The sequence below is a fragment of the Glycomyces buryatensis genome (assembly GCF_004912275.1).
In the GTDB taxonomy this organism is placed as follows: Bacteria; Actinomycetota; Actinomycetes; order Mycobacteriales; family Micromonosporaceae; genus Glycomyces; species Glycomyces buryatensis.
This window is the reverse complement of the sequence record NZ_STGY01000043.1, coordinates 1-40,939: the sequence shown is the minus strand read 5'-3', so window position 1 is coordinate 40,939 and position 40,939 is coordinate 1. Positions and strand designations below refer to the sequence as shown.

The 40,939-nt window shown below is 66.6% G+C and carries 37 protein-coding genes; 12 read left to right on the top strand and 25 right to left on the bottom strand.

The genetic code is table 11. The features are described from left to right. The first annotated feature begins 489 nt into the window (after positions 1 to 489). The 3 genes from FAB82_RS11345 to FAB82_RS11335 all read left to right on the top strand — a co-directional run bounded on the left by FAB82_RS11345 (position 490) and on the right by FAB82_RS11335 (position 4,042). Entirely contained in the window at positions 490 to 978 is a 489-nt protein-coding gene (locus FAB82_RS11345) for an AAA family ATPase (RefSeq protein ID WP_136534655.1), read from the top strand. A 395-nt stretch (positions 979 to 1,373) separates the two neighbouring features. Next, positions 1,374 to 1,997 carry a response regulator transcription factor gene (locus tag FAB82_RS28590; RefSeq protein ID WP_136534654.1) on the top strand — a complete coding sequence of 208 codons (624 nt, stop codon included), beginning with the start codon at positions 1,374 to 1,376 and terminating at the stop codon, positions 1,995 to 1,997. 833 nt (positions 1,998 to 2,830) lie between these two features. Beyond that, entirely contained in the window at positions 2,831 to 4,042 is a 1,212-nt protein-coding gene (locus FAB82_RS11335; protein WP_136534653.1) for an LppU/SCO3897 family protein, read from the top strand. Between the two features lie 67 nt (positions 4,043 to 4,109). On the opposite strand, the gene FAB82_RS11330 is transcribed toward FAB82_RS11335, so the two are convergent. Both FAB82_RS11330 and FAB82_RS11325 read right to left on the bottom strand, forming a co-directional pair. Continuing rightward, positions 4,110 to 6,131, bottom strand: a complete 2,022-nt coding sequence (locus FAB82_RS11330) for a S9 family peptidase (protein WP_246039579.1) — start codon at positions 6,129 to 6,131, stop codon at positions 4,110 to 4,112. Positions 6,132 to 6,261: 130 nt separating this feature from the next. Beyond that, positions 6,262 to 7,083, bottom strand: a complete 822-nt coding sequence (locus FAB82_RS11325; RefSeq protein ID WP_136534652.1) for a helix-turn-helix domain-containing protein — start codon at positions 7,081 to 7,083, stop codon at positions 6,262 to 6,264. Positions 7,084 to 7,195: 112 nt separating this feature from the next. Here FAB82_RS11325 and FAB82_RS11320 point away from each other — a divergent pair, with 112 nt between their 5' ends. Continuing rightward, positions 7,196 to 8,398, top strand: a complete 1,203-nt coding sequence (locus FAB82_RS11320; protein WP_211116534.1) for a Gfo/Idh/MocA family protein — start codon at positions 7,196 to 7,198, stop codon at positions 8,396 to 8,398. A 97-nt stretch (positions 8,399 to 8,495) separates the two neighbouring features. Here the strand turns inward: FAB82_RS11320 and FAB82_RS11315 are convergent, their stop codons facing one another. Together FAB82_RS11315 and aztA are read right to left on the bottom strand one after the other, a co-directional pair. Further along, positions 8,496 to 9,467, bottom strand: a complete 972-nt coding sequence (locus FAB82_RS11315) for an NAD-dependent epimerase/dehydratase family protein (protein ID WP_136534650.1) — start codon at positions 9,465 to 9,467, stop codon at positions 8,496 to 8,498. A 196-nt stretch (positions 9,468 to 9,663) separates the two neighbouring features. Then, positions 9,664 to 10,455, bottom strand: coding sequence for a zinc ABC transporter ATP-binding protein AztA (aztA, locus tag FAB82_RS11310; protein WP_136534649.1), 792 nt, complete (start codon positions 10,453 to 10,455; stop codon positions 9,664 to 9,666). A 59-nt stretch (positions 10,456 to 10,514) separates the two neighbouring features. On the opposite strand from aztA, the gene aztB reads away from it, so the two are divergent. From aztB to aztD, 4 genes are all read left to right on the top strand, one after another. Then, complete coding sequence (aztB, locus tag FAB82_RS11305) at positions 10,515 to 11,363, top strand: zinc ABC transporter permease AztB (protein ID WP_136534657.1); 849 nt, start codon at positions 10,515 to 10,517, stop codon at positions 11,361 to 11,363. 51 nt (positions 11,364 to 11,414) lie between these two features. Further along, positions 11,415 to 12,521 (top strand): YncE family protein, encoded by a 1,107-nt coding sequence (locus FAB82_RS11300; RefSeq protein ID WP_211116533.1) that lies wholly within the window; start codon positions 11,415 to 11,417, stop codon positions 12,519 to 12,521. After that, positions 12,515 to 13,441 carry a zinc ABC transporter substrate-binding protein AztC gene (gene aztC, locus FAB82_RS11295; protein ID WP_136534647.1) on the top strand — a complete coding sequence of 309 codons (927 nt, stop codon included), beginning with the start codon at positions 12,515 to 12,517 and terminating at the stop codon, positions 13,439 to 13,441. The genes FAB82_RS11300 and aztC overlap by 7 nt, the downstream gene beginning before the upstream one ends. 64 nt (positions 13,442 to 13,505) lie before the next feature. Then, positions 13,506 to 14,657: a zinc metallochaperone AztD gene (aztD, locus tag FAB82_RS11290; RefSeq protein WP_136534646.1), complete on the top strand. Its 1,152-nt coding sequence runs from the start codon at positions 13,506 to 13,508 to the stop codon at positions 14,655 to 14,657. 104 nt (positions 14,658 to 14,761) lie between these two features. Here the strand turns inward: aztD and FAB82_RS11285 are convergent, their stop codons facing one another. Further along, positions 14,762 to 15,307, bottom strand: a complete 546-nt coding sequence (locus FAB82_RS11285) for a putative glycolipid-binding domain-containing protein (protein ID WP_136534645.1) — start codon at positions 15,305 to 15,307, stop codon at positions 14,762 to 14,764. Continuing rightward, positions 15,304 to 15,453: a hypothetical protein gene (locus FAB82_RS27060; RefSeq protein ID WP_168801547.1), complete on the bottom strand. Its 150-nt coding sequence runs from the start codon at positions 15,451 to 15,453 to the stop codon at positions 15,304 to 15,306. The genes FAB82_RS11285 and FAB82_RS27060 overlap by 4 nt, the downstream gene beginning before the upstream one ends. Positions 15,454 to 15,504: 51 nt before the next feature. On the opposite strand from FAB82_RS27060, the gene FAB82_RS11280 reads away from it, so the two are divergent. Further along, complete coding sequence (locus tag FAB82_RS11280) at positions 15,505 to 16,023, top strand: CGNR zinc finger domain-containing protein (protein WP_136534644.1); 519 nt, start codon at positions 15,505 to 15,507, stop codon at positions 16,021 to 16,023. A gap of 268 nt (positions 16,024 to 16,291) precedes the next feature. On the opposite strand, the gene FAB82_RS11275 is transcribed toward FAB82_RS11280, so the two are convergent. After that, positions 16,292 to 16,786, bottom strand: a complete 495-nt coding sequence (locus FAB82_RS11275) for a hypothetical protein (protein WP_136534643.1) — start codon at positions 16,784 to 16,786, stop codon at positions 16,292 to 16,294. Positions 16,787 to 17,137: 351 nt separating this feature from the next. Here FAB82_RS11275 and FAB82_RS11270 point away from each other — a divergent pair, with 351 nt between their 5' ends. Then, positions 17,138 to 18,142, top strand: coding sequence for a hypothetical protein (locus FAB82_RS11270; RefSeq protein ID WP_136534642.1), 1,005 nt, complete (start codon positions 17,138 to 17,140; stop codon positions 18,140 to 18,142). Between the two features lie 304 nt (positions 18,143 to 18,446). Here FAB82_RS11270 and FAB82_RS11265 read toward each other — a convergent pair whose 3' ends face one another. The 4 genes from FAB82_RS11265 to FAB82_RS11250 form a co-directional block, all read right to left on the bottom strand. Next, positions 18,447 to 19,805 (bottom strand): ABC transporter substrate-binding protein, encoded by a 1,359-nt coding sequence (locus tag FAB82_RS11265; protein WP_136534641.1) that lies wholly within the window; start codon positions 19,803 to 19,805, stop codon positions 18,447 to 18,449. An 84-nt stretch (positions 19,806 to 19,889) separates the two neighbouring features. Next, a complete protein-coding gene (locus FAB82_RS11260; protein WP_136534640.1) occupies positions 19,890 to 20,786 on the bottom strand; it encodes a carbohydrate ABC transporter permease in 897 nt (298 codons plus the stop codon). Next, positions 20,786 to 21,721 (bottom strand): carbohydrate ABC transporter permease, encoded by a 936-nt coding sequence (locus FAB82_RS11255; protein ID WP_136534639.1) that lies wholly within the window; start codon positions 21,719 to 21,721, stop codon positions 20,786 to 20,788. The genes FAB82_RS11260 and FAB82_RS11255 overlap by 1 nt, the downstream gene beginning before the upstream one ends. Beyond that, positions 21,718 to 23,865, bottom strand: coding sequence for a beta-galactosidase (locus tag FAB82_RS11250; RefSeq protein ID WP_136534638.1), 2,148 nt, complete (start codon positions 23,863 to 23,865; stop codon positions 21,718 to 21,720). Before FAB82_RS11250 ends, FAB82_RS11255 begins: the two co-directional genes overlap by 4 nt. Before the next feature lie 191 nt (positions 23,866 to 24,056). On the opposite strand from FAB82_RS11250, the gene FAB82_RS11245 reads away from it, so the two are divergent. Then, on the top strand, positions 24,057 to 25,133 hold the full coding sequence (locus FAB82_RS11245; RefSeq protein ID WP_136534637.1) for a LacI family DNA-binding transcriptional regulator: 1,077 nt from the start codon (positions 24,057 to 24,059) through the stop codon (positions 25,131 to 25,133). Between the two features lie 88 nt (positions 25,134 to 25,221). Here the strand turns inward: FAB82_RS11245 and FAB82_RS11240 are convergent, their stop codons facing one another. Together FAB82_RS11240 and FAB82_RS28875 are read right to left on the bottom strand one after the other, a co-directional pair. Continuing rightward, on the bottom strand, positions 25,222 to 27,420 hold the full coding sequence (locus FAB82_RS11240) for an RICIN domain-containing protein (protein WP_342799449.1): 2,199 nt from the start codon (positions 27,418 to 27,420) through the stop codon (positions 25,222 to 25,224). Positions 27,421 to 27,476: 56 nt separating this feature from the next. After that, a complete protein-coding gene (locus FAB82_RS28875) occupies positions 27,477 to 27,845 on the bottom strand; it encodes a hypothetical protein (RefSeq protein ID WP_168801545.1) in 369 nt (122 codons plus the stop codon). Between FAB82_RS28875 and FAB82_RS28365 the strand changes: the two genes are divergently transcribed. Further along, complete coding sequence (locus tag FAB82_RS28365; protein ID WP_281276895.1) at positions 27,832 to 27,957, top strand: hypothetical protein; 126 nt, start codon at positions 27,832 to 27,834, stop codon at positions 27,955 to 27,957. The two genes, FAB82_RS28875 and FAB82_RS28365, sit on opposite strands and share 14 nt — an antisense overlap. 142 nt (positions 27,958 to 28,099) lie before the next feature. Here FAB82_RS28365 and FAB82_RS11230 read toward each other — a convergent pair whose 3' ends face one another. The 12 genes from FAB82_RS11230 to FAB82_RS11175 all read right to left on the bottom strand — a co-directional run bounded on the left by FAB82_RS11230 (position 28,100) and on the right by FAB82_RS11175 (position 40,697). Beyond that, positions 28,100 to 29,869 carry an ABC transporter ATP-binding protein gene (locus tag FAB82_RS11230; RefSeq protein ID WP_136534634.1) on the bottom strand — a complete coding sequence of 590 codons (1,770 nt, stop codon included), beginning with the start codon at positions 29,867 to 29,869 and terminating at the stop codon, positions 28,100 to 28,102. Positions 29,870 to 29,886: 17 nt separating this feature from the next. Next, positions 29,887 to 31,779, bottom strand: coding sequence for an ABC transporter ATP-binding protein (locus FAB82_RS11225; RefSeq protein ID WP_136534633.1), 1,893 nt, complete (start codon positions 31,777 to 31,779; stop codon positions 29,887 to 29,889). 74 nt (positions 31,780 to 31,853) lie between these two features. Next, on the bottom strand, positions 31,854 to 33,743 hold the full coding sequence (locus tag FAB82_RS11220) for a condensation domain-containing protein (RefSeq protein ID WP_168801544.1): 1,890 nt from the start codon (positions 33,741 to 33,743) through the stop codon (positions 31,854 to 31,856). Positions 33,744 to 33,820: 77 nt separating this feature from the next. Next, a complete protein-coding gene (locus FAB82_RS11215; RefSeq protein WP_168801543.1) occupies positions 33,821 to 34,597 on the bottom strand; it encodes a sulfotransferase family protein in 777 nt (258 codons plus the stop codon). Beyond that, on the bottom strand, positions 34,594 to 35,445 hold the full coding sequence (locus FAB82_RS11210) for a sugar phosphate isomerase/epimerase family protein (RefSeq protein WP_136534630.1): 852 nt from the start codon (positions 35,443 to 35,445) through the stop codon (positions 34,594 to 34,596). Before FAB82_RS11210 ends, FAB82_RS11215 begins: the two co-directional genes overlap by 4 nt. Then, entirely contained in the window at positions 35,442 to 36,176 is a 735-nt protein-coding gene (locus FAB82_RS11205; protein WP_211116531.1) for a hypothetical protein, read from the bottom strand. Before FAB82_RS11205 ends, FAB82_RS11210 begins: the two co-directional genes overlap by 4 nt. Then, positions 36,173 to 36,799, bottom strand: coding sequence for a dTMP kinase (locus FAB82_RS11200; RefSeq protein ID WP_136534628.1), 627 nt, complete (start codon positions 36,797 to 36,799; stop codon positions 36,173 to 36,175). Before FAB82_RS11200 ends, FAB82_RS11205 begins: the two co-directional genes overlap by 4 nt. Next, positions 36,796 to 37,389 (bottom strand): HD domain-containing protein, encoded by a 594-nt coding sequence (locus FAB82_RS11195; RefSeq protein ID WP_211116530.1) that lies wholly within the window; start codon positions 37,387 to 37,389, stop codon positions 36,796 to 36,798. Before FAB82_RS11195 ends, FAB82_RS11200 begins: the two co-directional genes overlap by 4 nt. Next, complete coding sequence (locus FAB82_RS11190; RefSeq protein WP_168801542.1) at positions 37,386 to 38,084, bottom strand: 2,3-bisphosphoglycerate-dependent phosphoglycerate mutase; 699 nt, start codon at positions 38,082 to 38,084, stop codon at positions 37,386 to 37,388. Before FAB82_RS11190 ends, FAB82_RS11195 begins: the two co-directional genes overlap by 4 nt. Then, positions 38,081 to 39,016: a Gfo/Idh/MocA family protein gene (locus tag FAB82_RS11185; protein ID WP_168801541.1), complete on the bottom strand. Its 936-nt coding sequence runs from the start codon at positions 39,014 to 39,016 to the stop codon at positions 38,081 to 38,083. The genes FAB82_RS11190 and FAB82_RS11185 overlap by 4 nt, the downstream gene beginning before the upstream one ends. Then, on the bottom strand, positions 39,013 to 39,981 hold the full coding sequence (locus tag FAB82_RS11180; RefSeq protein WP_136534625.1) for a glycosyltransferase family 2 protein: 969 nt from the start codon (positions 39,979 to 39,981) through the stop codon (positions 39,013 to 39,015). The genes FAB82_RS11185 and FAB82_RS11180 overlap by 4 nt, the downstream gene beginning before the upstream one ends. Next, entirely contained in the window at positions 39,978 to 40,697 is a 720-nt protein-coding gene (locus FAB82_RS11175) for a polysaccharide deacetylase family protein (RefSeq protein ID WP_136534624.1), read from the bottom strand. The genes FAB82_RS11180 and FAB82_RS11175 overlap by 4 nt, the downstream gene beginning before the upstream one ends. Between the last annotated feature and the right edge of the window lie 242 nt (positions 40,698 to 40,939).

The window sequence follows — 40,939 nt, the reverse complement described above, 5'->3', positions numbered from 1 at the left end:
AGGTCCACCTCGATGGTCGCGCCCGGCGCCGGGAGTTTGGGAACGGCCTGCTCGGTCCGCTGCGCGGCGAGGGCGACCCCCGCGACCGCCACACCCACGGCCGACGCGGCGACCGCTCCCGTCGCCACGCGGCGAACGACCTTCGCTCGTTTCTTCTTGGACATCTTCATCGACGTCTCCCTCCACTGAAATTGCGAAACTGACGCTCCCGAGGCTATTCACGAACCGCAGCCACGTCCCCGAATTGATGAATCCACGCTCGAAAAGACAGCGCTTCTATCGCTCCGAACACTCCTCGACATCGACCACCCCGCCACTTCGGGACATCGCTTAGTTCCGAGCCGTGGTGGCCGAGTGCACCAAGCCGCAGGTCCGACCGGGCCAGTGGTCCCAGGGTCTGGCCACCGGCGTGCTCCACGGCCGCTCGGGAGACCCGGTCGAAGTCGACTAGGTCGGAGGCTGCGGCTAGCGAGTTGATAGCCTGCGCGCATGAAACGGGTCCTCATCACAGGGGTCTCGGCAGTCGGCAAATCCTTGGTCATTTCGGAGCTGTCCGCCCTCGGCTACAAAGCCGTCGACACCGACTACGACGGCTACTGCGCGCCTGGTCCCGACGTCGAGCCGCCGCGACCGACCGCCGAACCCGGTTGGGTCTGGCACGAGGCCCGGATGCGGGGCCTGCTGGAGGTCGAGGATGCCGAGGCGCTATTCGTCAGCGGCTGCGTCCCGAACCAAGGCCGGTTCTACCCAGACTTCGACCGCATCGTGCTGCTCAGCGCCCCGGCGGAACTCGTACGGCAGCGTCTGCTCTGCCGCACCGGCAACGACTACGGCAAGTCACCGGGCGAATTGGAGCAGGCGCTGCGCGACCGGTCCGAGGTCGAGCCGCTCCTGCGGGCGAGGGCGACGTTGGAGATCGTCACGAGTGCGCCACTCCCGGAAGTACTCGAGCGCCTGATCGCTCACGCGCTGAACTAGAACCGGTTAGCCCTCGGGGAGGCGTTGAACGCGAGCGTGGTGGTGCGTTTGCAGTTCAAGCAGTCGGCCTGGGCGAATGCGAAGGATCCGGCCCAAATGTCCGCTGATGATTCGCATCATTCGACCGGCATTGGACATCTCGACGAGGCGGAGCGTTCCCACCACATTGTTCAACCGGTTGCCAGTCCATCCGCGCGTCGTGATCGTCACTTCTGCGCTCCGGGCTCGTTAGGACTTCTATGGCGCGGGGCATGAGTGTTGATCACCAGTCCGGCTGGTCGTGCCCGCAATGGCACGGCCTGCCGCTGTCCGGCGTTGCCTCCACGCCGCCGAATTCGCTCTTCACACAAGGGCGCCAATCGATTGACATGCAAATCAAGAAAGGACACAGTGATGTGAAAACTATTGTGGTCTATGCCAGGACGGCCCACACGGGAAAGCAAATCTCGGCCTGCGCCACCCACATTGGCCTGCCGCAGATAGTCAAAGCGGTGGACTGCATCCCGGCGCTGTTCATTGCATTGCGCCGCGGCCCAGTGGACGTGGTACTCGTCGATGTCGCGCTCGCCGCCCCCGATCCGGTCAAGTTCACCCGGACCGTCCGCACCCGCTACCCCCGCACCGGCGTGCTGTTCACCGGCGCCGCCGATCCCCGCACCGCAGCGACGGTGGCCGCCGCCGGGGCACTGGGCTTCATCAAGGCCCGGTCGGGCGGCGCCGACGACCTTCTCGTGGCGTTCGCCCATGCGATCGTCCTCGCCCGCACCAGCCTGGTGAACACCGCTGGGGACGTGCCGCGACAGCGTCCGCTCCAACCATTGCCGATGCGGTTGTCAGAGCGGGAGGTCCAGGTCCTCGCGGGGTTGACCGAGGGCAAGCCCAACGCCGAGATCGGACGCGACCTGTTCGTGTCCGAGGACACCGTGAAGACCCATGCGAAGCGCCTGTACCGCAAGCTCGGTGCCCGCGACCGGGCGCATGCGGTGGCCATCGCGTTCCGCTCCGGCCTGATCTCCTAGACCCCAAGTCAGCCTGGCGCCGAGTCAGCTCTTCGGGACGCACTGCCGGCAGTACCGACACCGCCCGGCCGCCACAATTATGTGGCCGGCCGGGCTCCTCTGCTATCTCGAAGAATCAACCTGTCGGCTTCGACTCGGATGGTCGAACGCCCTGCGCCAGTGCGTCATGGGCGTGCAATTGTCGGTGCGACGGTGCAGCCGTTGAGCGTTCAGACGGGAAACTGAGCCGCCGATAACGCAGCAGGGCAAGCAAGCTCCCAGGCCACGACAGCCGGCCGCTCTTCCGGTGTCGCCCGCGCCGGGCGTGACCAAATGAAATGGATGTACGAGCGGGCATGGCGCGCCTCCGGTTGGAGATCCTTGTCGGTCCCCGTTGGCACGAATCCGACTAATGAGCACAATCTTCATCTAAGTCGCTAATCTTAGGTGAATGCGACCAATCGCCATGGATCGGTCCCATTGGAACCGACCCTGCTTGAACTCCTTACGCAGCAATGAAACTGGCCAACTCAGCAGAAGCGACCAGTCCACCATCTCGACCACGGAGTCGTCGGCATTGATGCGTTTCATACCCAATTGAGTGAACGCGATAAGGTCGGTGCCGGTCCGCTGGCCGCTAAGACGCAGGGTGGCAGGTAATGCAGCCGGTGACGCCGACCCGGACAAGCAGCCTTTTGTCAACGCCCGCGACCACCGCAGAACCAGCCCATTCATCGGCATCAACGACTATCGCCCGCGCTCTGGCCTGCCTGTTCGCTCAAAAGGCTCAATGAGCGCCCAGAATGAAGTTTCGGTGACTGCGAGGATTTGCGTCGACCTGCCAAAATCGCATCATGGACCCCTATCCCCCCTACGATCCCAACGCGGCTGTCCCCCCGAACGGTGGATCCAACTACGGTCCGAACGGCGCGCCCGCGAACCCCGGCGCGGGCTACGCGCCTGGCCCGACCCCCGCGTACCCCAACCCCGGCGCCAATCCCGGCTACGGCCCGAACCAGGCTCCCGGCATGGGATACGTCCCGAGTCCGGAGACGAGCCATAACATCGGATACCCCCCGGTCGCCCCGCCCGCGCCCGGCCAGGGGCCCTACCCGGGCGGGGGGCCGTACCAGGGCGGCGTCCCCGGTATGGCACCGCAATACGCGCCCATGCCGCCGCAACGCCCGGGGATGCCGGTCGCCGGCTGGATCGGGATCGCGCTCGGGGCAATGCTGGTGATCGGCTTGGGGATCACCGGTGTCGTCGTCGGCCTGGACCGTTCCGAAGCCCCCGGGGACACCGCCTCGGACACCGGCGCCGACTCCGGCGGCGACACCTCGAGCGACGCTTCCGGCTCCGATCCGACCGAGGCGGCCGTGGCGGACCCGGTGGCGGACGCCCTGGTCGGCGACTGCTTCTACGACCACGGCGACGAGACCACCCCGGATCTAGAGGCGACCACCTGCGGGGCCGGGACCTTCGAGGCGATCGACATCGTCGAGGGCACCACCGACCTGTCGTCCTGCGACGGCGTGGCGGCCGTCGACACCGCGGTCTCCTCCACCGGGGCCAACCGCGTGTTGTGCCTGAGCTACACCGCGATCGCAGGCGACGACGCGTACCACGCCCAGGTCGACGAATGCGTCTACGGCTCCTCCACCCCGAGCAGTCCGTGGAACGTCACCGACTGCCAGGACGGTGCGTTCAAGGTCATCGAACGCCTCGAAGGCGAGTCCAGCACCAGCGCGTGCAGCGATTCGGCCTACTACATCTACGGGGTCGGCTATTCCACCGACCAGTCGTATCTGGATGTGACGCTGTGCCTTCAGATGATCTACGCCAGCGGCGACGCCGGATACGCCGAGATCGACGACTGCCTGTCGATGAACTCCGACTACACGTACTTCGAGTTCGTGTCCGACTGCGGCGACGGCAACGTCTACGTCACCGGCCGCACCAATGAGAGCGTCGACTCCGAAAGCTGGTGCAACGGCTGGGGCTGGGCCTACGAGGAAGTCCCCGACTTCCCCGAACTCTCCTACACGCTCTGCTGGGGGTATCTGTAGACCCGGCAGCGACGACTGGGCGGCTGGGGTCGCAGAGTTGCTGGCACGGCGGTTGCGCCACGATCAGTCAGAGTAGTGCGGGCTGCTGCCACTCCTGGCCTAGGACATGGTGGTCGAGGAAGTTCAGCACCGTCTCGTACATGATCCGAGTATGGTTCGGCGCCCAAATACCGTGGCCCTCGTCCGGGAAGTACAGGAATCTGACCGGTACACCGAGCCGCCGCAGGTCGTTGTGCAGGCCCAGCGACTGGCCCACCGACACTCGATAATCCTTGCCGCCGTGCACGATCAGCATCGGCGTCGTCACCTTCTCGGCGGCCAGGTGCGGCGAGTTGGCCTCGTACTGTTCGCGCTGCGTCCGCGGGTCGCCGAAGATCTTCCGGAAATACGCGTGCATGTTCGTGTCGGCCTGGAACGCCTCCAGGTTCCACATCCCGGCGTGCGAGACGATCGCCTTGAAGCGGTCGGTGAGCGTCGCGGCCCGGTTCGCCAGATAGCCGCCGTACGACCAACCGGCCAGACCCGTCCGGGTCGGGTCGAGGTCGTCGCGTGCCAGCGCGGCGTCGGTCAGCGCGATCACGTCACGGTAGGGTTGGCCGCCATATTGACCCCGGCCGCGTTCTTGCATGTGCTGCCCATATCCGGTGGACAGTGCCGGATCCGGCAGCAGCACGGCGTATCCGCGCGCCGCGAACGCCCACGGATTCTGCGACCAGGTCCAGGCGCTCCAAGACATCTGGGGTCCACCGTGCGGGACGATGACGAGCGGCGCTCGGCGCCCGGCCGAGGCGCTCTCGGGCAGGACGAGCCAGGCGCGCAACGGGAAACCGTCGTCCGCCTCGGCGTGGACCTCGGTCAGGGTGCCGGGAAGCGATCCGAGATTCCCGGGGGTCTTGAGGACGGTGGGCTGTTGATCCGCCGCAGCGGCGTCGAGCCTGACCGGTCGCGGTGGGCTGTCGATGGTGCTGCGCAGCGCATAGAGGGTGGACCCGTCCGGGGTCACGCACAGCGAGGCGTAGGCGCCGGAGGCGGTCAGGCGAGTGATCGTGCCGTCGGCGTCGCGGCGGAAGACCGGGCAGTGGCCCCGCTCGTCCCCCGTGAACCACATCGTGCCGTCCCCGGAGATCGGCGAGAGCACCACTCGCCCCGGCCACGGCCAGTTGTCGAACTCCGGCAGCAGATCGGTCTCGTCGCCCGAGGCCAGGTCGAACGCGACGAGGGTGACCCTCCACTCTGAGGTGTAGGTTTCCTCTCGCTGGCGCTGGCAGACCAACTGCGAGCCGTCGGCGGAGAATTCGAGGCGGTAGTACTGGTCGCCGGGACGCGAGAAGGAGCGCTGCTCGGCACCGGTGGCGGCGTTGGCGACCACGACGACGTTCGTGTCCGAGGCGCGGCCGGTCGCGGCGCGCGTGTAGGCCACCAGCGCCCCATCCGGCGAGAGCACCACGTCGCCGCCTCCCGCGAGGCCCTGGCTGCCGGAGTCGACCGGACTCCCGTCGGGGCAGAGGACGAAGGTATGGGGCTCGTCAGGTCCACAGTCGCTGTCCCAGGTGCGGGTCTGATTCGCCTCGTACAGGACCGCGTTCACCATGGCGCGCTGGCGTTCCTGACGGAGTCGTGCATGGCTCTCGGCATTCGTGGCACCTGGCAGCAGGTTAGCGGTGTAGGCGACGGTGCCGGTGTCCTTCGCGACGGCGAAGGCGGAAATGCCGCCGGGGTGATGGGCGATCTGCTCGGCCTCGCCGCGCTCAGGCAGCGCCCACAGCCCCACGGTCTTGGCATCGCCGTCCTGACCGGAGGCGGCGTCATTCGCGTGGTCGGAGAGCACCAGCAGGGTGCCGTCGGCGGTGAAGGTCGGAGCGTGCGCGCCCGGGATGGATCCGGCCGCGAGGCCGCTCTCGCGCTGGCCGGTCGGGTCGACTTCCCACAGTTCCGAGACGTACCTGGTTCCTTCGCCGTTGATCGTCTGCACCGACACGATCAAGCGAGTCCCGTCGGGAGAGAGGACGAGGCCGGTCAGGCGCGGTTGCGCAGCGAGCAGGTCGTGGAATGCGGTGGTATCACTCGGGGCGTGGACCATGGTGGTCATCCTGCCCACTGCGTCCGATATTCGAAAGGGGCCGTCAACAGACAGTGGGGAGGCTCTCAAGCAACGGCACCTCCAGGAGCCGCGAAAGGCTCCCTTCTTGGCTCCCCCACGGCCTCCGGCGGCGTCGGCGTTATCGGTGCTGGCGGCGGTAGGCGGCGGGAGGGACGCCGCATTCAGCCTTGAAGGCGGCGTAGAACCGACTGACCGAGCTGAAGCCCGAATCGGACGCCACGGTCGCGATCGGCAGGTCGGTGGTGACGAGCAGGCGCCGTCCCTCGGCCAGGCGGCACCGGGTGAGGTAGTCGATGATCGTGGTGCGCACGATCTTGCCGAAGTGCGTCATCGCGTAGCCCGGGTGCAGGCGCGCCGTGGCGGCGACATCGGCGACCGTTAGCGGTTCGCGAAAATGCTCGGCGATGTGCCGGGCCATCGTGACGACATGGCGAAGCGCGGGATCGCCTCCGGAGTACCGGCGCACCGGAGCCTGCGGTGCGTCCAGCGCGAGGCGCCGAACCCGCGCTTCGACCTCGAGCAGCAGGATGCGGCGGCGTTCAGGTTGCGCGCTGGACAGGTCGGCGGCCCACTGGGTGAAGTTCGCGGAGTCCGATGCCATTGCCGCCGGGGGCGGGGCGATGAGCGGCATCCCTGAGAGCAGGCGACCTACCAGTGCGGTCGGCAGGCCCCAGCCCAGGAACGTTGCGAACGGCACGTGCACCCAGTGCGCCCGGGTCGCGGCGTTCGCGACGAGCTGGTGGGGCACGGCCGCCCAGAACGCAGCCACCGATCCCGGGCCGATCTCCACGGGCTCGCCGCCGAACAGGTAGAGCATCGTGCCGCCCTCGGCGACGAAGTTGATCTCCAGGTCGTCGTGCTGGTGGGCGGTGTCCATGAGGATCGGGCGCCCGGCCCACCCCACCAGCTCCGGCGGGGAGATCTCAATCTGAGAATCCAAGAAAGACTCGTTCCAATCGGTGAAGACTTCTCCGATCGGAACTTATACGGTGATGCCGCAGCGGTCGGCACTGGTCACGACCGATCAGCCTCGATCACCAAGGAGTCTCCCCGTGTTCGCAATCGGCATCGTCGGAGCCGGGCAGTTCGCCGGCGCATTCGCGAAACTGTTCAACGCCCACCCCGGAATCTCCCGCGTCACCGTCACCGACCTCCTCCCCGACCGCGCCGCAACCCTCGTCGGCGAGCTCGGCCTGGCAGGGGTGGCGGACGACTTCGACGCGATGCTCGACTCGGACGTGGACGCCGTCGCGATCTTCACCCAGCGGTGGACCCATGGGCCGCTAGTGGTGCAGGCGCTGCGTGCGGGCAAGCACGTCTACTCCGCCGTGCCGATGGCCTTCACGGTCGAGGAGATCGCCGCGATCATCGACGCCGTCAGGGAAACCGGCCTCACCTACATGATGGGAGAGACCAGCTTCTACCACCCCGCCACCGTGCTCGCCCGGCAAAAGGCCGCCGAAGGCGCGTTCGGGCGCCTCTTCTACGCCGAGGGCGACTACGTGCACGACATGGACCACGGCTTCTATGCCGCCTACCAGTACAGCGGCGGCGCCGACTGGAAGCGCACCGCCAGCTACCCGCCCCTGAAGTACCCCACCCACGCCATCGGCGGCGTACTCGGCGCCTGGAACACCCACGCCGTCAGCGTGAGCGCCATCGGCGTGCCCGATCAGCGCGGCGACGGCGTGTTCGACAAGTCCGTCAGCATGTTCGCCAACGACTTCTCCAACGCCACCGCGTTCTTCGAGACGGCCGACGGCGGCAGTATGCGCACCAACGAGTTCCGTCGCGTAGGCCTCGCCGGCGGCGTCCCGGAGTCCCGGTTCACGTTCTACGGCAGCGAGGGCATCCTGGAGCAGAACTCCCAGTCCACCCTCTGGCACGAGCGGTCCGGCCCTCTGCACGACCTCTCCGACTTGGTGCGTCCTGGTTGGGCGAGCGGCGCCGACGACCCGGTGCTGGCCAGTGTTGACCCGAAGCTGCACGACTCCTTCATCTCCGGACACGCTCCCGTGCACGACACCTCCGGGCTCCCGGTCGAGTTCAAAGGTCTCGGCAACGGGCACATGGGCAGCCACCAACTGCTCGTGCACGACTTCGTGACCGCCGTGAACGATCGGCGGCTGCCGAGCGTGAACGCCTGGGTGGCCGCTCGATACACGCTGCCTGGCATCGTGGCCCACGAGTCCGCACTGCGCGGCGGCGAACGACTCCGCATCGACGACTTCGGTGACGCACCCGGCCCCGCCTAGACCTGGCGCGCGCTTCGGTCGGCGCGAACCGACGTCGAACCCTCGCCTGATCTGATGCCGCGCCCGGCCCGCGACCACCGCGGGCCGGGCGCGACCGTCAGACTGCCAGCGGGCGCTCGACGTCGATGCGGCCGTGCTCGATGAGCCAGCGCACCGACTCCAGGATCGCGGCGTCCGGCTCGTAGGCGGGCGCGTATCCGAGCAGAGTCCGGGCCTTCTCGATACTGCACACCTGGCTTCGGGAGAGGTGCTCCCAGCTCGTGTCGGCGTGCTCGGCGGTCGTACCCGACCGGAACTCGTCCCAGCTCACGCTCTCCAGCGACGCCTCCTGCCCGAACCAGGAGGCCGCAGCGGTTGCGAGGCCGCGCACGTTCATCGCGGTCGGGGCTACGAGGTGGAAGTCCTCGCCGCCTGCCGCGTCCCGATGCTCGATCGCCAGCGCGAAGCCCTGCGCGACGTCGTCGGCGTGGACGTGGTGCATGTGCTCGGCGCCGATCCCGGGGATCCGCAGCGTGCGCCCCGACGAGAGCGTGCGCCACACCTCGGGGTCGAGGTTGCCCAGCGGCCCGATCGGGTGCCAGCCGGGGCCGACGATGTGCCCGGGGTGCAACGATGTCATGACCAGCCCGCCGCCCGTGGTCTCTTCCTTGAGCATCCGGGCAATTCGGTCCTTCTGGATCCCGTACTCGCCGAACGGGGCGGTGCCCTCGCCTTCGACGATCGGCGCACGTCGGCTGAGCCCGTAGCGCCAGATACTGCCGCAGTGCAGCAGGTGCCCGGTCCTTCCGCGCAGCCGCTCCAATAGGGCCGCAGCGGATTCGGGGGTGAAGCACACCAGGTCGACAACGGCGTCGGGCCGCAGCGCGGCCACGGTATCCCCGAAGACGCCGTCGGCGTCCTCCTGCTCGCGGTCGGCGGTGACCTGCCGGACCTGCTCCCACTCGGGCGCGTCCGCGTAGGCGTTCCGCTTCCCGCGGCTGATGTTGACGACCTCGTGTCCCGCACGCACGAGCCGAGGGACCAGGTACGTCCCGATGTGGCCGCTCCCGCCAATGACGACGATCTTCATGGTGGTCCTCCCCCTTCGGGCCTGATCCGGCTAGCCCATTGTCGCGCATAGAAGTGCGGTCTACCGGAAGAGGTCGGCGACAGTGACCTCGAGCGTGCCCCGACAACTCACCCGTGAACAAGACGATTGCAAAGCGCTGGTCGAACTCTTTGATTTCGTGAACAAGAAGGGTAAGGCGATGGCCTCGCCGCGCGCCTCACCGACAGTGGGCTGCTGCTCGTGCAGCGCACTTGACACCTGGACCTCCGGCGCGCCGAGGGACTTGGCACGCGTTCGCAAAGCGGCAACCCCGACCAGTAGCAGCAGTGGGCGACCGCATTTCACGCCATGACCACCGCACCCGTAACTCGGTGATATCGATCAGGAGGCGGCCGTTCGACAGGGTTATGTGGTGATCGGCCTTTGCGGCGTCCTCAGGATCGTGGGTGGCGTGCACGACCGTCACTCCTCGGGCGCTTTCCTCGGCCAGGAGGGCGGCGATCTGCTCCTTGGCCTCGGCGTCCAATCCGGTGCAGGGCTCATCCAGCACCAGCAGGTCCGATTGCTGCGCGAGCCCTTGCGCCAGCAGGACCCGCTGACGTTGACCGCCAGAGAGCGTGCTCAGTCGACGATCGGCGAGGCCGGTAACGCCGAGACGGTCCATGCACAGTTCGGCAATGAGGCGATCTTCTCGGGTGAGGCGCCGCCATGCTCCTCGGTGCGCCCACCGGCCCATCGCTACGGCCTGCCGGACGGTGATGGGCAGCGCGTCCGGGACCTCGCTGCGTTGGACCACCAGGGCGGCCCGGCCCGAATGCGATCGCCGCAGCGACCCCGACGCCGGCGGGTGGGCGCCGGAGAGGACGCCGAGAAGCGTTGACTTTCCCGATCCATTATGGCCTGTCACCGCGGTGACCTGGTGCGCCGGAATGGAAACGGTCACGCCATGCAGCACGGTCGTGGCGCCGTGGCGCGCGCTCACCTGGGTCAGTTCGATCGAGTTCGACATGTCGGGTATCACTCTTCAGCATATTGGAAATGAAAACGATTATCATTATAGTTCTTGCCGTGGAATGGTTGACCGATCCCTTCGAGGTCGGCTTCGTGGCGCGGGCGCTATGGGGCGGGCTGCTCGTCTCTGCGATCTGCGGGCTGGCGGGCACCTGGGTCGTGCTGCGCGGCATGGCCTTTATGAGCGACGCCATGGCGCATGGCATGTTGCCGGGAGTCGCGATCGCCTCGCTGCTGGGCGGAAGCCTCCTGCTGGGGGCCGCCCTCAGCGCGGTCGCGATGGCCCTGGGAGTGACGGCGCTGTCCCGTGCCCCTCGACTGTCGCAGGACACCGGCATCGGGCTGCTGTTCGTCGGCATGCTCTCGGCGGGCGTCATCATCGTGTCCCACTCCCAGTCCTTCGCCGTCGACCTCACCGGGTTTCTGTTCGGGGACGTGCTGGCGGTGCGAAATATCGACCTGGTGGTGCTGGCCGGGGCGCTGGCGGTAGCACTTGTGCTCACCGTCGCATGTCATCGATCCTTTGTGGCGCTGGCATTCGACCGACGAAAATCCATGACCCTCGGGCTGCGGCCCGGCCTGGCCCAAGGACTGATGTCGGCACTGCTGACCCTGGCGATCGTGGCGTCCTTCCATGTGGTGGGCACGTTGCTGGTCTTCGGCCTTCTGATCGCGCCGCCCGCGGCGATGTCCCTGTGGGCGAACCGGATTCCGACGATCATGCTCGGCGCCGCCGCGATCGGCGGGACGGCCACCGCCTGCGGACTGCTGATCTCCTGGCACTTCGGGACTGCCGCCGGTGCCACCATCGCCGGGTTCGCCGTCGCATGCTTCTTCGTCTCCGTACTGGCCACCTTGGTTCGCGATCGATTCCATTCCCCCATAACACTCCTGAAAGGACATTGAATGCCGCTTGCGACGAGAGCCCGAGTGGCCGCCGTGACCGCTGGATGCGCATTGCTCGCGAGTTGCTCCGTCGGCTCCGGCGCACCGCCCGGTGAGGACCAGCCCACTCCGCACGGGTACGTCGAGGGCGCCGAAGAAACCGCCGAAGCGCAATGGCGCCTTGTCATTGCCGAGGCCGACACCGGAAATGTCCACATCCTCGACCCGGTGACGGAGGAGTCGACCAAGATCGCCACCCTCGACGGGGCACGGGCGACGGGAACCGACGGCCGCTTCGTCTATATAACCGGCACAGCGAATACCCAGATCATCGACAGCGGGGTCTGGACCGTCGACCACGGTGACCACGTGCACTACTACATGACCGAGCCGGGTTCGGTCGGACAGATCGACGGCGCCGGATTCACGCCGGCCGGCGATCCGGCCGTGACCGTCCTGAACTCGGAGCAGGAGGTGCTGTCGCTCGACCGCGAGTCTCTTGAAGACGGCGAGGAACCGCAGACCGGCGAGGTGGGAGCGCAGGCCGCTCTTCCGTACGACCAGCGACTGCTGGCGGTCGACGACGGCACCGTCCGGGTGCTGGACCGCGACGGCACGGTTGCATCCGAGCTCACCGAGTCCTGTCGGGAACCGCAGGCGCAGACCGTCACCAGGCGGGGCGCCGTGTTCGGCTGCCGGGACGGCGCACTGCTGATCACCGGTGAAGAGGACCTGACCGCGGAGAAGATCCCCTACCCCGACGGCGGCATCGACGGCGGCTTCCACCACCGTCCTGGCACCTCGATGCTGGCCGCCCACAGCCGGACCGGCGAGGTACTGGTACTGGACATCAAGGAAAGGCAGTGGACGCAGATCGAGGTCCCCGAATCGGTCGCGGTGAGCGCGACCGGCGAAGACTCCCCCGTCCTCGTACTCACCGAAGACGGCGTGCTGCGCTCCTTCGATCCCCTCACCGGTGCCGAACTCGCCCGAATCGAGCTGATGACCATTGCCGACGGCGCTTCGCCGCCGACGATCCAGGTCGACACCGCCCGCGCCTATGTCAACGATCCCAGCGGCCAAGCGGTCTACGAGATCGACTACCGGGACGACCTGCGTCTGGCACGAACCTTCGACCTGAACTTCAAACCCGATTACATGGTGGAGACGGGATGGTAGTCACGTTCACCCGACGCGCACTGGTGACGTTGTCGCTCTTGGCCGCCGCCGCATCATCGAGTTGCGCGGCCTTCGACTCCGACCGATCCGGAATCGTCGTCACCACGAATATCCTGGGCGATATCACCCGGAACGTGGTCGGCGACCAAGCCGAGGTGACGATGCTGATGGCGGCGGACGCCGATCCCCACTCGTTCGGCGTCTCAGCACAACAAGCCGCCTCGCTTGAACAGGCCGAACTGCTGATACACAACGGGCTGGGCCTCGAGGAAGGCGTCATCAGTCATGTGGAGGCGGCCGTAGGGACCGGCGTGCCCGATCTGGCCGTCGGTGAGAGCGTCGACCCGATCGATTACACCGCCGATGAGACCGCAGGGCAACCCGATCCTCACTTCTGGACGGATCCGGTGCGGGTGCGGGAGGCCGTGGACGTCATCGCGGACCAGGTGATCGAGCAAGTCCCGGGAGTCGATGCCGAGCAGATTCGCGCCAATGCCGACGAGTACCGGTCACAGATCGATGATCTGCACGACAGCACCACCGAACTGTTCAGCCGGATTCCCGACCAGCATCGCAAGCTCGTCACCAATCACCATGTCTTCGGTTATCTGGCCCAGCGCTACGACTTCGAGATCATCGGCGCGGTCATTCCCAGCGGCACCACACTCGCCTCGCCCAGCGGGTCTGATCTGAAGGACCTGGCCGACGCCGTCGCCGAATCCGGCGTGCCCGTGGTGTTCGCGGATTCCTCGCAACCGGACCGACTGGTCCAAGCCATGGCCGAAGAAACCGGTGTGGACATCGAGATCATTCCACTGTTCACCGAATCGCTCACCCGGCCCGAAAACGGCGCCGGAACCTACCTGGAAATGGCCCGAAGCAACGCCGAAGCCATCGCCGAAGGCCTCGGCGGGCAATGACGAACACTCTTTCCCCCCGCACGACAGAGCGGGCCTGCCCGTACCCGTCAACAACAAGGAAGTGATGCGCATGAGAATTCGTACCCTAGCGGTGCCTTCGCTACTGACCACAGGACTATTGCTCGCGGGATGTTCCGCAGCCGCCGAGGACACCTCGGAAGAGGAGTCCGTAGAGGTCACTGATGCCGTCGTCGTCACCTATGACGGAGGCATCTACGTACTCGACGGCGAGACGCTGGAGGTCGTGGAGGACATCCCCCTCGAAGGGTTCAACCGGCTCAACCCCGCTGGCGACGGACACCACGTCCTCGTGTCGACCTCGAACGGATTCCGGGTTCTGGACGCGGTGGCGGCCGACTTGTCGGAGGACGAGTTCACCGCTCCCGAGCCCGGCCACGTCGTCAACCACGCCGGCGTCACCGTGCTGTTCTCCGACGGCGCCGGAGAGGTCACCATCTTCGACCCACAGGATCTGGGAGACGGACTGCCCCAGACCCAGACCTACACCACCGAACACCCGCACCACGGTGTCGCCGTGCAGTTGGAGAACGGCGAACTGCTGGTGACCCACGGAGACGAGGAGACTCGATCCGGGATCCAGGTCCTCGACACCGACGGCAACGAGATCGCGCGCAGCGAGGAGTGCCCTGGGGTGCACGGCGAATCGGCCGCCTTGAACGAGGCGCTCGTCGTCGGCTGCGAGGACGGAGTGCTGATCTACCAGGACGGTGCCATCACCAAAGTCGAGAGTCCAGACGACTACGGCCGCATCGGCAACACGCGAGGGCATGAAGACTCGCCCTTCATTTTCGGTGACTACAAAGTCGACCCGGAGGCCGAGCTGGAGCGTCCTGAGCGAGTGTCGATCATCAACACCGAAACCGCCGAACTGGAGCTGCTCGATGTGGGGACCAGCTATAGCTTCCGGTCGCTGGCCCGCGGTCCCCAGGGCGAGGGTCTGCTGCTGGGCACCGACGGTGCGCTCCACGTCATCGACATGGAAAGCGCCGAGGTCGCCGAGTCATTCCCGGTGGTCGACGCATGGGAGGAGCCGATCGAATGGCAGGAGGCCCGTCCCTCCGTCTTCGTACGCGGCGACACCGCTTACGTGAACGACCCGACGACCTCGAAAATCTACGCAGTGGACGTCGCATCCGGCGAAGTCACCGCAGAGACGGACCTGCCGAGCCCGGCCAACGAGATGACCGGGATCTGAACGCGCACCCAGAGGCCGCCCGACCGCCGCAGGCCTTCCCAATGAAGCCTGCGGCGGCCCCATTAACCGGAGACGCACGCGAAGGCCCCGGCTCGCCAGAGCCGTTATGCGGTCGGTTGCTCCATCGACCAGAGGTCGGGGTAGTCGGTGACGAGGCCGTCGCGGTCGATGGCCAGGTCGGCACGGAAGGTCCCCGACTCATAGCGGTATCCGGTGTCGAGGCGGGTGTAGCGCTGGTCTGCGGGCCCGACGGTCAGCTCGGGCTCGGGCAGGATGTAGACGACGTGCAGGTCCGCGGCGACACCGGACGCGAGGCCAAGGCGGCGGATGGGCAGGGTGTTGGTGAACGGCGTCAAGGCGATGTCGACATCGATGCACTCGGCCAGGTCGAGGCGCTCGCGGCCGTTGACGAGCCAGCGGCCGGGCTCGTCGCGGGTGAGGGTCGTGCGTTCGCGGCGGTGGTGTTCGAGGGTGACCGCGCGGGTGCGCCAGGCCCGGTCGCATTCGATCCGGTAGGCCAGCCGGATCGGCTCGCCCTCGGGTGCGGCGAGGATGAGGCCGTCGGCGACGACGCCGTCGTCGCCGACGCGCAGGTCGAGGTGCTCGCACCCGGGCCAGTTCCGGGCGGTCCACATGATCTGGCGTCTCATGACGCCTCCGGCCTGCGGCGGACCCGCAGGTCCCAGGTCCCGACGAACTGGCCGAACAGGGCCAGGCCCGGTCCGAGTTCGGGGTGGGATCCGACGGCGAGCAGTCCCGCGAGCGGCGACGAAGCATCATGATAACCGCCTATCATGATGACAGGTTAACACGAGTGCGTGATGGTGTATACCGATATCATGATTGAGTGGTTAACACTTCAAATGGTCAGGAGGCGCCGGGCACGCTCGAATCGGTGCGGACGCTGCTCAACACCTGGCTGGTCCCCAATGACACGCGCCGCGCCGAGGACCGCTTCGACGCGTACGCCGACCAGGCCCGCCTGCCCCGCACGCGGCGACAGGAACTCCGAGCGCTGCGCGATGACCTCCGCCGTGCCGTGGAGGGAGCCGCCGACACCGCGGCGATCGTCAACGACTGGGTCGACCGCCTCGAAATCCGCCCCCGGGTCGTCGACGACACCATCGCGTTCACCGATCAAGGCGGCCCCGCTGCCGGTCACGTCGCGGCCGTGCTGGAGGCGATCGCAGACAGCCGCTGGCACCGGCTCAAGGCGTGCCCCGACTGCCGCTGGATCTTCTACGACCACAGCCGCAACGCCAGCAAGCGCTGGTGCCTGATGACCGCCGGCGGACCCGGCGGACGCTCCTGCGGCGGCATCGCCAAGGTCCGCGCCCACCGCGAACGCAACCGCGCCACAAGGTAACCACCGCCCGACCATCCCCTGGCGACACAGCGCCGGAACACGACCAGAGGCGGCTCGCCAACGCGTCGACTCAAGATGCAAGAAGCTCAACGTATTCGAGCGAATAGCGACGGATTCCGTCGAGGATGACCGGCGCTGGCGCACTCGTCGCGACTGTTGCCCTTATCGCGCCGCCCTCGTGTGCGGCGGACCAGTCGGCCAATGTGTGGAAGGGAACGGGTGGCAGGGATCAGTCGTGGACAGTGCCAACGGCCGTCGTGTGGGAAACTCAGGCGATCCACGACGGGTCGTCCGCACTGAATCCGAGGCTGCCCGCGCTGCGGCTTTCCGAGGACCCGGGCCCGTCGGAGTCCGGATCGGAGGGGCCGCCGAAAGGCCCTACGTTCGAAGCGGCGTCCAGTTGCGGTGCGGGCACCTCCTGCGGTACGGGGGCGCCGCCAGCGGGATCGTCGCCTTCCGCAAATGCCGGGACGACGGCCAGACCCGTCGTCAGCGCGAACGCGCCGACGAGGACTGCCGCTTGTTGATAGCTGTCGACACCGATACGGCAGGCGCGTGTGACCAAGGGGCCTACCCGATATCCTGCGGCTTCGATGTAGCTACGGCACGCGCTGGAAGTCTGCGTCTGGACGTCCCCCTGCGCCATGACCGACTCGACGGTCACCTCGTCGGTGTTCACGGGGGTCGCCGAGGCCGTTGACGTCCCGGCGATTGAGACTGCCGCGATGATCGCGGCGAGCATGATCAGGATGCGCTTGCGCATTACGTTCCTCCTCTGATGCTGGTCGGCCCGCCGACGGTTGCGGTTAAGTGTCGGGATGACTCCTGGGCCGGTCTGCGAAGAGGTTGACGTCTGCCGCCACGATTCGGCCACGAGTTCCCCATGGGCGGCTGGTCTCGAGCCGTGTCCGGGATCTGGGGCTGGCTCAGTTCGAAGAGTGGCAGGTCTATCTGCTCAAGGTCGCCACCGCCAAGAAGCAGGTGAAGGGCTAGGACTCGCGGCAGGTCGCTTCGTGTCGGTGCCGGTATCCTTGGCTCGGATCGCCTCACCACCCCTCCCCTGAAAGCGCTGATCATGCAGCCCCGCTATGTTTCCCGGCGCTCTCGTCGACAGATGATGACGGCTGCCCTCGTTGGAGCGAACTTCTGCTTGATCGCGGTGGTCTCGATGCAGGTCGCCGGATACGTCTGGTGGCACGGCGTGTTCTCCGAACTCGCCGCATGCACGTTGCTCCTGGCAGCGGTGGTGCTGGTGCTCGTGTGGTTGCGGCTCCAGTGGCGACTGGACCGCGCCCGTACAGTTCGAAGGCTTGCCAAGAGCGAGCTTCCCTTCGCCGAGACTGCCGCACGGCGACTGTTGCGGCGGCGGGCGTTCGCCGTCCACAGCATGATGCTCCTCGGCGTCTGCGCCGTCTTCGCGCTCGTCAGCGGCACACTCGGTGATGACCCCGCTTGGCGCGCTCTCATCGATGGCGACCCCGGGATCAGCCCAGTAACCATCACCTCGATTGGCGAAGTGGAGAAGTCCAGCAGCCGGCGCGGTCCCCGGTACAGTTTCGAGTTCACCGGCTCCATCCCGACGAGCACGAGTTTCCATTTGGTCAATGACCAGATCAGCACGAAGGTCGATCCGCGCGGAACTGACAACTGGGACGGCCTGGTGTGGGCGGTCTACGACTCTGACGATGTCAGCAGCGGCATCGTGTTCGTCGACTCCTACTCTGAGGCGGTCCAGGTCACGAGGTTTCCCCTGACTCCGGTGCTCGGGTTCGGTGGGTACGTCCTCATCCTGCTCTCGGCCGCCGCGTTCTCGAAGCCGCCTTCGAAGTGGATCGCCGAGGTCTCCGAGGGAGGCCGACTCGCGTACTACCGAGGGAATGTGCATCGACTGTGCCGAGCGGACATGATCATCCTGGGATTCCTCGGCCTTGTTGCCGGAATCGTCTACCTGGGTTGCTCGCTGCGGCTGGTGCCGACCACCGGGTTTACCGATGAGCTCTTTGACGCCGCATCGACTGGTGTGTTCGTCTACGGCATCGCGATGCACATCGTGGCGCTGTTCATCGCGAACTTGCTGGCCGACTTGGCTATTGGCGACGCCAGAGTCCCGCTCCGCTGAGGACTTGAGCCTGAACGCTTGCGAGGATCGTGTGCGGCTGCGTTTGTTGAAAGGTTTGTGCCCGATGGGCTGTGGGAGATCACCGAGCCGCTGATCCCGGCCTCCCCGAGACGCGCGCAGGGCGGTGGCATTCCCATTCAGCCGAGATTCGCCGCGCCGGGCGTGAGTCGGCGGTCAAGCGCCGAATGCTTTCGTCCCGATCTGCCTCCGCAGCGGGCGCCCGCGATGCCCGCGACTTGCGGTGGTCGGGGGATCCCGATGCCGATCGGGACCCCCTGCGAACGTCGGGATCACCAGACACCCCCTAGTTCACCTTGAAGCCCTGCGACTCCCCATAGGTCACCAGCGTCTCCTGCCAGGCCGTCAGGCCGGCATTGAGGTCGCTCAATTCGGTGTAGGCGGTGCCGACCGTGTCGGGGAAGACGCTGTTGGCGTACACCTGGTAGGGCAGGTACTCGAATCCGGGGACCACGTTCTCGGACGCGGCGACGAGGACTTCGTTGATCTTCTGCCCGCCGAAGTACTCGGGCGCCACGCTCAGGAACTCCTCCGAGGTGAGGTCGGCAGTGGTGGAGGGGAAGCCGCCGCTTCCGAGGAACACGTCGACGCTCTCCTCGGAGCTGTTCAGCCAGCGCAGGAACGCCGCGGCGAGCGCCGGGTCCTTGGACTGCTTCAGCACCGACTGGGCGCTGCCGCCGTTCTCGGCGGTGGCGGGGCTGCCGTCGTAGCTCGGGACGGGGGCCACGCGCCAGTCGCCGGCACCGTCGGGGACCGAGCCTTCGAGGATGCCGGGCATCCAGGCGCCGATGATGAGGCTGGAGACGGTGCCGTCCGACAGGGCCTTCCACCAGTCGTCGCTCCAGGTCGAGATCGGGGCGAGCAGGCCGGGCTCGAGCATCTGGTTCCACATGTCGGCCCAGCGCCTGGTGCCCTCGTCCTGGAGGTCTATCTTGACGTCGGTTCCATCCACTGTGTAGGGATGGCCGCCGGCCTGCCACATCAGCGGTTGGGCGAAGCCGGGGTCGCCGGCGTCGTTCGTGAGGTACTTGCCCGGGTCGGCGGCGTGGAGCGCCTGGGCCGCGGCGACGTACTCGTCCCAGGTGGTGGGGACTTCGATGCCGAACTCGTCGAACACGGCCTGGTTGTAGAGCATGACCATGGGTCCGGAGTCCTGCGGCAGGCCGTAGATTCCGCCGAGGTTGACCGCGCCCCAGGTCGAGGCCGTGTACTGGTCCTCGAGGTCGGCGAAGCCGTACTGGGTGAGGTCCACGAGCGAGTCGGACAGCGAGAACTGCTGGAGCGCGTAGTACTCGATCTGGGCGACGTCCGGTGCGCCGGAGCCGGCGGCGACGGCGTTCTGCAGGGCGGTGTACTCGTCGGTGGCGGTGCCGGCGTTGACGACCTCGACCTCGACATTCGGGTACTGGTCCATGAAGGCCTTCGCCTGGTCCTCGCCGGAGGGCGTCCAAGTCCAGTAGGTGAGCTTGCCGCCTTTCTCCAGAGCGGCGTCGAGGTCGGCGGGCTTGCCTGCGGCGGCTTCCTCGGTCGAGGAACCGCAGGCGGCGAGGGCGCCCGTGGTGAGTGCGGCGGGGATCCCGGCGAGGATCGTGGTGAGTGCGGCGGGGATCCCGGCGAGGATCGTGCGCCTCTTCAAGTTGGTCATGGTTCGGTTTCCTTCACTCCGTTGTGCCGGGTGCGTGAGCACCCGTGGTGGTCCGAGCTGGCCCAAGGGGTCGGCGCTCGGTGTTCAGCCCTTGACGCTTCCGGCGCTCAGGCCGGACTGCCAGAAGCGCTGCAGGACGATGAAGATCGCGACGATCGGGACGATCGTGAGGAGCGATCCGGTGAGGACGAGGTTGAAGATCGGCTCGGCGGCGACGCCGGAGGCCTGCTGGCTCCACTGGTTGAGCCCGACGGTGAGCGGGTACCAGTCGGGGTCGCTGAGCATGATGAGGGGCAGGAAGTAGTTGTTCCAGGTCGCGACGATCGCGAACAGGGCGACGGTCACGATGCCGGGCGTCAGCAGTTTCACCGAGATGGTGAGGAAGATGCGCAGTTCGCTCGCCCCGTCCATGCGTGCGGCTTCGAGCAGTTCCTTCGGCACCGATTCGAGGGTGTACACCCAGATGAGGTAGAGCCCGAAGGGGCTGATGAGCGAGGGGACGATGATCGCCCACGGCGTGTTGGTCATGCCGAGCTGGCTGAACAGCAGGAAGGTCGGAACGGCCAGGGCGGTGCCGGGGACGGCGATCGCGCCGAGGACGACGGCGAAGTACGCCTTGCGGCCGGGCACGGCGTATTTCGCCAGTCCGTAGCCGGCCAGTGTGGCAAGCAGCGTGGCGCCCCCGGCGCCGACGACGACGTACAGGAGCGTGTTGCCGAGCCAGCGCAGGAAGATGCCGTCGTTGTAGGCGAAGGTCTGCACGATGTTGTCCCACAGCGCGAACGAGTCGCCGAAGGCGAGGCCGGACCCGGAGAACAGGTCGGGCTGCGTCTTGGTGGCGTTGATCGCGAGCCAGCCGAGCGGGACGAGCGCGTAGGCGAGGAACAGGCCCATGGCGATGGTGAGCCCGATCGACTTGCGGGGCTTGGCGACCGATGAAGGCCTGCGGACCCTCGGGTTGATAGTGCGGTAGGTGGACATCAGCGGTCCTCTCTGCGGGTGCCGCGGAGCTGGACCACGTAGGCGATCACGGCGGTGATCAGGCCCATGATGATGGCGATGGTGGCGGAGTAGTTGTACTGCTGGCCCGCGAAGCTGAGGTTGTAGGCGTACATGTTCGGTGTGAAGTAGCTGGTGATCACGTTGTCGGCCAGCGGGTTCAGCACGTTCGGTTCGTTGAACAGCTGGAAGCTGCCGATGATCGAGAAGATGGTGGCGATCACGATCGCCCCGCGCGCGGCGGGGAGCTTGATGGCCTTGACGACCTGGAACCGGGTCGCGCCGTCGATCTCGGCGGCCTCGTAGAGCTCATGCGGGATGGTCTTCAGGGCGGAGTAGAAGATCAGCATGTTGTAGCCGACGAACTCCCAGGTGACGATGTTGCCCAGCGAGGCGAGGATCCACTTCGGCGCGAACGGCGTGATGAGGTCCGAGCCGAGGAGTCCGTTGAGGTCGGCGGCGAGGCCGAACTGGTTGCCGTAGATGAATCCCCACATCAGGACCGCGACGACGGCCGGGACCGCGTAGGGCAGGAAGATCACCAGGCGGAACAGGCCGCTGGCGTAGAGGCGGGCGCTGTCGATGGACAGGGCGGCGATGAGCGCGAGGAGCAGCATGACCGGCACTTGGACCAGCAGGAAGAGTCCGACTCGGAGGGCGCCGTCCCAGAACTGCGGATCGGCGAGCGCGGTCCGGTAGTTCTCGAGTCCGACGAAGACGTTGCCGCCTACGAGCCGGTTCTGGAACAGGCTCAGCCACAGGGCGTACGCCAGCGGGGCGATGAAGACGAAGACGAAGACGAATGCGAACGGGCCGACGAACTGCCATCCGCGCCAGTCCCTTCGCACTCGGCGCGGCCCCGGCCGCGGCCGGCGGAGGCGCTCCGGCGCCTGCGCGTGCTGTTTGAGGGCGGTCATTGGGGAAGGGTCCTTTCAGGGGTATCGGCGCTTGCGGCGGTCCGGGCGGCGGTGAACGCGCGTGTCGACCAGGCCTCGAGTGCGACCTCGGTGCCGGCGGGCAGGAGTTCGCCGGTGACCGCGTCGGTCACGGCGCGGGCGAGCGTCAGGTTCTGCGGTTTCCAGCCCCAGTTGAAGGTGAACCAGGTCTGGCGCCCGTCCGGCACGGTTCCCGAGGACACCGTGATCGGTGCGGCGAGGGCACCGGCGAGTTCGTCGACGGCGGAGGCGGGAGCGGCCCATTGGACGAGGCCGCGGGCGAGGCCGGGGGTGGGGACGGTGCCGACGACGGTGATCCGGCCGGCCCCGGCCGCATTGGTGGTGACGGCGGGGAAGTCGCCGAACCGGGGGTGCTCGTAGCGGGCGAGGGTCTCGGCCCCTTCGGGGATGAGCCCGTCGATCCACCAGAGGGCGGCGGCGTCCTCGTCGAGGTCCAGGATGCCGGTGCCGGTCACGGGGACCGGCTCTTCGAGGTTCGAGAACTCCTCGTACCGCACGCCCGCGGCCTCGCCCACGATGGCCGGCGCGACCGCGACGCGGGCGCGCGCCTCCTCGTCGGCGTAGCCGGTGCGGACGCCGAGGATCAGGTGTCCGCCGAGTTCGGCGTATTCGCGCAGCAGGGCGAGCTCGGCGTCCGTGGCGATGTAGACGCCCGCGGCGACCAGGACCGGGAAGCGCTCGGCGAGTGCGGCCGCGCCGAGATCGGCGGCCTGGTCCAGGTGCATGACGCGCGCCTGGCGTCCGGCGTCGATCACGCCCCGGTGGAAGGCGGAGACGATGTGCTCGTAGGACTCGTCGTCCGATTTGCCCTCATCGGACAGCGGCGGCATGAACTGCATCGCGTACCGGCTCGGGTTCGACCACAGGACGGCGACGTCGCAGTCGGGCTCGTAGCCGTCGAGGGCGGTGCCGAGCTGTCGCAGCTCTGCTCCGAGCTCTGACAGCTCGGAGTAGACGCGGCCGGGCACCAGGCTGTGCGGCAGGATGCCGCCCCAGTAGGTCTCGGCGCCATAGGGAAGGGTGTGCCAGTGCCAGTACTCGATCATCGCCGCGCCGCGCGAGATGAAGGCGTAGGCGGCCTGCTTGAGCTGGCCGGGGTAGGGCGGGAAGTTGGCGTCGGCCGTCCCGATCGCCTGCGCGTTGGTCTCGGTGACGAGGTAGCGCGCCTGCTTCGAGGAGTACATCCGGTCGGCCTGCCCGAACAGGCCCGCGACCCCCGTGGTGGTCCAGTCGTTCGGCTGCTGCCGCTCCTTGAGGGCGTCCAGGTGGTCCTGCATCCCGTAGTAGGGGTTGCCTGCCGCGATGTCCAGGACCCGGCCCAGCCGCTCGTCGTCCAGCCCGCGGCGGGGGTACTGGAGACAGGTGGTGACGAACTGGCCCTCACCGCGGTACTGGTCGACCAGGTCCGCCTGCCAGCCGATGAACTCGGTGGTCTGCTCCGCTTGGAAGCGGCGCCAGGCCAGGTCGTACTGGGGGAAGGTGTTCCCGTCCGGGCGCCACAGCTCGGCCCAGTCGTCGATCCGGTGCGACCAGTAGGTCAGGCCCCATTCGCGGTTGAGGGTCGCGACGTCGCCGTACTGCTGTTTGAGACCGCGCACGAAGCGGGTGAACACGCCGTGGTTGTGGAAGAGCTCGAGGCCCGGTTCGTTGTCGACCTGGAAGCCTATGATCGCGGGGTGGGTGGCGTACCGCTTGAGGATTTCGCGGATGACGCGCTCGGAGTGGAAGCGGAATCCGGGGTGGGTGTAGTCGACTTCTTGGCGTGCGCCCCAAGGGATCCGCTCGCCGGTACGGCGCTCTGCCGCGATCTCGGGGTAGGCCGTCTGGAGCCACGGCGGGACGGCGTAGGTCGGCGTGCCGAGGATGACGCTGATGCCGCGGCGGTGCGCCCCGTCCAGGACCGGCTCCAGCCACTCGAGATCGAACTCGCCGTCACGCGGCTCCCACGTCGACCACACCGACTCCCCCACGCGGATCACCGTGAAACCGGCCGCCTGCATGAGGTCGAGGTCCTGGTCGAGGCGGTCCGACCGGTGGTACTCGGCGTAGTAGGCCGCGCCGAAAAGCACTCCGGGGGGAGGCGACGCTGGGGGACGTGACGACATCTTGTGATTGCTCCATTGCTGTTACCAGTGTGGTGAGTGAGAACACTAACCCGTAATGTTTTCGAAAACAAGACGAATCTAGCACTATGTTTTCGATAAACTCCCGCCGATGAGCCAGACTGGGTTCAGACAGGTGCGGCGGGCGACAAAACGACGTGTCACAGGCCGAGATCGAAAGTCGGAGGTACCGGATGGTTGTGGACGCGGTCGGTGACGACGCCCCACTCGCCGAGGTCGGCGAAGCGGCGAACGGTGAAGGGACGGCGACCAAGCCCGCCACGATCTACGACGTCGCCCGCGCCGCGGGGGTGTCCCACCAGACGGTGAGCCGCTTCCTAAAGGGGTACGAGGGCATCCGGCCGCACACGCGCGAGAAGGTCGTCAAGGCCCTCGCCGAGCTGAAGTACCAGCCGAACCTCACCGCGCGCTCGCTCAAAAGCGGCCGCCCCCACCGACTGGCGGCGCTCACCCACGAGATCGACCAGGTCGGACCGAGCCGGATCGTCCAGGGCGCCAGCATCGCGGCCAGGCAGGCGGGATACCTGCTCGACATCATCTCGCTGGACATGAGCGATCCCGATGCGGTGGGCGAAGCGGCCGGACTGGTCGCGCAGCTCGACGTCGCCGGGGTCCTCGTGCTCGCCTCGACCGACGCGATGAACGAGGTGTTCGACCGCACCGATTTCCGGGTCCCGGCTCACATCGCCTCCGAAAGGGACGATGCGATCACCGGGGTCCAGACCGAGCTGACGACCGTCGGATTCCCCTCGCTCATCGCGTATCTGGCCGGCCTCGGCCACGAATCCTTCCTCCACATCGCCGGACCGCCGACCTGGTCGGCCTCGCGCAACCGCGCCAGGGCCTACGAGCGGGCGCTCGACGACCGCGGCCTGGTCTCCACCGGGACGATCCACGGGGACTGGTCCGCCAAGTCCGGCTACGACGCGGTCATGGGCCTCGGCGCGGGCCTTGAGGCCACCGTGATCGTGGCCGCGAACGACCAGATGGCATTGGGCGTCATGCTCGCCTCGAAGGAACTGGGACTGCGCGTGCCCGAGGACATCAGCGTCACCGGCGTGGACGACATTCCCGAGGCCGCGTTCTTCTCGCCGCCGCTGACCACGCTGCGCGTGAACTTCGCCGCGCAGGGACGCGCGGGAGTGCAGGAGCTTCTCAGCAAGATCGAGCAGACCACCGCGCCGCGATTCCCGGCGCTGCAGTCCGAGCTGGTCATCAGGGCCTCCACCACTTGGGCGAAAGCCGCTTAGGTCCCGAGGCTGAAGGGCCGCTGCACATGTGTGTATGCAGCGGCCCGACGCCCGAGTGAGCGACCGTCAGAAGTTCGTGAGCACTCCCCTAGGCCGCGTTCCATGCGAACCGCTGGTTCTGGCCGCCGTTGCAGGAGTACTGCTGCAAACGGGTGCCGTCGGCGGTCGCACTGCTCGGCACGTCCAGGCATTTGCCGCTGTGCCGGGCCACCAGGCGCACCTGGCCGTCGCCCGCATCGCGCACCTCCCATTGCTGGTTCATGCCGCTGCCGCAGGTCCACTGGATCACCCTGGCGCCGTCGGCGGTCGAAACGGACGCCACGTCGAGGCACTTGCCCGAGTGGCCGGCCACGATCTGGTAGTAGCCGTTGCCGAGGCCTTGGAACCGCCACGTCTGATTCGCGCCGCCGTTGCAGCCGTACTGGGCGATCTCGGCGCCGTTCGCGGTGGACGCGCCGAACACGTCGACGCAGCTTCCGGAATGCCCGGCCATCAGGTTCACCGAGGCGCCGACGTTCGGGGACCCTTCCACAAGGGACCACTCCTGGGATCCGTTGCCCGCCGAGGTCTGCAGCGTCACCGGCGCATCCGCAGCGGTGCCGGTGAGGTAGAGGCTCGAGTCGGCGGTCGACTGGAGACGGTAGTAGCCGTTGGTGGTCGGGACGAGATTCCATGTGCCCGTGGCCGTGTCGTCGACCCACTGGCCGATCCGCTGCCCGGCCGTGGCGCTTCCGGTCCAGATTCCGGCCGCACGTCCGCCCGACTTGTTCAGCAGCGTCACCGAATCGTCGGCCTTGGTCGCGAGGTGCCAGTACTGGGTATCCGGAATCGGTGTCGCCCCGGCGTCCTCCAGGACGACGTCGGGGACATCGCCGTTGCCGATGTTCGCGTCCGTGACATTGCCGCCCGTTCCGAGGACCTGGCCGGTCTGTCGATTGACCAACTGGAAGTACTCGCCGTCCGAGTCGCCGAGGTCGACCTCGCCGAAGCGGATGACCGCCGCGCTGGTGGGACCGCCCCAAGTGCCCTGCAGGATGACCACGCGGCCGGTGCCCTCGACGTACTGGAGGTTGCGGCTGTAGCCGGCGCCGATGTTCGTCTGGTACTCCGTCCACGCGCCGGTGCTCGAACCGGTCTCGTTCACCCAGACACTGCCGCTGCCCGAGGCGTTGTACACGATGCGGCCGTCGGGCAGTCCGATCAGGACCGGACTGCCGCCGGTCGAGAGGGAGCGCGAACCGCTGGAGACGGGCAGTCCGCCGATCTCCGAGCCCGCTTGACCGCCGGTGGACCGGAAGTCCAGCGGACTGTCGGCGATCTTGTATCGCACATTGGCGCCACCGCCCCACCACTCATAAGTGAGCAGCCACTTGCCGTCCGATGTGGGCGCGATGGTGGTCATTCCGGGGCGCCCGCCGCCGATCTCGGTCTTGCCGCCGCCCATGTCCTGGTTCTGCCCCTGGACGTCCACGACCGGGCTGCTCCAGTTGGCGCTGTTGCCGTTCCAGGTCTTGTGCACGAGGATCTGCCCGTGGGAGTCGGTGGCGGTGTCGTTGTTCGGGTCGAGGATCGGCACACCTGCGGAGGTGACGCCGATGTAGTCGTTCTCGTCCGAGTAGTAGGCGACAAGTTGTCCGTTGTAGACCATCAGGAACGGTTCCCAGATCGGGTCGACCTGCCGGTAGGTGTTCGCGGCCGCGACGTTCACGCCGGTCGCACCCGCACTGCCGCCCTGCCAACCGCCGGTCGCGATGATGTTCTCCACTTTCCAGGTCGCGCCCTGGTCGGCGCTGGAGTAGAGGGCGAGGGCCATGTCGCTGCGGTCGCCGTCGTTGTTGGGGACCCAGTTCGGGTCGGCGGCCTTGCGTTCGAGGTAGTAGTGGTCGTCGCCCGTGACGACGCTCGCGAGCAGCAGGGTCCCGGCGGTGAGGTTCCCGACCTGCTGCGGGAGGGCGTAGAGGTAGGGGCTGCCCCAGTGGCTGATGTACCGGTCGTAGGCGGGGTCGCTCGAGAGGTACGCGGGGGCGGGCACTTCAGTGAGATGCTGCCAGCTGGTGCCATGATCATCGCTCTTGTAGATCGGGAGGGTCTCCCCGTCCGCACTGCCGGACTCGGCGACCACCGCGTTCTCGAAGGCCGCGACGAGGCGACCGCTCGGCAGTTGCGTCGACTTCGGATACACGGCGCAGTTGCCCAGGCCCTTCAGGCAGTCCTGGTCGCCAAGGTCGTATAGGACCCCGCCCATCGGGTTGTACGCCTGCGCGGGGACCGCCGGCGCCAACAGCATCGCAACTGCCGCGAGGAGGACGCCCAGCGTCCTCCCGAGCACTCGTTTCTTCGGCTTCATTGCCTCTCCTTCATGAAGGGGCGCGGGCACTGAAATCGCAGTACACGAGCGTGCCCATCGCACCCGAGGCATAATCTAACAGAAATGTTGTCGAAAACATAGATCAAGCCTCCACGCTGAAGGCGGTGGCGTTGTCGTCGGCCTCGCGGCGGAGGGCGGTGAGGTGGAGGCAGGTCGTGTAGGTGGCGCCGAACCTTGGCCGCCTCTGCTGGGCTGATGGCGATGGGCGCCCAGTGAGCCGCGACGGCGAGTTCGACCTGGTCCAGCGGCAGCCGGGGCAGATCGCATTCGCGCTGCTGCTTGCCCTTGCACAGGTAGTAGAAGTAGTCCCGGCCCCGAGCGCTCTTCGACTTGAGCAGGACCATCCAGCGCGAACAGCGCCCGCACCACAGCAGCATCACCCGGCACGGCCAGTGCCGCCTCCCCGCGGCGGCGCGCCTCATGCGCGCCCAGCTCGCGGATTGGGACTGGGGCTAGATGATTGAGTCCAAGGGGTCTGTGATGTTGGTGCCCTTTCGAAACCCAACCTGGTCTCCTGGCGACCGGCGCCCGGATTCACTCCCGAACTGACCGATGCTGAACTGGTCACGCTCGCGGTCATGCAGGGCGGCACACCGATCTACTGGTACTGCTGCGCCTGGCTCTCATAGAGTTCCGCATAGTCGCCCCCCGCCTCGATGAGTGATCGGTGGCTCCCTTTCTCGACGACGGCGCCGTCTCGCAGCACCACGATCAGGTCGGCCATGCGCACCGTCGAGAAGCGGTGGGAGACGAGCAGGGTGATCAGGCCGGGCGCATTCGAGGTCCGCTCCGCATAGAGGGCGTGCACCTCATGCTCTGCCTGCGGGTCGAGCGCCGCGGTGGGCTCGTCCAAGACCTGAAGATCAGGCGCCTCCCGCATGTAGGCCCGGGCCAGTGCCAGCCGCTGCCACTGACCGCCGGAGAACTCGTGCCCACCCATCGAGCGGTCGAGAAGCGTATCGACGCCATCGGGCAGCCGGTCCACGAAGACGTCGATCCCGGTGGCGTCGATGGCGCGCCTGATAGCGACGGCGTCGTCAATTCGGTCGAGGTCGCCGATACCGACGGCCTCGGCGACCGTGGTCTTGAATCGGGTGGAATCCTGGAACGCGCCGGAGGTGCGCCGCCGCCAGCCCTCGGCATCGATTTCGGAGATCGGCCGCCCGTCGAGCAGCACGGTGCCGCCCGTCGGGTCGTACATGCCCGTCAGCAGTTTGACCAGGGTGGTCTTGCCTGCGCCGTTGAGTCCGACGAGGGCGACGGTCTGTCCCGCCTCCAGCGTCAGGTCCACATCGCGGAGCACTGGTACGGTCGCCCCCGGGTACGTGAAGCTCACGCCGCGCAGCTCGATCCGTCCCACCGGGCCGGTCACAGGACTGGTTCCGGCCGAGGCCGTCGCAGCGCGGTCGAAGTCCCGGAGCCAGACGTAGTGCTCGGCGGCAGTCGCGGCCCGAGCCACCTGCTGGATCGAACTCACCGCTCGCCGCACTTCCGCGCGGAGCCGCGTACCCAGCGTGACGACCAGGACCAGACTTCCCAGCGTGATGGCCCCGACGCCCACCATGCCGGCAGCGATCGCGAGCGCGGCGGCGAACCCGACCGAGTAGATCATCCAGCCGGTGATCTGCCATCCCGTGGCAGCCAGGTAGGCCTTGACCTGCAGTCGTATCAGGCGAAGGCGTGCGACATCCGCCCAGTCATCGATCAGCCGCTCCGACCCCATGACTCGGATCTGCTGCGCGCTGCCCGCTTCGATCGCGAGCTGATGGAGGCGCGCGTCACGGCGCTCGTCGGTCGCGGCCCTGCGCCTGGCCCGTTCCCTATGCCGCTGCGCGAGCATGCTCATGTAGATCGGCGGCAGTGCCAGGAGGACCAACAGCCCCAACGCGGGGTGGACGGTGGACAGCAGGAACACGCTCAGACCCACGCTGATGATCGCAGAGGCGGTGCGGCAGAGCGCGATTCCCGCCGCCGCCAATTCGCTCGTACTCCGGCCGAGCAGCACGACGCGGTCGAGGTAATCGGGACGTTCGAGATGTTCCAATGTGCGCAGACGGGTGGTGATGCCGAGGACTTCCTGGTTCAGCGTGATGTCGACCCGTTCGGCCAGGTCCTGCTGGAGGTTGACCACGACCCGATTGCCCGCCGCTCCGACCGAGTAGGCGACACCGCCGAGGACTGCGGCGGCGGCGAGTGCCAGAACGGTTGAGTCGAAGGCGGCGTCGACCACCCAACGCTGGGCAAGCGCGAACAGAGCCAGTGCTCCCACTTCGAGCAGCACGATGGCCCCGACGAAAGCGGAGGCCTTGGGGTCGGCCCGCCAGGAGAGCACGATCGTGTGGCGGGCCAGGTGCAGCAGGTGCTTCATGACGGAGCCTTTCGGGGTCAGAAGGGAGAGGCGGATTCCGCGAACTGGGAGGCCTGCAGCGCGAAGAGCCGGGCGTATTCGCCGTCCCCCTCTACGAGTTCATCGTGGCTGCCCTGTTCGATGATCCCGTCGGGGCCGAGCATGACGATGCGGTCGGCATGGCGGATGGTGCCGAGCCGGTGCGAGATGAGCACGATCGCAGCATCGTCGATCGCGTCGGTCACCCTATCGAAGAAGGCCGCCTCGGATCGGGCGTCGAGGTGCGCAGTCGGCTCGTCGAAGACCAGCAGGTCCCGGCCGTGCTGTGCGGCGAAGAGCGCTCTGGCGATCGCGACGCTCTGCCACTGCCCACCAGAGAGGTCGACGCCGTCATCGAACTCGCGGCCGAGAACGGTGTCCAATCCGGCGGGCAGGTCGTCCGACCAGCGGTCGATGCCCGCCAAGCGGGCGGCCCGCCGCACGCCCTCGCGGTCGACGAGGTGCTCACTCGCCCCGATGGCGATGTTGTCCGCAAGGGTCGCAGGGAAGCGCCCGAAATCCTGGAAGACGACCGAGACACGGGCGTGCCATTGCTCGGCGGGGATGTCCACCAGGTCGACGCCGTCGACGAGAATGCTGCCGCCGTCCGGTCGATACACCGCGGCCAGCAGCCGGATCAGCGTGGTCTTGCCGACGCCGTTGCGTCCCACGAGCCCGATCACCTCGCGCGGTTTGATCTCCAGGTCGAGATTCCTGATGACGGGGGCGGTGGTTCCCGGATAGGTGAACGACACACCCTCGCAACGGATCGAGGTCTCGAAGCCGACCGGTCCGGAATGTGCGGCCCCCGCGTCGGAGGCCGGCTTGCGCTCCATCTCGCGCAGCCGTTCGAGCGCCTCGACCGCACCGCTGCCGTACTCGATGTCGAACGCTTCGTGGCCCATCGCGGACATCTGGAAGATCGCGAAGGCTGCGGACAGGCAGACCACCAGGTCGGCGGCGTCGATGGCGCCGGCGCGCATGGCGAGACTGGGGACCAGCAATGCCAGGACTCCAGAGACTGTGGTGACGATCGCGACCGGCCACTGACCGATCTGCACCTTCCGTCGTAGCGGCCACAATGGATCGAGAAATTCTATGAACGCCGCCGTGCGGCGCCCGACGACCCACCGTCCAAGGCCGAACATGCGGATGTCCTTGCCGGCCTCCGGGATCCGCCCTAGTTCGGTCCAGTAGACCGAGCGGCGGCGATAGCGTTCCCGCGCGTCCCATGCGTCGACCAGGCCCATCCACTGCCGCCGGATCAGCGCTCGGATGCACAGCGACATCACCAGGAGCACGACGGCCAGGAGGGGCGAGAACACGACGCTCAGCAGCACCGTAGCCGACCCTGCGGCCAGAAAGCGGAACAGGAGGCGGAGCTGCCCTGTCGCGGCGGACCCGGGAGAGCGAAGCATGCCTTCGCCCACGTCCGACGCACGCGCCAGGTCGTCGACGATCGCCGGAACCTCCAGTTGGGCGACCGACAGTCCCCGCAACGACGCCGCGCGGACCGCGCGGCGAATCGACCGGTCGATCTGACCCGTCGCCGCATATTGGGCGACCTCGCCGAGCGCGGCGAGCACCTCTTGCAGGATGAACATCGCCGACACAAGGACGAGCGGCGCGACCAGCCCGTCCCACGCGAAATCGTCGCCTTCGCCGATGCCCTCCAGCCTCGAGACCAGCCAGCCGAGCCCCAACGCCGAGAGCGTCGGGGCCACGGCGGCCAGCGTTTCCAGCACGGTGAGCGAAGTCGTGGCGCCCGGAGCCTGCCGGAGTTGGCGCAGGAGCTGCCACCTGGACGCGAACAGCCGACGGATCGCCGCAACCGCCCGGAGCGGTGCCGGGGATCGCGGTGTCCGGGTCTCGCGTCCCGTGTCAGCAGGCATGGTGCTCCCTCCACATTCTTGAAAGGCTCACGAGCGTGGCCGGGAACCGGTTGCTGCGGTCCATCGAATACTCCTCAGTCCTCATGCGCCGATGTCCGGCCCTGCGCCGGCCCGAGCCGCCCGGCCAGGATCGTAAGGCTGCAGGGCATTTGCAGGTCGTTCCGATTCAGACCCTCGTAGCCGAGGCCTCTCAACCGGCGCAGGACTGCGGGGATCCGGAAGAACCTGCCGCCGCATTCGGCGTAACTGAGCTGGGCGTCCACGGATCCGAGCCGGTTAACGGTCCTCACGCAGTCGATCAAGGCGGACGCTGCGTCTGATGCGGCCGCGTTCTGCTCGGTGCTCGAATCCGCTGACGTCTCCGGCCGCTCGACGCGGATCCGATCAGGAATGGTCCGCGACACCGCTCGATAGGATCGCTTTGATTTCAGGAACGCGATCAGCTCGGCCTCGGTCAGTGAAGGCTCAGACACTGCGGCTTCAGTCACGAGCGCCCCCTCCTCCAACCGGGTTCTCGCCTCCTTCACCCCGGCATGGGTCTGCAGGGCCGCGTCGATGAAGTCGGGGCGGAAGGCATCGCCCCGCGAAATGACGGGCTCGCCGTGAATCGGGTCGCGGGAGGGGGCCGCAACCAGACCGGCGATCTCACCGCGCAAGCCCCCGATACTGCGATCGGGGTCCTTGTCGAGATGGTCGAGGAGATCGGTGATGCTGCGGGCGACGACTTCGGTATTGCCGCGCCCGATGACAGCTTCGTTGCCGGAGACGTGGAACTCCAGCCGGGCCCCGCTGCCGCTGGCGGCGACATAGAGATGATGCGAGAACGAGCGGTACTCGACCGGATCGCTCACCGTCGACTCCCATTGCGGGCCGGACCGGCTCGGCGCGTCGGCGGCATGGTGGCCGCCCTCCTGCTTGTACATGAAGTTCAATGCGATGCGGGATCCGATCTCGCCCCCTTTGCGGCCGCTCATGACCGCCCGCCACTCGGTGTACTCCAGGGTGTCCACCATGCTGTACCGATTCGCTTGAAACGTCAAACGATGAAGCCCCCTGGCGAAATCGCCGAACGACTGGTCCGGCAGCAATACGCTCGGGATGATCACCGCTCGTGCGAGCGGCGCCACCACGTTCAAGGCGTTCCTGGTGACCCGGCCGTGCGTGGTCACGTCTAGCGGCACGACCTCTTGAGCAGTCGCCCCGCCCAGCGCGATGCTGAATACGCCTGCGAACACGGAGTTCATCGGCGCGTCGAGCTTCTGCGCAATGCGTTCGAGCTGTCCGGCGGCCGATCGGGGACTCGAGCGGCAGTCGACGTACCGGACGGTTTCAGGGGCCTCCCCGATATTGAAGGTCGCGACGGGAATGCGATCAAGCGCGCCGGCCCAGTACTCCTCGGCACGACGACGCAGCGCGGCCGTCTTCTCGGACCGCTCGTAAAGCGCGTAGTCCAGGGGCTGCCACTCGACGGGCGGCAGGTCCGGCGACCGCTTCGCGAGCACCGCGTCCATGATCACGGCAAGATCCTGCTTGAGGATTTCCTTGGCGCGGTTGTCGACCACGATATGCGAGAAGCACGCCAGTAGCGCCGGCGCACCCGTGCCCCGGAGCACCCGCCCGAAACGGCACGGCCACTCCGAGTCGACCAGGAAATCCCGGGTCCTGAACGCCTGCAACTGATCCGGGTCGGCCTGCTCGAGCGCATGAACCTCGACCCGCTCAGGGCTCCAGACACGCTGTTCGGGACAACCGTCCTCGTCGACATCGAACGTCGTCCTCAGGATCTCGTGCCGCTCGACCAACACCGCGACAGCATCTTCCAAGACCCGCACGGAAGTGCCCTCAGGAACTTCATGCTCGAACCACCATCCCGGATACTGCGCCTTACGCTCATCCTGAAATGTCAGCCACTCGCCGCAGGCCATACCCCACTGCAGGGGTCCCCTGCGCACCAACTTCTCCATGTCCCTCTCCCGAGTCGATGAGCGCAGTCCAGATTGGACTTGCTTCTGAAACTTCCCGACGGCAAGGCGGTCTCGGGTCATGGACGGCCCAGCCTCTCCCACACGTGGAGTGCCGCCTCGCTGCAGTCCGACGCCTCGGCATCGGAGCCCTGCCGGCGATATTCGCGGAGGGCTTCGCCCATGCTCAGTCCGACGAAGTCGCTCAGTTCGGCGGTCGCCCCGCCGCACAACTGCTCGTAGGAGACGGTGAGCGCGTGGCCCTTCGGAATCCCGCTCCTGAACGACAGCCAGCGCTCGTTCCATGCGATCCACTTCGCCTCGCACGCGGCAGCCGTTCTCGGATTCCAGGGCTTGTCCTTGCGCCACTCCATCATCGAGCGCACGACCGCCGCCGGATGCCGGTGGACGAAGATCCATTTCGCGTGGGGGAAGACCGTGGACAGCCACGGGAGCTCTAGCAGGTACTCGTTGTACTTGTCCCCCCACGTATAGCCGCCGTACACCCGCTCGATCGCTTCTCTGATGAGGTCGACGCTGTCGCGCCCGTCGTGCCTCCCGTAGGCGACTTCCTGTGCCACTTCGGGTAGGACCTCCGCGCAGCGAGCCAGCCAGGCTTGGGCGCTCGGACCGGTCGCCGAGTGCCGTAGGAGCGCGTGGTTGACGTCGTCGGACCGAAGATGGCGGTCGGCGATGTCGTCGTCGGTCCACCAGCGTCGAAGCAGTGATGGCAGGCGCCCGTTCACGGTGAAGACGCGCCCGGAATCGGCATAGCGTTGAGCAATCGCGAGGCCCAGTGCTGTTGTTCCGCTGCGCTGCGCTCCTACCAGGAACAGCGGACCCTCAGCGGTTATCACCGGACGCCCACCCATTGCGCCAGCTGTTTCATGCACCGAGCCGAGGCGTCCTCTCCATCCGCCGAGAACGCATCACCCCACGGCTCGTCGCGCTGATGCGGAGTCAACACTCGGCCGATCCGCCAGTGCGTCTCGAGGGACAGGAAGCCGGCATACCCGTCAGCTCGCAATCGATCGAGCACAACGGGCCACGATATGTCGCCATGACCGAGTTCCACGTATCCGCTGCGGCCGGCCGGATCCTTCACGTGCACATGCCGGATGAACGGCCGCAGCAGCGCATACTCGGCGAGGACATCGCGGCCTTGCGCGTACCCGCTGAAGACGCCATTGCCGGGATCCCACAGCACGCCGACCCTGGCGTCGTCGAGGGCCTCCATGAACTCGTATGTCGTCGCTGCGTCCGGCGTGTTGGTCCTGGTTCCCGTTTCGACATTGAGCTGCACGGTTTCCGGGATATCCACCCGCCGCAGGATCGACCTCGCCATCTCGGCCGCTGCTCGCGGGTTCGGCTCGCCATCGCGAAAGAATGTGAAGATGCGCAGCGATGGGCTGCCGAGCCGGACCGCCAGATCGAGTGCTGATCGCAGACTGTCAACAGCGTCGGCGATCGATGCGGGGTTCGTCGGCAGTGGTGTTTTGAATACCGGTGGTGCATATCCCGCCACCACTAGACCTGCGTCCGCGAGCATCTGGCGTACGCGATCGCACTGATCGTGGTTCAGTCGATGCGGTGGGGTGTTCCAGACCGACCGGATCTCCACACCGTGGAACGCATGCGCGGTGGACAGACTGATCACGGCGTTCAGTGATTGCGATACTTCATCATTGATGATGGCGAGTTTCATTCCGTCCCCCGACCGTTCTGGGTGGCGCTGCAAAGGGTGTGGACAGTCCGGACGTCGGCTTGCCAGTCGGAATGCTTCGTCTCGATCGTCACTGGTGCTACCGGCGCGGCATCCAGTAGCGCCTCGGTGAACCGCAGCGTCTCCATGCATGAGCTCAGCGGGATATGCCTGCCTTCGGCGTCGTCGGTGCTGAAGCCCTTGACCTGGATCGCCCGGCCGAACTCTCGGGCGAAGTCGACAGCTGCCGATTCGTCCGCACCAGCGGCCACGTAGACGCCGCGATTATCGATGACCGCTTCGCATTCCAGGACACGAATGGCAGCCACGGCATCTGCCAGTTTCGGCAATGGCTTGTGTACCTCGACCAGGATGTCGACGTCGCCGAGGAGTGCACGCAGGCGGTCGCGGCCACGGCGGGCCTCGTTGAGAACCGGCTGCTGATCGATGTTCCGAGAGAGGAAGCATCGCACCGGTATTCGATGGCGGCGGATGAGTGAAGCGATAGGTTCGGGTACCGCATCGGCCTGCAGCGACTCACCTAGGTTCACGCTGAGTCCGACGAATTCCACTGACAGCGCGTCAAAAAGATGGGCGTAGTCACCGTGTTCCCATCGGTGACCGCGCCCGATCCGGAGATCGGCACTGCCGCCCGCGGCCGTGCACACGCGAGCCAGTTCATCGGCACTCAATGCCGGCACCGTCGCGCTCGACAGTCCCATGCGGCGTTTCAAGGGGTCTCACTCAACCGCTGGCAGATCCACGTCGCCACTTCGGATGCGCTGTCCTCAGGCGACTTACTCCAAGTGTCGACCCGGTAGACCGGACCGGAAATCGTGGATTCGACGCAGAGCCGCTCAATCGAGCGATGCACGTCGCGATTGAATTCCGGGCCGCGCAGCTCCTTTTTGGAGAGTGGCGCCCCCGTCTCCCGGGCGCGTCGGGTCATCCGCTCCCAGGACCGGTCGAACGAGATATCGCAGTACACGGTGGCATAGTCCTCAACCTCTGCGAGGCAGGCGTTGAACTGACTTCGGTACGGCTCCAGATCAATGTTTTGTGCATTGAGAACGGAGGCGATGCTCACCAGACCACGGTCCAGAAGGGTTACCGGGCTGCGGTCGGCGTAGGCGAACCGCTGGTGTTCCCGGGCGAGTTTGAGCAAAGCCTCTGTCGCTGTGGTGTAGCTGAGGTCGGGCGACTGGATGAGCTGAGTGATCAACCGCGTCTCCGCACCGTCGGATTTGCCGACCACCTGCTGCTCAACACCCTTCGCTCGCAGGATCGCGGCGGTGAGTTCGATGAGTGTCGTCTTTCCGCTTCCATCACTGCCTTCGAAGGCGATGACCATGCTCATGGCTGCGCCTCCTCCTCTTCGTCCGTGACGAGACCTACGAGCACCCGCGGGAAGTGCCGAGGCTCCGCGAACACGTCGAGGACACGATCTCGGAAGTGGTCCAATGGATAGACTTCGTACTCGGGATCGAAGCTCGTTTGGTCCCACTCATCGGTGAACTGGACGGCGAGGTCATACCAGGGCTCATCGCGATATTTGTCCCGCTCATCGGGGTTCCGGCCGAGCAGGCCATAGTAGTGGCGTCCCTGGAAGTCCTGATGCGTCCGCAAGACCCAGTAGCACTCCTCACGCACGTACGGTCGGAGGATTTCCGCGCCGATAGCAGGGTGGTTCGGCACCGAGATGACCTTGCCGATGTCATGGCACAGCGCCGATATCACCACCTCGTCGTCGGCTCCGGCCCGCTCCGCCCTTGTCGCGGTCTGCAGCGCGTGATTCAGCTGATTGACAGCGAAGCCACTCACCCGCGACTCCAGGGACGACAGCATCGCGAGGATCGCGGGCCCGACACCGGCCTGCTCCTTGCGCAACTCCCGGCCCACGTGCATCCAGTCATCCAGCGTGGCACGGTCCATCCGATTGAACGTCAACGTTCCTCCTGAGTTGTCGGGGCCATCGCCGCTGGGAGCAGTCGGCGGTTGGACATTTGGTACATTGCGAGGCTTCCGTTGGCCGGCTGCATCTGGTGCACGTCTTTCGGCGCGACACCCTCGACCAGCGCACGGATGGCACGAAATGTCGTGCCGTGGGTGAAGGCCACAACGTTGACCGATGCTGCAACGGCTTCCTGCGCTTCGGTAAGCCATGGCCGCACGCGCGCCATGACATCGGACATCGACTCACCGCGGGGAATCGACATGCCGAGCTCAGGGTGGCGCGACCGATGCACGGCCTGGCGCGGGTCGTCGACATCAATGAGCGGAGGACGATCATCAAAACCCCAACGCCACTGGGCCACTCTGTCCGCACCGTGCATCGCAGCCAGATCGGCATGCCGCGCACCCTCCAGATCGCCGACATGACGTTCGTTGATGAGCCAGTCGACGATGTGCGTCGTGGGACGGTGGCCGAACTCGGCCAAAGCTACGGTCGCCGTCTCCACCGACCGGCGCAGCGTAGACACGTAGACGGTGTCCCACTGCACGCCGGTGTCGGCCAGAGCCATCCCGGCCGTCTTGCTGTCAAGGTGCCCCTGCTCGGTGAGTCCCTCATCGGCCCAACCAGTGAAGACACCGATGCGGTTCCACTCGGTTTGACCGTGCCGCACGATAGCCAGGTACGTCACCTGCTCACCTCTTCGAGGATGCGAACCACGGCGCCACAACGCCGCACGTCGGAGATCGGCAGCTTGGTGGCTGATGTCTCCAGAGCCGCCTTGACCTCGGAGTAGACCGCAGCTCGCAGGCCGACATTGGGCGGCGCCGGCACTACCGTCTCTTTTCCGTCGATCTCGATCGACAGCGTTCCGCTCCGGACCTCCAGCCGCAGGCCAGATGCTTCGACGACGAGGTGATCCTCCGTCTGGACAGCATGGGTCGTCGCCGATGCCACCAACAGCGCGCCGCTCGAGAACTCGGCGGTCAGCACGGACCGGGTATCGATGTCAGGCAAGTCCCTGTGGTCCATGGCGAATGTTCCGTGGACGGCGACAGGTTGCCCGCCGAGGACCTGGCATGCCAGGTCCAGGTAATGGACTCCCAGGTGCGCGAGGACACCGCCCCCGGACAGCGCCGCATTCTGGCGCCACTTCCGATCGCTGTAATGGGCCAGAGTGCGCCTCCTGGAAGTGCGGCAGGTGGCGGTGGCATCGGCCAATGGCTCGCGGAGACGCTCCCACACCGGCCCCAGGACCATACGGTGCTGATGCATCACTGCCACTGGCAGACCGGTCTGGTCCGACGCCGCGACGATGCGTTCCAATTCATCGATACTCAGTGCTGCCGGCTTCTCTACCACCACCGCCGACCCTGCGTGCAACGCAGACAGTGCCAGCTCCGCTCGGTCGCCCGGCGGGATGCAGAGAGCGACCGTTTCGCCGCGGCCGCCCGTGACCGCCTCATCGACCGGGATCGCCGGAACGTTGTACTGCGCAGCCAGCCGTGTGGCTGATTCCGGATCGACGTCGGCAACCGCCGTGAGTTCCCCCCCTGGGGCCGTGGCAATCGCGGCGGCGTGCTGAGATCCCGCCGCTCCAGCTCCGATGATGACCACCTTCATCGTCGTGCAACTCCTTCTCGGTCGTGGAAGCTGGTAAGCCATTCTCGATCGTGGAGACCGGTGGGTCCTTCTCGATCGTGGAGACTGGCCGCGCGCCGATGACCGGCGCGATAGGCCATCGCCGAAGCGATGGCGAGAACCGTGGTTGACGAGCCTGCTGCTCGGAGGAGTTCCGCCGGGCTATGACCGTACGTTTTTCGGACGAGCTCGCCGCACGGATCAACACCGCCACCGGTCAGTGCATGGGCCGACCGGCCACTCGCGTAACGGCCACGAAGCATCGCCATGGGGGTGCTGTTGGTTTCATGCTCGATGACGAGGCTCGGCTCGTAGCTGACGTGATAGCGCGCTCGGGTGATGCGCTGGCCGAGGTCGCGGTCTTGCCCGACCCAGAATGCGGGATCGAATCCACCGACCTCCGCGAAGACATCCGCGCGCACACAGCAGTTGCCGCCGCTCAAGTAGTCGACAAGTCGGCACGCACAGTCATCATCGATGTGATGAAGCCGCCTGACATGCTCCGCCATCTCCGCAGCGGTGTTCTGCGCATCGCGATGGTCATACGCCAGCGCACGGAGCCGGCCGAGTGTGCTGCGGCTGACTTCGCGAATGCGGCCGACCGCAGCGCCTCTGTGGCCGTCGGCGAGAACCTGGCGAATGGTGGCGATCCAGTTGGGAACGGGGTGCGTGTCATCGTCCAGGAAGCCCAGGATGCTGCCCTTGGACAGCTGCACGCCGAGGTTTCTGGCCACACTGACCCCGCTGCGTGACTGCAATGCCTCGCTGGCCACACGCATGCACTGCTCATGCTGCGCGATGCCAGTCACGTCGCTAGGAGAACCGCCGTCTACGACGACGATGACTTCGAACGGACCGGGATCTGCCTGCCGAGCCAGGGCCGCAAAGACACGGCTGAGACTGTCGCGGCCGATTGTCGGGATGATGACCGAAACGAGTTCCGTCATGACACCCCCCACAGCTGGTCTATTCCCGTCAGCACCTCGTCGACCGACATCTGGCGGGTGACCATGAACCGACGTAGGCGGAATCGATCACGAATAACGTCCGTGCCACCGGGCTTGGTCGTCGTAGTGAACGCATGGTCGTAGAGGCTCGCAGCTGCACTCCGCACATTGGCACTGTGGAAGCCGTACGGGTATGCCAGGGAACGAGCCCGGGTGCCGAACATGTCCTGCAGCCATTCCTGGCTGTCCGCCAGTTCGGATGAGAGCACCTCGGCCGGTAGTTTCGCCAGGTTGAAGTGCTCCCGCGTATGAGAGCCGATTTCCATTCCCGCGGCCGCCAGGTCTCGCAGGCCGGCGACGTCCAGATGCTGACTCCAGTAATCGCACTTTCGATTCCATGTGTTGTAGCCCCCGACGTGTCCGGTGATCGTGTAGATCGTGCCGACTGCGTCAAAATCTTTGATTCCCGACAGAACTGGGTCGCTCAGGTTGGCGTAAGCGTCATCAAAAGTCAGTACGAGAGGCTGGCGCCCTGTCGAAATGCGGCGGTCCGCGGACATGGCGACAGAGGCGGTGAGAAACTCGAATCGTTCCGCCAGAATCGATAGCAGGTCCAGGTACTTCTCTGGATGGAAACTCGTGTAGTCGTCAAGATCGGGGTCGAGGTGGTGGAAGCCGAGCACTGGGATTGGCCATGAAGCTTCCTGGTCAGACATTGAGACCCCGCTCAGTCCACTCACGATCAGCTATGTCGTTCATTGGCAGCACATCCCTTTCCATTCATCGAAATCCCCGGCTCTGCGCCCCGCCGCCATCAGGCGGCGCTTCTCACCGGCTCCATGGGGCCTCGCCGACGACTCCTGCGAACCCCCGCGGGGGAAGTGCACCCCGAAACTCGATCCTTGAATTCGTGCTGTCTCGTCAGGTCGCATTCGACCCGTCTCTCAAACCGCTGACC

Bases quoted from the DNA above. Each gene is read 5' to 3' on its own strand.
- FAB82_RS11345 (WP_136534655.1), top strand. From the start codon at position 490: ATGAAACGGGTCCTCATCACAGGGGTCTCGGCAGTCGGCAAATCCTTG.
- FAB82_RS11335 (WP_136534653.1), top strand. From the start codon at position 2,831: ATGGACCCCTATCCCCCCTACGATCCCAACGCGGCTGTCCCCCCGAAC.
- FAB82_RS11330 (WP_246039579.1), bottom strand. From the start codon at position 6,131: ATGACCACCATGGTCCACGCCCCGAGTGATACCACCGCATTCCACGAC.
- FAB82_RS11315 (WP_136534650.1), bottom strand. From the start codon at position 9,467: ATGAAGATCGTCGTCATTGGCGGGAGCGGCCACATCGGGACGTACCTG.
- aztA (WP_136534649.1), bottom strand. From the start codon at position 10,455: ATGTCGAACTCGATCGAACTGACCCAGGTGAGCGCGCGCCACGGCGCC.
- aztC (WP_136534647.1), top strand. From the start codon at position 12,515: ATGGTAGTCACGTTCACCCGACGCGCACTGGTGACGTTGTCGCTCTTG.
- aztD (WP_136534646.1), top strand. From the start codon at position 13,506: ATGCGCATGAGAATTCGTACCCTAGCGGTGCCTTCGCTACTGACCACA.
- FAB82_RS11285 (WP_136534645.1), bottom strand. From the start codon at position 15,307: ATGAGACGCCAGATCATGTGGACCGCCCGGAACTGGCCCGGGTGCGAG.
- FAB82_RS27060 (WP_168801547.1), bottom strand. From the start codon at position 15,453: ATGATAGGCGGTTATCATGATGCTTCGTCGCCGCTCGCGGGACTGCTC.
- FAB82_RS11275 (WP_136534643.1), bottom strand. From the start codon at position 16,786: ATGCGCAAGCGCATCCTGATCATGCTCGCCGCGATCATCGCGGCAGTC.
- FAB82_RS11270 (WP_136534642.1), top strand. From the start codon at position 17,138: ATGATGACGGCTGCCCTCGTTGGAGCGAACTTCTGCTTGATCGCGGTG.
- FAB82_RS11265 (WP_136534641.1), bottom strand. From the start codon at position 19,805: ATGACCAACTTGAAGAGGCGCACGATCCTCGCCGGGATCCCCGCCGCA.
- FAB82_RS11260 (WP_136534640.1), bottom strand. From the start codon at position 20,786: ATGTCCACCTACCGCACTATCAACCCGAGGGTCCGCAGGCCTTCATCG.
- FAB82_RS11255 (WP_136534639.1), bottom strand. From the start codon at position 21,721: ATGACCGCCCTCAAACAGCACGCGCAGGCGCCGGAGCGCCTCCGCCGG.
- FAB82_RS11250 (WP_136534638.1), bottom strand. From the start codon at position 23,865: ATGTCGTCACGTCCCCCAGCGTCGCCTCCCCCCGGAGTGCTTTTCGGC.
- FAB82_RS11245 (WP_136534637.1), top strand. From the start codon at position 24,057: ATGGTTGTGGACGCGGTCGGTGACGACGCCCCACTCGCCGAGGTCGGC.
- FAB82_RS11240 (WP_342799449.1), bottom strand. From the start codon at position 27,420: ATGCTGTTGGCGCCGGCGGTCCCCGCGCAGGCGTACAACCCGATGGGC.
- FAB82_RS28875 (WP_168801545.1), bottom strand. From the start codon at position 27,845: ATGGTCCTGCTCAAGTCGAAGAGCGCTCGGGGCCGGGACTACTTCTAC.
- FAB82_RS11230 (WP_136534634.1), bottom strand. From the start codon at position 29,869: ATGAAGCACCTGCTGCACCTGGCCCGCCACACGATCGTGCTCTCCTGG.
- FAB82_RS11225 (WP_136534633.1), bottom strand. From the start codon at position 31,779: ATGCCTGCTGACACGGGACGCGAGACCCGGACACCGCGATCCCCGGCA.
- FAB82_RS11220 (WP_168801544.1), bottom strand. From the start codon at position 33,743: ATGGAGAAGTTGGTGCGCAGGGGACCCCTGCAGTGGGGTATGGCCTGC.
- FAB82_RS11210 (WP_136534630.1), bottom strand. From the start codon at position 35,445: ATGAAACTCGCCATCATCAATGATGAAGTATCGCAATCACTGAACGCC.
- FAB82_RS11200 (WP_136534628.1), bottom strand. From the start codon at position 36,799: ATGAGCATGGTCATCGCCTTCGAAGGCAGTGATGGAAGCGGAAAGACG.
- FAB82_RS11185 (WP_168801541.1), bottom strand. From the start codon at position 39,016: ATGAAGGTGGTCATCATCGGAGCTGGAGCGGCGGGATCTCAGCACGCC.
- FAB82_RS11180 (WP_136534625.1), bottom strand. From the start codon at position 39,981: ATGACGGAACTCGTTTCGGTCATCATCCCGACAATCGGCCGCGACAGT.
- FAB82_RS11175 (WP_136534624.1), bottom strand. From the start codon at position 40,697: ATGTCTGACCAGGAAGCTTCATGGCCAATCCCAGTGCTCGGCTTCCAC.